Genomic DNA, 49,386 nt, shown 5'->3' on the forward strand with positions numbered 1-49,386 from the left:
CCGACCCTGATCCCCAGGCCACGCTCACGCAGGAGTATCCCGAGTTCAGTGGTAAGGGCAACGGCTCGTGGACTAGCCTCGATGTGCCTAGCCGCATAAGGAGAGTTGGCGAATTAGCTGGCCGGCGATCTGGGTCACGCCTGCTTGCAGCTTATGGTCTGATCTACTCTCTTTCATCCGAGATCATTCACGGATCTCCCTTCGGTGCAAGCTACTTCTATTCGGCGCATTTGAAGGGCGAACGAACTACTGAGGCATTTCAAGCCGCAACTGTGAATCATCTGGAAGAGATATTCATCAGCGTGCTGCACGCTGGTTGCGGTTACCTTGCTGCATTCTTTGGGCATCAGAACATGAGAGCGCCATCGAACGCAGAGGAAATGATATTTGCGCGGCTCCTAGAGTTGAGTACGAAGCCGTCTTCTTCATTTCCGCCATCCATGCCGCAAGCGGCTGACACTGAGGGTGAGCAATAAAATGCAGCCCAACCCATCACTCCACAGGACCTGCGCAAAAAGCCGCGCAGGCCGGTGAATTCAGAAGTTGAATGTCCGGTTTTCCGGTCAGGCTTCTTCCGCTTAGGGTCGAATGCTGACGCTAGAGCGTCGTGCGGACGGATTTTTGTTTCGCCGCCAAGCGATTTTTCTCCGTAGCCACCGGCCCACGATCAAGCATTCATGCGCCCTCCAGCCCGGCTGCAGGCCGCGCCGAATGGCGCTTCCAGCCCGGTGCGCCGCGGTAAGGCCTATGCGAGCAGGCCCACCAGTTCTTCGAGGCTGGCGAGGGTGTGGTCGGGGGCGGCGCCGAGGCGTTCGGGCGGGACGTGGCGGCGGTTGATCCAGAAGGTTTGCAGGCCGCAGGCTTGGGCGCCGCTGATGTCCCAGCCGTTGGCGGAGACGAAGCCCAGGCGCTCGGGCGGCAGGCCCAGGCGTTTGGCGGCGTGACGGTAGACGCGCGGGCTGGGCTTGTAGATGCGCAGGGCGTCGACGCTGAGGATGGTGCTGAAGGCGGTGTTCAGCCCGGCGTGGGCGACGACGGCGGCGAGCATGGCGGGCGTGCCGTTGGAGAGGATGGCGCAGGGGCGGCCGGGGCCGCCAGGGCGGGCGCTCAGGGCGGCGAGCGCGGCGGGCACTTCGGCGAACACGGGCAGGCGGCGGTAGGCGTCGACCAGGCGGGCCGTTTGCGTGCTCGAGAGCGGCAAGGCGAGCGTGGCGCAGGCGTGGGCGAGGGCGTCGGCGGTGATGCGCTCGAAGTCGGCGTAGCGGCCCATCAGGCTGCGCAGCCAGGTGTATTCGAGCTGGGTGCCGCGCCAGAGGGCGCTGACGGCGGCGCCCTGGCCGGGCCAGTCGGCTTCGCACCGGGCGGTCAGCGCCTGCACATCGAAGAGGGTGCCGTAGGCGTCGAAGACGAGGGCGTCGACGCTGGGGCGAGAGGCTGGCGTCGTTTGCGTGGTATCCATGCTGCTTTCCTTGCCGTGGGCCGTGCGGCCCGCCAAATCAGATCGAGGTGGTCAGCCGCACCAGCCAGTCCGGGGCGTGCTGCAGCACCCAGGCTTCGAAGGTTTTGTCGACGCCGCTCAGGATCAAGACGCCGATGAGCAGCATGAAGGCGCCGAGCACCTGCTTGCCGCGTTGGCCGGCGAGGTTGAGTTTCTGGCGCGCTTTGGCGAGCGCTTGGCGCGAGAGCCGGCCGAGGACGACGAGCGGGAAGCCCGCGCCGAGGCCGAAAACGGCCATCAGCAGGGTGACCTGGCCGAGGCTTTGCCCCTGGCTGGCGAGGGTGATCGCGGCGCCGAGGGTGGGGCCCACGCAGGGGCTCCAGACGATGCCGAGCAGGCCGCCGAGCATGAACTGCCCGCCGAGGCCGTCAAAGCGGAATCTGGCCATGAAATTCTGTCCCGCGTCCGAGACGCCCGAGGTCGCCCGTGCAAAGCCCGCTTGCAGTGTGCTGGAAAGCAAGAGGACGCCGAAGGCGATCAGCAGCAGGGCGCCGACCGTGCGCAGCGAAGCTGCGTCGAGCCCGACGGCGTGCCCGAGGCTGGCCACCAGCACGCCGACCGCTGTGAACGAGAGGGCGAGGCCGCCGGCCAGGGCGTACGGCCCGTAGCGATGCGAGCCGACGGCGGTGCCCAGAAGGATGGGCACCAGCGGGAGCACGCAGGGCGAGAGGGTCGAGAGGTTGCCGGCGACGAAGGCCAGCCCGTAGGACGCGGGACCGAATTCCATGATGGTTGCCGCCTTACATCATCGACTTTTTGAGCAGCGCGGCGATGCTGTCCTTCTTGGTTTCGCCCGTCGAGCGGCCGACTTCCTTGCCGTTCTTGTAGACGATCAGCGTGCTTTGCATCGTGGCCTTGAACATCTTCACGGCGTCTTTTTGCGTGTCGAAGTTCACGCGCACGAGTTTGAAGTCTTTGAACTCGGGCATCGACAGCAGTTCGTCGATGATCGGCGCCTGCGCCTTGCAGGTCGGGCACCAGTCGGCGTGGATGCTGACGAGGGTGGGCTTGCCTTCTTTTTGCAGCATCTCGAAGGACTTCATGTCGTAAGCCATGGGCTCCATCATGGAGGCGGCGAAGGCCTGGCCGGCGACGAAGGCGACGAGCAGGAAGAAGGAGGTGATGAGTTTGCGCATGGTTGGATCTCCAATCAAAGGTTGAGGGTGTTGCTCCCTTTAGTCGGACGATCCGGGGATTCCTTACAACTTTTTTGCGCGCGTCTGAAAAAACCGGCGAGCCCGGCGGCGCGGGCAGGCGCAGCCACTCGCGCCGGTTTAGGGCGGAGGCGTGGCCGCTGCGGGCAGGGCGAGGCGGAAGGGAAGGGCTACGGCTCTTTGGGCGGATTGCCGCGCCGGGCCGTGGCGCGGCGCAGGAAAGCCATCTGCGCGTTGAAGCTGCGGCAGCCTCGGCAGAGCAGGAGGTGCAGGCGCAGGCGCAGGCTTTCGACGCGGCCGAGCGGCCGGTCTTGCGCTTGTGACATCAACTCCGTGGCTTCCTTGCAATTGAGCATTTCAGGTCTTTCCTTGGAACCATTGGCTTTCGAGGCAGAGGCGCAGGGCCATCCGCGCGCGGTGCAGGATCACCCAGCAATTGGACGCGGAGAGCGCCAGTTCCTTACAGATTTCGTCGGTCTCGAAGCCGAGAAACTCGCGCATCATGAAAACGCGCGCGGTGTTGCTCGGCAGGCGTTCGAGGCAGGCGTCGAAGACGCGCCAGAACTGCGCGTCTTCCAGCGACTGTTCGGGGTCACCCCAGCTGGCCGGGCGCTCGCTCGGCTTCCAGTGCCGGCGTTCGTCGAAGAGGGCGTCGAAGGCGTCGTCGGGAATTTCGTCGTCGTAGACGTTGAGCGTGGGTTCGCGGACGCGCTGGCGGATGTGGTCGACGATCTTGTTCTTGAGGATGGCGAAGGTCCAGGTCTTGGCCTGCGCCTTGCCCGCGAACGTGCCCGCCGCGGCGAGGGCGGCGGCGAGGGTTTCCTGCACCGCATCTTCTGCCGCCGCGTCGTCGCGCAGTTGCAGGCGGGCGAAGCGGAGCAGGTCATGGCGGAATCCGGCGAGTTCTTCTGGGGTCAAGCGGGCCTCGCGGCGGGGTCAAGGGAGCGTCGGGTGCTGCGCTGCGCGAACGCCTGTGGATTGTGCCACGCGCGGGCGCTTGGCCGCCAGTCGCGTGTTTCACGTGAAACACGCGGGCGGGATGGCTCAGGCCGACGTCGACGTTTCACGTGAAACCATCGCGCGCGGTGGAGAAGCCCGGGGATAAGGGGTGGATAAAGACCTGGATGAAGACCCGGAAAGCGCGTTCGCGGTGCTTGGTTCGCCGGCCGTCTTCTGCGATCATCGCGTCCTCGAATGAACCGGATGGGGGCCGCACCATGAGCAAAATGAACGTCGAACGCCTGCTGGCGGGGCAGGGCTTTGGCAGCCGGCGCGAGTGCCGCGGGATGCTGCTCGCCGGGCGCGTGGCCTTTGCCGGCGTCGTCTGCGACGACCCGGGGGCCGAGGTCGAGGCCGTCGATGGCTTGCCCTTCAGCGTGGATGGCGTGGCGTGGGAATACCGTGCGCGCGCCTATCTGGTGCTGCACAAGCCGGCGGATTACGAGTGTTCGCTGCGCCCGGCGCATTACCCCGGTGTGCATCGCCTGCTGCCGCCGCAACTGACGGCGCGCGGTGTACAGCCGGTCGGCCGACTCGACGCCGACACCACCGGGCTGCTGCTCTTTTCCGACGACGGTCAGTTCATCCACACCTACACCTCGCCGAAGAAGAAGGTGCCCAAGGTCTATGAGGCGACGGTCAAGCACCCGCTCGATGCGGCGCAATGCGCGGCCCTGCTTGCTGGCGTGCAGCTTAACGACGAGCCGGCGCCGATTGCCGCCAAGGCGTGCGCCATCCTCGGCGAACACCGGCTCGAACTGACCGTCACCGAAGGTAAATACCACCTCGTCAAACGCATGGTCGCGGCGGCGGGCAACCGCGTCGAGGCGCTGCACCGTCGCGCCGTCGGGAATTTCGAGCTGCCGGCCGACTTGGCGCCGGGCGAGTGGCGCTGGCTCTCGGACGCCGATCTGGCGGCGCTGGCCGGCGGGCGCGACGCCGACTGAGCCTTCCTGCGCGGCGCTTGTCTGGCGCCTCTGTCAAAGTGGGGCTGGGTTGTGGTGCGCGCGCAGGCTGTTCCCCCCACATGTTCGCAGCGTTGGCGGGGGAGGGGGCTCGCGTCGCAGCGCCCATGCGACGTGTCGTGAGGCCAGCGGGGTGCGGGCTACGGCCGGCCTGGAGACCGCATCGGGCGGTCGTTCCAAGGCCGTGCCCCTGTGCGCCGCACGCCGAAACTGGGCGCGGGCGGCGCGCTCTGTTATTCTCGAAGGCCTCCGTTCGAGCGAGGAATGTCCGCCATGCAAAGCATCCTGATCATCGTTCATGCGCCGCCCTACGGGAGCGAGCGCATGCTGAGCGCGCTGCGTCTGGCGACGGCGCTGACCGGCCAGGAGTCGGAGCGCGTCGATCTGCGCCTGTTCATGATGTCCGACGCGGTGAGCGTCGGCCTGCCCGGGCAGGCCGGGGCCGAGGCTGGTGGCGGCTTGCAGCAGATGCTCGAAGCGCTGGTCGAGCGCGGGGTGGAGATTCGTCTCTGCCGCACCTGCGCGCTGGCCCGCGGCATCGCCGAGGCGCCGCTGATCGCCGGGGTCGAGATTGGCACCTTGCCCGAGCTGGCGCAATGGACCATCGATGCCGACAAGGTCATCACCTTCTGATCGCACCGCGATGACCCTGACCGAACTCCGCTACATCGTGACCCTGGCGCGCGAACGTCATTTCGGGCGCGCCGCCGAAAAATGCAACGTCAGCCAGCCGACGCTCTCGGTGGCGCTCAAAAAATTCGAGCAGCGCTACGGCGCCTTGCTCTTCGAGCGCACCTCGACCGAAGTCCGCCTGACGCCGATCGGCGAGCAGGTGGCCAAACAGGCCGAGCGCGTGCTCGAAGAGGCGGTCAAGGTGAAGGAGCTGGCCGAGCAGGGGCGCGACCCGCTGGTTGGCGCGCTTCGCCTGGGTGCGATCTACACCGTCGCGCCGTACCTGTTGCCGCGCCTCATCCCCGCGCTGCATGCGCGTGCGCCGCGGATGCCGCTCTACCTGCAGGAAAACTACACGCACCGGCTCGCCGAATTGCTCCGCAGCGGCGAGCTCGACGTGATCGTCGTCGCCGAGCCCTTTGTCGAACCGGGCATCGTGACCCGCGCCGTCTACGACGAGCCCTTTACCCTGGCCGTGCCGCAGGAGCACCGCTTGGCGGGCAAGACGCCGCTCGGCGTCGAGGCGCTGGAAAACGAAAAACTGCTGCTGCTCGGCACCGGCAACTGCTTCCGAGATCAGGTGGTGCAGGCCTGCGCGGCGAGAAAAACGAAGGATGCGGGCGAGGACGGCGGCGCTCAGCCGACGCCGGAAGGCAGCTCGCTGGAAACGATCCGCCACATGGTCGCGAGTGGCGCCGGGGTTTCGGTCGTCCCCGCCTCGGCGGCACACGCCTGGCAGCGCCAGGGCGACGCCCTGCTGTGCCTGCGCCCCTTCGGTAAACCGGCGCCGCAGCGGCGCATCGTGCTCGCCTGGCGGGTGAGTTTTCCCCGCCCGCAAGCCATCGACGCCGTGCGTGCAGCGATACTCGACGCGCTGCCGGAAGGTGTTTTGCCGCTGAAGTGAGGGTTGCCGAGAGAGTGTTTCACGTGAAACACCCATGAAAAAACGGCCGCAATTGCGGCCGTTTTCTTTGCGCAGGACTCTTTCCGGCTACATCAGGCTTTCTTGGCAGCGGGCTTCTTGGCCGCAGGCTTGGCACCGGCTTTGGCCTTGGGCTCGCGCTTCTCGAACTCGAAGCCGACCTTGCCTTCGGCGTTGCGCACCAGGAAGGCGGAGAACTTGCGGTTGGTGCGCGAGGAGACGAAGTCCTTGAGCAGGTCGGTGCGGCCGTCGACCAGCAGCTTGCTCATCTGTTCGTGGCTGACGCTCTGTTGCAGGATGACCTTGCCCGAACGGAAATCGCAGCTGCGCTCCGGGCCGACCGATTTTTCGCAGACGTAGGACATGCCATGCTCGAAGACGCGGGCCTGACACTTCGGGCACGCGCCCAGCGATTCCTGGCCGGAAAAGTCGACCGGCTCGTCGGCGCCTTCGCTGTTGCTGCCCTGGCCGAAGTCGAACTCGGGCTGGTTGTTGTCGTTGAGCTTGATCAGTGCGGTGAACGGGCGCCCCATCTTGTTGCGGAAGCCGGTCAGCGGGCCGATCTTGCGCTCGGTGAGCAGGGTCTCGATTTCCTCGGGTTCGAACTGCCGCCCGGCAACGATCTTCCAAAGTGAGAAGTCGCAGGACTGGCACTGGAATTTCTTGTACGTCTCCTTGATCAACCCGCCGCATTTGGGGCAGGGCGAGACGAGTTCGCCGAAATCGCCGGGGATGGTGTCGCTGTCGTAGCTCTTGGCGCGTTCGACGATGTTCTGCGTCATCGCCGAGATTTCGGTCATGAAGGCGGCCCGCGACATCTCGCCACGCTCCATGCGCGCCAGCTTCCACTCCCATTCCCCGGTCAGTTCGGGCGAGGTGAGCGAGGCGATGCCCAGGCCGTTGAGCAGCGTCATCAGCGAGAAAGCCTTGGCCGTTGGCATCAGGTCACGGCCTTCGCGGTGCAGGTACTGTTCGCCGAGGAGGTTTTCGATGATCTGCGCGCGGGTGGCCGGCGTGCCGAGACCGCGGCCGGCCATCGCGGCCTTGAGTTCTTCGTCGTCGACCATCTTGCCCGCGCCTTCCATGGCCGAGAGCAGCGTCGCTTCGCTGTAGCGGGGGGGCGGACGGGTCGCCGAGGCGGCGAGCTGGACGTCGTCGGTGCGCACGCGTTCCCCGGATTTGACCGGGACGAGGTTGCCCTCGTCACCGTCCTGACCTTCGCGGCCGTATACCGCCAGCCAGCCCGGGTTCACCAGCACCTTGCCTTCGGTCTTGAACGGCTCGCCTTCGACGCGGGTGATGCGCGTGGTGACGAGGTGTTCAGCCGCCGGGTAGAAGACCGCGAGGAAGCGCTTGACGACCATGTCGTAGAGCTTCTGCTCGGGCTCGGAAAGGTGCTTGGGCGCCTGCAGCGTGGGGATGATGGCGAAGTGGTCGGAGATCTTGGCGTTGTTGAAGATCCGCTTGTTGGGGACGACCCACTGGCGAGCCAGGATCTGGTGCGCAAAAGGCGAGTAGCGCGAAAGGATGGTCTCGTCGTGGCCCTTGCCGGCACCTTCGCCAGTGAGCATGCGCAGGGTGTCCTTGACCGTGCCAAGGTAGTCTTCGGGCAGGGCGCGGGCGTCGGTCCGCGGGTAGGTCAGGACCTTGTGTTTTTCGTACAGCGCCTGGGCGAGGCCCAGTGTGGCCTTGGCCGAGAAGCCGAAGCGGCTGTTGGCCTCGCGCTGGAGGCTGGTGAGGTCGTAAAGCAGCGGCGAGAGCTGGGTCGAGGGCTTGGATTCCTCGCTCACCTGGCCGAGCTGCCCGGCGCACTTGGCGGCCAGCGCTTGGGCGCGGGCTTCGTCCCAGAGACGGTCGGCGCGCAGGTGTTCTTCTTCCTCCGACTTGCCCTTGCTGAAGTTCTCGTCGAACCACTTGCCGGTGTATTCGCCACCGGCGCAGGCGAAGGTGGCGGCGACTTCCCAGTAGGCGCGCGGGTTGAACTTGCGGATCTTGTCCTCGCGTTCAACGATCAGCGCCAGGGTCGGGGTCTGCACGCGGCCGACGGTGGTCAGGTGGAAACCGCCGGTCTTGGAGTTGAAGGCGGTCATCGCGCGCGTGCCGTTGATGCCGACCAGCCAGTCGGCTTCGGAACGGCAGACGGCGGCATCGGCGAGGCCGCGCATTTCGGTGCCCGGGCGCAGGGCGTTGAAGCCGTCGCGGATGGCCTGCGGCGTCATCGACTGCAGCCACAGACGCTCGACCGGCTTGCCGCTCTTGGCGTGCTGCACAATGTAATTGAAGATCAGCTCGCCTTCGCGGCCCGCGTCGCAGGCGTTCACCAGGCTGCCGACGTCCTTGCGCTTGATCAGCCGGGTCAGGAGCTTCAAGCGCGACTCGCTCTTGGCGATCGGCGCCAGGTCGAAGTGCGGCGGGATGACCGGCAGGTGGGCGAAGGACCATTTGCCGCGCTTGACTTCGTATTCTTCGGGACAGGCCAGTTCGAGCAGGTGGCCGACGGCCGAGCAGATCACCTGGTCTTCGCTCTCGAAGTAGTCGTCATGCTTGGTGAAGCCGCCGAGCGCGCGCGCGATGTCCGCGGCGACGGAGGGTTTCTCGGCGATGATCAGCTGTTTGCTCATGGCAGGTGCGTGGAGCTCGATGGGTCAATGATTGGTGGGCCTTGGGTCGGGGCGGAAGCCGCCCGGGGCAAGGGTGCGCTGCATAATAAGAGGGTTTCGTCGCGCTTGGCAAGCTGCGCCGGGTCGGCGCTGTCGCCCGTCAGTGCAGGTATTGCGGGGGCTCGGCGGAAATCAGCTCGTCGATGATCAGCGGATCGAGGCGCGTTTCGCGGCACCACAGCACCATCAGCACGACGATCTTGAAATCCTCGAAGTCGACGGGATCGTCGGGCAGACGCCGGGCGCGTTCGACGATCAGCTCGCGCAGCCCGGCATCGACGACGCCGGCCGTTTCCAGAAAGGCCAGGAAGGCGAGGGCGTCTTCACCGAGCTTGGCATGTTCTTGTGTGGTGTAGAGGCGCAGCGAGGTGGCGGCCGGGGGCGTGACCTCGCGCGGGGCGTGTTGCAATTCGGTCAACCAGAGCAGGGCGCGCGAAATGTCGTTTTCGGGAAAACCGAGGGCGTTGAGTTTGCGGGCAAGGGCTTCGGGCTGCGGCTGATCGGCGAAATCGGCGTAGTTTTCGAAGAGGTAAACAAGAATGTCGATCATCGGTGCTGCCGGGAAAATCATCAGGCGTCGCCTTCAGTCATGGAGCGTCGGCGAAGCACCGGCTGATCGCTGATCCGATTGAATTCGACCCCTTGTCAGGAGGACGGCAGGCGTTGGTAGCGTCCACCGGGCAGGGCGGCGATGCGGCCGCCGAGCTCAAGGCGCAGAAGCATCACGGAAAGCGCCTCGGGCGTCAAGCCACTGAGTGTAACCAGTGTGTCGAGCGGACACGGGTCGTAACCGAGCAGCGCCAGCACCCGCGCCTCGTCGGGGCCTTCGTTCGGGACGGCGACGTCGGCTGCCGGCGCGGCGGGCGGCAGGCGAATTTCGAGGCGCAGTTCTTCGAGCACGTCCTGCGCCGTTTCCACAAGCTTGGCGCCCTGCTTGAGCAGCTTGTGGCAACCACGTGATTGCGGCGAGTGGATCGAACCAGGAATGGCGCAGACTTCGCGCCCCTGTTCGGCGGCCAGCCGGGCGGTGATCAGCGAGCCGCTGTCGACGCTGGCCTCGACCACCAGGACGCCACGTGCGAGACCCGAGATCAGGCGATTGCGGCGCGGAAAGTTGGCGGCCGCGACCGGCGTGCCGAGCGGGAATTCGGAAATGATGCAGCCGCGTTCGGCGATGGTGATGGCCAGCTCGCGGTTGCGCGCCGGGTAGATGCGGTCGTTGCCGGTGCCGATCACGGCGATGGTGTCGCCGTTGCAGTCGAGGGTGCCTTCGTGGGCGGCGGCGTCGATGCCGAGCGCCAGGCCGCTGACGATGCACAGCCCGGTTTCGGCGAGGGCGGTCGAGAACTGGCGGGCGTTGTGCAGGCCCTGCGGCGTCGGGTGGCGGCTGCCGACGATGGCCAGCGCCGGCCGGTTGAGCAGTTCGACGCGGCCGCGCACGTAGAGCAAGCTCGGCGGGTCGGGGATTTCGAGCAGCGCTTGCGGGTAGTCGGCGTCGGCCAGGGTCAGGATGCACTGGCCGGGCGTGGCGGCCCAGTCGAGGGCGCGGGCGATCGCTTCGGCGTTGTCGGTGTCGCGCAGCAAGGTGACTTGGCGGTCGCCGATCACCTGACGCAGGGCGGTTGGGCTCGCAGCGAAAACGGTTTCAGGCAGGCCGAAAGCGGCGAGCAGCTTGCGCTGTGTTTCGCCGCCGATGCCGGGAATCAGCGTCAGGCGCAGCCAGTCGGCCAGCCCCTCGCCGGCGTCCATGGGGAAGGCTCAGGGGGTGCGGACGTAGTCGTTGGGCTCGACGGTGGCGTCGGCCTGCACGACCAGGGCGTAGGAAATGCGCTCGAAGGTGCGGAAGACGAAGACCAGGCCGACGCGCTCGGCGGGAATGGTCACGCTGACCTTGGCGTCCTTGTCGTCGCGACCGGTTACCGAGCGGTTGCGTTCGAGCGCGAGCACGTGGCCAATTTCGAGGCCGTCACTGCTGCCGCGGTTGAGCGAGACGATGGAGCCGCGCCCGGCCGAGCCGACGCCGCCGTAGATCGAGATGATCCGGCCGTCGATCTGCTGGTCGGGGCGGTGCGGGACGTAGTGCTGCAGGGTCGGGCGCTCGGTCGGGACCAGGCGGTCACCGCGGCCGATTTCCTGTTTGGCGGTGACGATCTCGAAGGTCGCCGGTTCGCCGTCGCGAACCTGGCGCGCCGAACCGAGATAGAAGGCTTCGTAGCCGAGGACGGTCTTGCGGTCGGCCGGGTCGAGCAGCGGCTTGCCGTTGCGGTAGACCTGCCATTGCTCGACCGCCGGGTCGGCGTTCTGCACGTAACCCGTGTCGCCCGCGCCGAGGAAGACGCGGTCTTGCGCCGTGGCGACGAAGCGCGGGGCGCGGTCGAGTTGCTGGGCTTCGATGACCAGCGGCGCCGAGATGAAGGGCTCGATGACGTTGGGCGGAATTGGCGGGATCGCGGTCTTGATCGGTTCTTCGTAGATGCGCGGGGAAAGTTTGCTTTCGCCGACGCGCAGGTAGGGGCGGCCGTTGGCGTCGCGTTCGAGGACGATGCGGTCGCCCGGGTAAATGCGGTGCGGGTTCTTGATCTCGCTCTGGTTCATGCGCCAGATTTCCGGCCAGCGCCAGGGCTCGCGCAGGAATTTGGCGGAGATGTCCCACAAGGTGTCGCCGGGAACGACGATGTGTTGCTGCGGCGGGTTGTTGACCAAGGGCGATGCGGGTTCGGCCGCGTGGGTGAGCGTTGCAGCGCTGGCCAGCAAGAGCGCGGATAAAATGCGGATCATCGTGTTATCCTCATGCGGCAATCGCCCCTGCGGGCGGATGCGATCCGGCGCCTGACGTTTTTCGGGCGACGGGATGTCGGCCGACTTCGCTTGCGCCCGTGGCGTCCAGGCGCCTGCACATTCCCTGGTTCGCGCCGTTTATCAATGTGTTGCGTTCAATTCTGCACGTAATTCCTTCTCCGTTCAAGCATTTTTATGGCATTACTTCCCATCCTCCGTTTCCCCGATCCGCGTCTGCACAAGGTCGCCGCGCCGATCGCCACGATTGACGATGGCATTCGCCGGCTGGCGCAGGACATGGCCGAAACGATGTACGAGGCACCGGGCATCGGCTTGGCCGCGACCCAGGTCGACGTGCACCAGCAGCTGATCGTGATCGACACTTCCGAGACGCGCGATGCGCTGCTGGTGTTGATCAATCCTAAGATACTGGCGCGCGAGGGCGCCCAGGTCGGTGAAGAGGGCTGCCTCTCGGTGCCGGGCATCTACGACAAGGTCGAACGCGCCGAGCGCGTCACCGTGCGCTACCTCGACCTCGACGGTCAGACACAGACGCTGAGCGCCGACGGCCTGCTCGCCGTGTGCATCCAGCACGAGATGGACCACCTGCAGGGCAAGGTTTTCGTCGAGCACCTCTCGATGCTCAAGCAGATGCGGATCAAGTCCAAGCTCGCCAAGCAGGCGCGGATCACGGCATGAAGCTGATCTTTGCCGGAACGCCGGAATTCGCGGCGCAGGCGCTGCGCGCCCTGCTGGCTGCCGGACATCAGGTGGCGTTAGTGCTCACTCAGCCCGATCGTCCCGCAGGACGCGGGATGGCGCTGCAGGCCTCGCCGGTGAAGCAGGTCGCGCTGGCGGCCGGGATCGAGGTCTTCCAGCCGCCGACGCTGCGCGATCCCGAGGCGCAGGCGCGGGTGGCGGCAGTCGGTGCCGAGGCCATGGTCGTCGCCGCGTACGGGCTGATTTTGCCGCAGGCGGTGCTCGACCTGCCGCGGCTGGGCTGCATCAACATTCACGCCTCGCTCCTGCCGCGCTGGCGCGGCGCGGCGCCGATCCAGCGCGCGCTCCTGGCCGGCGACGCTGAGACCGGGGTCGGCATCATGCAGATGGAAGCCGGGCTCGACACCGGACCGGTGTTGCACGAGGGGCGGGTGTTTATCGCCGCCGACGAGACCGCGAGTACGCTGCATGACAAACTGGCCGCGCTCGGTGCGCGCCTGATCGTCGAAGCGCTCGACGGCCGGGCGCTGACGCCGCGGCCGCAGCCCGAAGCCGGGGTGACCTACGCCTCCAAGCTCGACAAGGCCGAGGCACCGCTCGATTGGCGCCGGACGGCCGCCGAACTCGATCGCCAGGTGCGTGCCTTCAACCCCTTCCCGGGCGCGACGGCGAGCCTGGGCGGACAGACGCTCAAAATTTGGGCGGCGCGTCCGGAAGGCGGCCAGGGGGCGCCGGGAGAGATCGTCGCCGTCGGCCGCGACGGCATCGTCGTCGGCTGCGGCATGGGCTGCCTGCGCCTGCTCGAAGTCCAGAAGGCCGGCGGCAAACGCCTGCCGGTCGGCGATTTCCTGGCCGGCAGCGCACTCAAGCCGGGGCAGGGCTTCGACCCCGTTCCCGCGTCGGCGTGACGACGGCTTGAATTTTTCCGCGCCGGCCGCATCTATCGGGTGTCGCCGGTTTGGTTCGGCAAACGTACACAAGGAGTCGCCCGATGTTTGGCAACTGGTTGAAAACCTCGCTGCTGATGGCCGCGATCATGGCCCTGTTCGGCGTCATCGGCTCGATGATCGGCGGCAGCAACGGGATGCTGCTGGCGCTGCTCTTCGGCGGCGTGATGAACGTCTTTGCCTACTGGTTTTCGGACAAGATGGTGCTGCGCATGTACAACGCGCAGGAAGTGGATGAAGCCTCGGCGCCGCAGTTCTACGGCATGGTGCGCGAACTGGCGCAAAAAGCCGGGATGCCGATGCCCAAGGTGTACATCATCGACGAAGCGCAGCCCAACGCCTTTGCCACCGGGCGCAATCCCGAACACGCGGCCGTCGCGGCGACCACCGGCATCCTGCATCTCCTGTCGGCGCGCGAAATCCGTGGCGTGATGGCGCACGAGCTGGCACACGTGAAACACCGCGACATCCTGATCTCGACGATCTCGGCGACGATGGCCGGGGCGATCTCGGCGCTCGCCAACTTCGCGATGTTCTTCGGTGGGCGCGACGAAGACGGGCGGCCGGCCAATCCGATCGCCAGCATCGCCGTCGCCCTGCTGGCGCCGATCGCCGCCTCCTTGATCCAGATGGCGATTTCGCGGGCGCGCGAGTTCGAGGCCGACCGCGGCGGCGCCGAGATCAGCGGCGACCCGAACGCGCTTGCCGACGCGCTCGCCCGGATCGACGCCTATGCGCGCGGCATCCCGATGCCGACCGCCGAGGCGCATCCGGAAACGGCGCAGATGATGATCATGAATCCGCTTTCGGGGGGCGGCATCGCCGGCCTGTTCAGCACCCATCCGGCAACCGAGGAACGTGTCGCACGCCTGCGCGCGATGGTCGGCGGCGGCTGGCGTTAAAGCGCGGCCAGAGGCCGGAACAAAAGCGCGGGGCGCGTCGGGAAATCCGGCGCGCCCCGCGTGTTTTTTGCAGCGCGGTCAGCGGCCGAAGGCGCGGTTGAGGCGTTCGGCGAGCCGGTAGCCGGCGGCCACGAGGCGCCGTTCGGCGATCGCTTTGCTGCGTTCGTGGAATTCGTGGCTGATCATCACCGGCGATTCGGTTTCGCGCGGGTAACCGTGCTCGCGCGCCTCGTGCCAGCTTTCCGCGAGCCAGTGCTCAGGCGGCGCCATAGGCGCGGGCGCCGGGTGGGCGGCGAGCAGGCTGCGTGCTTCCACCGCCAGACGTTCGCCGCGCTGGCTCGGGACGATCGGCAGGGCGTCCCAGAATTCGTGCAGGGTCTGCGTGGTTTTGCGCGGGCTGAACGGATTGTTCACGCTGACGGCGTGGCCGACGCGATCCCAGGCGCCGTTCGGGGCGCGGCGCAGGCTCAGATGCAAGGGCTGGTGCGCGTCGCCGGTCAAATGGATGACCCAGGGCAGGGCGTAGCTGCGCAGCGTCGGTTCGGCGCCCGGATCGTCGAGCACCGCCAGCTGGCGCACGAGCTGCGTGCCGAGCTGGCCGGGCTTGAACTCGGGCGGCGGGACGCTGCCGTCGATCGGGCGCGGCGCGGTGTGCCAGTCGCTGTGCCGCTCCATGTCCGGAAAACCGGGCAACGGCGGGGTCGGCGCATCCTTGTCCGGGATGTAGAAACGCGCGTCCTTGCGGATGTCGTCCGGCCAGGTCGAGGCTTCGACGAACACCGCCCGCGGCTGTTCGGACTTGGCGCGGTCGCGCCAGCGTTCGAGGTCCGGATGGTTGGCGAGCAGGCGCGCGACGCCGTGTCGGGCGTCCTCGTTCATCTGCTGCCAGGCGATCTCCGCCACCAGGCGGTGTCCGGTGGCGTTCCACGCTGAAGCAACGAGGGGCAGGGCCAGCAGGCCCAGGCCCAGAGTGCAGACCCAGCCGAGGCAAGGGCCGCGACGGCGCTCAGCGGTCGAGGTGGAGGTCGTCATGGGCACGCGGATCGTCCAGGGGTTCGAGGTGGGTGAGCACGTGCGCCTGGGGCAGGGCTGTGCGGATGTCATTTTCGAGCGTTTCGGCGAGGTCGTGCGCGCGGCGCAACGACCAGTCGCCGGGCAGCAGCAGGTGGACTTCGACGAAACGGCGGGCGCCCGACTCGCGCGTGCGCAGGGCGTGGTAGTCGGCGCCGGCGGCGCGGTAGCGCTCGAGGATGGCGACGACGGCGGCATGTTCGGACGCCGGCAACGCGGTGTCCATCAGCCCATGCACGGAGCGGTACAGCAGCGTCCAGCCGGTATGGACGATGTTGCCGGCGAAGATCAGGGCCAGTAACGGGTCGAGCCACAGCCAGCCGGTGAGGCTGATTCCCAGGATGCCGATGATGACCGCGACCGAGGTCCATACGTCGGTCATCAGGTGTTGCGCGTCGGCTTCGAGCGGGATCGAGCGGTGGCGGCGGCCGGCGGCGAGGAGGATGCGGGCGACGACGAAGTTGATCAGCGAGGCCGCCGCCGAGACGGCGAGGCCGATGTCGATGCTGGCCAGTGGCTGTGGATGCAGCAGACGGTCGATGGCCGCGGCGGCGATACCGAAGGCGGCGACGACGATCAGCAGGCCTTCGAAGCCGCCGGAGAAATATTCAGCCTTGTTATGGCCGTAGGCATGTTTGTCGTCCGCCGGCTGCTCGGCCAGCGAGATCATGGCCAGCGCCATCATCGCCCCGGCCAGATTGACCACCGACTCGAGCGCGTCCGAGAGCAGCCCGACCGAACCCGTCAGCCACCAGGCCAAGGATTTGAGCACGATGGTGGCGAGCGCGGCGGCGATCGACAGCCAAGCGTAGGATTTGAGCGAGGACGCGGACATGGCGCATTATGGGCGCGCCAGGCGCGGCTTGTCACTCGCGTGCTAAACTCGCGCCCATTCCACATCCGGGTGACCGATCTTGACGTCTTCCCCTCCGAAATCAGCGCCGGCGGGGCCGCGTCGGCTGGTGCGCGTCCGCCGTCCGGCGGACCCGGCGCCGACGACATTGGCATCGCCTCTGGCGAGCGACTCGCTGGCCTGGAGCCTGCTTTTGGCGGCGCGCGCCATCGCCGCGGTGCGTGACGGGCGCAGCCTGAGCGAAGCCCTGCGGGCGCTGGCCGGCGAGCCCGCCGCCGCGCGCGCCGCGGCGCAGGACGTGGCCTACGGCGTTTTCCGCCGCCATGGCCAAGGCGACTTCATTCTCTCGAAACTGCTCAGCAAAGCGCTCGGGCATGCCGAAACCGAAGCCCTGCTGCTGGCCGCGCTGTATCGCATCGAGACCCGCCCCGAGGCCGTGCACACGGTCGTCGACCAGGCCGTCGCGGCTTCGGCGACGCTGGTGGGCGGGGCGCTCAAGGGGCTGGTGAACGGCGTCCTGCGCAATTACCTGCGCCAGCGCGAAACGCTGCTCGCCGAGCTCGAACGCAACGACGTGGCGGTGCACGCGCATCCGGCCTGGTGGCTGGCTCGCCTGCGCCGCGCCTATCCCGAGCAATGGCCGGCGATCGTCGCCGCCGGCAACGCGCCGCCGCCGATGACCCTGCGCGTCAACGCGCGCCGCGGCAGTCGCGAGGCCTACCGTGAACGCCTTGCTGGATGCGGCCTGCAGGCCCGCCCGGTAGGGCGTCAGGGCTTGATCCTGGCGACCCCGGTGGCGGTTGATCTGTTGCCCGGCTTTGCCGACGGCGACGTTTCGGTGCAGGACGCCGGCGCCCAACGCGCGGCCGAGCTGCTGGCTCCGGCGCCCGGCGCCCGCGTACTCGACGCCTGCGCCGCGCCCGGCGGCAAGACGGCGCACCTGCTCGAGGTGGGCGACCTCGACCTCCTGGCGCTCGACATCGACGCCGAGCGCTGCCGGCGCATCGACGACACCCTGCGCCGCCTGGGGCTTGCTGCCCAAGTGCGGGCGGCCGACGCGGCCGCCGTGGACGCCTGGTGGGACGGGCGTCCGTTCGATGCCATCCTCGCCGACGTACCGTGTTCGGCCTCGGGCGTCGTGCGTCGCCACCCGGACATGAAGGCCCTGCGCCGCGAGAGCGACCTGCGTCCGCTGGTGCATACCCAGGCAGCACTGCTCGACGCCCTCTGGCCTTTGCTCAAGCCAGGAGGTAAGCTGCTGTACGCGACGTGCTCGGTATTTACCGAGGAGAATGCGGCGCAGATCGACGCTTTCCTGCACCGTCAGCCGGAAGCGTCCTGCCTGCACCGAGAACAATTGTTGCCCGGGGACGACCACGACGGGTTCTATTATGCCTTGCTGCGCAAAGCTGCCGAGTGATGCCTTGCGCCCGTTCGCCTGCGCCCCGCGCGCGGGCGGCGGGCTTTTCCTCTACCGCCTCCGGGCGGCGCTGCGCAAGCTTCGCAACGGCCTGTTGCTCGGTTTCCTGCTGGCCCTGTTCGGGGCACCGCTGGGCGCAGCCGAAATCGCCATCCGCAACGCTCAGCTGGGAGCGACCGAAGACGGCTACAGCCTGAACGCCGAATTCGGGATGGTCCTCAACGGCCGCCTCGAGGATGCGGTGAACAAAGGCGTGGTGCTGCACTTCGTGATCGATTTCGAACTCCTGCGCAACCGCTGGTACTGGTTCGATGAACAGGTCGTCCGCCGTCACAAGCCCGTCCAGCTGGCCTACCTGGCCCTGACGCGCCAGTACCGGGTCAGCGTCGGCAACCAGCACCAGACGTATGCCTCGCTCGGTGAAGCGATGCGCGGCATGGCGCGGCTGGCGCCCTGGCCGGTGCTCGACAAGGCGATGGTGAAGCCCGACGTCGCCTATCAAGCGGCGCTGCAGATGCGGCTCGACCTCTCGCAGATGCCCAAGACTTTTCAGGTCAGCGCCCTCTCGAACAAGGAGTGGACGCTCAGTTCGGGCTGGCAGCGTTGGACCTTCGTGCCGCGCGATGCCCCGACGCTGCCGGTCAGCGAACCGATCGTCGTTCCCGCCGTGTCGCTGCCGCCGGAATCGCCCTTGCCCGTCCCGATGCCGCTTCCGACCGCGCCGCAGCCCGCGTTGCCGTCGCTGTCGCCGTCCGCGCCGTCGCCCGCCATGCCGTCTTCCGGTGAGGTGCGATGAAACACCTCATCATCGTTGCCGCATCGCTGGGCGGTATCCTGCTTTACCTGCTGGCTTCGGCAAGCGCCAATACCGCGCTTTTCGCCCGCCATTACCCCTGGCTGCTCGGGCTCAACGCCATCGTCGCCCTCGCCCTGCTGGTGCTCATCGGCTGGCAGGTGCGCGCCTTGTGGCAGGAGCACCAGGCCAAGCTCTTCGGTTCCCGCCTCAAACTGCGGCTGATGCTCATGTTCGGGGTGATGGCCGTGATTCCCGGCGTCCTGATCTACGCCGTCTCGGTGCAGTTCGTCACCAAGAGCATCGAGACCTGGTTCGACGTGCGCGTCGAAAAGGCGCTCGAATCGGGCCTCAACCTCGGGCGCGTGGCGCTCGATTCGCTGCTTGAGGACCTCGCCGACAAGGGGCGCGGAATGGCGCTCGAACTCGGCGAACAGCCCGAATCGCAGTGGCGGATGTCGCTCGCCCGCCTGCGTGAACAGACGGGCGTGCCTTCGGCCGCCGTATTCACCATCAACGGCCAGTTGATCGCCGCTGCCAGCGGCGACCTCTCCAGCTTCCTGCCCGAACCACCGCCCGCCGACAAGCTGCGCCAGGCCCGGGTCGGGCGCGGGCACCGCGAGATCGATGGCGCCAACGGGCGCGACCTCAACCTGCGCGTCCTGATGCCGGTCCTGCCGCCGGGGCTGGGCAGCGAAACGCGCATCCTGCAGCTGACCCAGCCGGTGCCTTCGGGGCTGGCATCCAATGCCGAGCGGGTACAGGCGGTGTATCGCGACTACCAGGAACTGTCGCTGGGGCGCGAGGGGCTGACTCGGATCTACGCGATGACCCTGACGCTGACCGTGCTGCTCGCGCTATTTACCGCCATTGCCGCCGCCTTCGTCCTGGCCCGCCGGCTGTCGGCGCCGCTGTCGATCCTCGCCGAAGGGACGCAGGCCGTTGCTGCGGGCGATTTCACCCCGCGCCAGGCGATCTACAGTCGCGACGAGCTGGGCGTACTGACTCAATCGTTCAACCGCATGACGCGCCAGCTCGACGACGCCCGCCGCGACACCGAGCGGCACCGCCTCGAGGTCGAAGCCGCGCGCGCCTACCTCGAATCCATCCTCTCCCACCTCTCGGCCGGGGTGCTGGTGTTCGACGCCGATTTCGGCCTGCGCACGGTGAACCAGGGCGCCCGGACCATCCTCGACGACGATTTTGTCGGCATGTTCTCGCTCGAAGTCGACGCCTGGCCGCGCGAACGGACGCTCGGACGGGCGATCGTCGATGCCTTCGCCAAGCACGGCGAGCGCGAATGGCAGACGCAGATTCAGCTCGAACACGAAGGCGGCCTGCCGCAGATTCTGATCGTGCGCGGCAGCCAGCTGCCGATGGCCACCGGCGGCGGCTACGTGGTCGTCTTCGACGACGTGACGCAACTCGTCTCAGCGCAGCGCAGCGCGGCCTGGGGCGAAGTGGCGCGGCGTCTGGCGCACGAAATCAAGAACCCGCTCACTCCGATCCAGCTCTCGGCCGAACGCCTGCAGCTCAAGTTTTCCGAGAAGCTGGGTGGCGCCGACGCGGAGATGCTGGCCCGCGCGACGCAGACCATCATCAACCAGGTGCAGGCGATGAAGCGCATGGTCAACGAGTTTTCCGACTACGCCCGCCTGCCGCCGCCCGAACTTGCGCGCCTTGACCTCAATGCGTTGATCCGCGAGGTGCTCGGCCTGTACGAAACTTCGCAGGCCAAGATCCGCGTCGAGCTTGCCGACGGCCTGCCGCCGGTGCTCGGCGACGCGAGCCAGTTGCGCCAGATCATTCACAACCTGTTGCGCAACGCCGAAGAGGCCCAGGAACAGCGCGACGCGGCCCAGATCGAGGTGCTGACGCGCCTCGTCGACGGCAAGGCCGAATTGGTTGTCGCCGACGGTGGCCCGGGCTTCCCGGCCGAAATCATGGCCCGCGTCTTCGAACCCTACGTGACGAGCAAGGCGCGCGGCACCGGGCTGGGCCTGGCCATCGTCAAGAAAATCGTGGATGAGCATCATGGCCGCATCCGCATCAATAACCGACAGCCGCAAGGCGCCGAAGTCAGCATCCGTCTGCCTTTGGCGCAGGAGGCAAGTCCCCCGTCGGCATCCCTTGCAGACACTTCAACCGAGAACTGACTATGGCTCAAATACTGGTCGTTGACGATGAAATGGGCATCCGCGAACTCCTCTCGGAGATTCTTTCCGACGAGGGGCACAGCGTGACGGTTGCCGAAAACGCGGCTGCGGCGCGCAAATGCCGTAGCGAGAAACGGCCCGACCTGGTGCTGCTCGACATCTGGATGCCTGATACCGACGGCATTTCGCTGCTCAAGGAGTGGTCATCGTCCGGGTTGCTGACCATGCCTGTGGTGATGATGTCCGGGCACGGCACGATCGACTCGGCGGTCGAGGCGACGCGCGTCGGCGCGGTCGATTTCCTGGAAAAGCCGATCGCCCTGCAAAAGCTGCTGAGCACCGTGAAAAAAGCGCTCAAGCACGAGGTGGCGCCGCAGAAGCCGCCGCTGACCCTCGACGCCTTCGCCCGCTCTCCTCTGCTCAAGGACCTCAAGAAGCGTCTTGAGCAAGCCGCGGGCAAGACCTCGATCCTGCTGCTCAAGAGCGCCTCGGGCAGCATCGCCGAAATCTGCGCGCGCACCCTGCAGACGCCCAAGACGCCGTGGCTCGATCTGTCGGCCTCGAGCGCGCCGCTGACCCAGGAGATGCTGGAGAACGCGAGCGGCGGCATCCTCTTCGTCGCCGACCTGATGCTGCTCGGCAAACTGCAGCAGAAGAACCTCGCCTTCGCCCTCGATCGGCTCGACAGGTACAAGCTGCAGCTCGTCGCCGCGCATTCGCGTGCGCTGGTCACGCTCGAAGAAGCCGGCTGGGACCCGGGGCTGGTGGCGCGTCTGGGCGAAGTCTGGGTCTCGTTGCCGCAGCTTTCCGGCCATGCCGACGAGGTGCCCGAGGTCGCGGCGCTGATCCTCGCCCACCTCGTCGAACGCAAGGACGTTCCGCCGCGCGTCTTCTCGAGCGGCGCCCTCAACGGACTGCGCCTCCATCACTGGCAGGGCGAGTGGGGCGAACTGCTGGCGACGGTGCGCAACCTGGCGCTGTCGGCGCTCGACGAGGAGATCGCCGTCGAGGACGTCGAGAGCATCCTGTTGCGCGATGCCGGCGACGCGCCCAAGGCGCCGCCCGCGCTGCCGCTGTTCAACAAGCCTTTGCGTGAGGCGCGCGAGGAGTTCGAACGCCTGTATTTCGAGCATCACCTCAAGCTCGAACGCGGCAACATGACGCGAGTCGCCGACAAGACCGGCCTCGAACGCACCCACCTTTACCGCAAGCTCAAGCAGCTCGGGCTCAATCTGGTGCGTCGCGGCGAGGACCACGAATAAAGCAGAAAGCTACGCCACAGGGAGGAATCGCGCGTGCGCATCGTCATTCTCGGGGCCGGCCAGGTCGGGACCAGTGTCGCCCAGAGCCTGGTTTCGGAAAGCAACGACATCACCGTCGTCGATACCGATGAAAAACGGCTCGCCTTTCTGCACGAGCGGCTCGACCTGCGCACCGTCTGCGGCAACGGCGTGCTGCCCTCGGTGTTGCGCGAGGCCGGGTTGGGCGATGCCGACATGCTGCTGGCGGTGACCCAGAGCGACCCGACCAACCTCGTCGCCTGCAAGCTCGCGCACAGCGTGTTCAACGTCCCGACCCGCATCGCCCGCCTGCGCTCGCCCGAATACCTCGAGGACGCGGCGCCGCTTGCCGACGCCGAATTCGCGGTCGATTACGCGCTGTGTCCGGAGAAGGTGATCACCGACTACCTCGTCAAGCTGGTCGATTTCCCCGAAGCGTTGCAGGTGCTGAGCTTCGCCGGCGAACGCGTGGTGCTCGTCGGCATGCGCGCCGAAAGCGGAGGGCGTCTGGTCGGGCTGCCGATCAAGGCGTTGCCCTCGCACCTCGGCGAAGGCTGCGATGCGCGCATCGCGGCGATCTTCCGGCGCGGCCGCTCGATTCCCCCGGTCGGCGAAACCGTCATCGAGGAAGGCGACGAAGTCTTCGTCCTGGCTGCGGCGGAGCACATCCGACAGGTGATCCTCGAACTCGGACAACAGAAACCGCCGGTGCGCCGGGTGATGGTCGCCGGCGGCGGCAACATCGGCCTGCGCGTTGCGCGCCGGCTCGCCGAGCGCGTCCAGGTCAAACTCATCGAGAGCAACTCCGCTCGCGCGCATGCCATCGCCGGCCAGGTCGGCGACGCGCTGGTGCTGCTCGGCGACGCCACCGACGACGAACTGCTCAACCTCGAAGGCATCGAGGAGACCGACCTCTTCCTCGCGCTGACCAACGACGACGAAGACAACATCATGGCCGCGTCGCTGGCCAAGAACATGGGCTGCTCGCGCGTGCTGGCGCTGATCAACCGGCGCGCCTACGCCGAAGTGGTGCAGGGCGGGCCGATCGACATTGCCATCTCGCCGGCGCAGGTTTCGATCGGCGACCTGCTCACTCACGTCCGGCGCGGCTTCGTGGTCAAGGTGCACAGCCTGCGCCGCGGCGTGGCCGAGGCGCTGGAGATCGTGGTGCATGGCGACGAACGGACTTCGGGCGTCGTCGGGCGCCGGGTCGGCGACCTGAAGCCCATCCCCGGGGCGACGCTGGCGGTCATCGTCCGCATGCCCGAACCGCCGCCTCCGCCCGATCCGGCCCTCAGCGATTACGCCGACGTCCCGGTCGTCTGCCCGCCGGCGCGGGTGCTGATCGCGCACAAGTCCGAGGTGCTGCGCAGCGGCGACCACGTGATCGTCTTCTGCGCCAACAAGAAGGTGGTGCGCCGGGTCGAGAAACTCTTCCAGGTCGGTTTCGGCTTCCTGTGAAACAACGGCTCTTTCCGGTCGTTCGGGTGATGGGGATGCTGCTCGGCAGCTTCTCGGTCACCTACACCCTGCCGATCGCCACCAGCCTGATCTGCGACGACGGCGCCTTGCGCCACTTCATCATCGCCCTCGGTTGCTGCCTGCTGGCCGGGGTCGGCCTGTGGTGGCCGACGCGGCGCTATCGGCGCGAGCTGCAGCCGCGCGACGGCTTTCTTTTGGTTACCCTGGCCTGGGTGCTGATGGCGGCGATCGCCACGGTGCCGCTCATGCTTGCCATTCCAGGGCTGTCGTTTACCGACGCCTTCTTCGAGACCATGTCGGGCCTCACGACCACCGGCGCGACCGTGCTCACCGGCCTCGAACACCTGCCGGCTTCGGTCAACCTCTGGCGGCACGCGCTCAACTGGTTCGGCGGCATGGGGATCATCGTCTTCGCCGTTGCCATCCTGCCGCTGCTGGGCGTCGGCGGCATGCAGCTCTACAAGGCCGAGACGCCGGGGCCGATGAAAGACTCCAAGCTCACGCCGCGCATCGCCGGCACGGCCAAGGCCCTGTGGCTCGTCTATTGCGGCATCACCCTGGCCTGTATCCTGGCTCTGCGCGCTGCCGGGATGGGCTGGCTCGACGCCGTCTGCCATGCGTTTGCCGCGCTCTCGCTGGGCGGCTTCTCGACCTACGACGCGAGTGTCGGTCAGTTCGACTCGCCGCTGATCGAGGGGGTGTTGATCGTCTTCATGCTCCTCGCGGCGATGAACTTCGCCACCCACTTCCTGGCCGCGCGCGGGCGTTCGCTCGTCGCCTACTGGCGCGACGTCGAGGCGCGCACGTTGCTGGCGCTGATCGCCGCCAGCACCCTCGTCTGCGCGACCTACCTGTGGCTTGTCGGCACCTACGAGGCCTGGCCGCAGGCCTTGCGCCACGTGGCCTTCAACCTGGTGTCGATCGCCACCGACTGCGGCTTCGTCAGCCTCGACTACGAGCAGTGGCCGATCTTCGTCCCCATGTGGATGCTGTTCCTTTCCTGTTTTGCCGCCAGTTCCGGGTCGACGGGCGGCGGGATCAAGCTTTTCCGGGCGTTGGTCCTGGTCCGCCATGCGCAGGGCGAATTGCAGCGCCTCGTGCATCCGGCGGCGGTCAATCCGGTGCGCGTCGGCGGGGCGGTGATTTCGCCCAACATCGCCGGCGCCGTCCTCGGCTTCATCTTCCTTTATGCGTTTACCGTCTGCGAGCTGACGTTCTTCCTGATGGCCAGCGGCATGGATTTCATCTCCGCCTTCACCGCCATCATCGCCTGCATCAACAACGCCGGGCCGGGGCTGGGCCTTGCCGGGCCGGCGCAGAACTACCAGGGCTTGAGCGATTTTCAGACCTGGATCTGCTCGCTCGCGATGCTTGCCGGGCGCCTCGAGATCTTTACCCTGTTCGTGCTCTTCACCCCGTATTTCTGGCGTCGCTGAAGGGCTTGCGGGGCGGGCGTGGCGCGGCCGGCGGGAACGCGCCATAATCCAGGCTTTATCGCGCTTCTGGCGCCTACGCGGAGCCCATGGTGACCCGACCCCGCAACGACAACTTCCTGCGCGCGCTGCGGCGCGAACCGACCGACCACACCCCGCTCTGGCTGATGCGCCAGGCCGGCCGCTACCTGCCCGAGTACTGCGAGACGCGCAAGCGCGCCGGCAGCTTCCTGCAACTGTGCAAGAACCCGGCACTGGCCTGCGAGGTGACCCTGCAGCCGTTGGCGCGCTACAACCTGGATGCGGCGATCCTGTTCTCCGACATTCTCACCGTGCCCGACGCCATGGGCCTCGGCCTGTACTTCGCCGAGGGCGAGGGGCCGCGCTTCGAACGTCCTTTGCGCGAGGAGTGGGCGATCCGGGCGCTGTCGGCGCCCGATCCGCACGACCACTTGCGCTACGTGGTCGACGCCGTGGCCGAAATCCGCCGCGCGCTGGACGGCAGCGTGCCGTTGATCGGTTTTTCCGGCAGCCCGTTCACGCTCGCCTGCTACATGATCGAGGGCGGTTCGAGCAGCGATTTTCACCAAGTCAAGCGCATGCTCTACGCGCGCCCGGACCTGCTGCACCACATCCTCGGCGTGACCGCCGACGCGGTGACCGCCTACCTCAACGCCCAGATCGAAGCCGGCGCGCAGGCGGTGATGCTTTTCGATTCGTGGGGCGGTTGCCTGACGGCGGCGGCGTACCGCGAGTTTTCGCTCGCCTACCTTGAGCGCATCCTCGCCGGGCTGATCCGCGAGCGCGACGGCGAGCGGGTGCCGAGCATCGTGTTCACCAAGGGCGGCGGCCTGTGGCTGGAAGCCATCGCGGCGAGCGGTTGCGACGGCGTCGGCCTCGACTGGAGCATCGACCTGGGCGAAGCCCGGCGCCGGGTTGGCGACCGCGTCGCCCTGCAGGGCAACCTTGACCCGGCGGTATTGCTGGCAACGCCCGAAGCGGTGGCGCGCGAGGCGACGCGGGTGCTCGACGCCTACGGGCCGGGCGACACCGGACACGTGTTCAACCTCGGGCACGGGATCTCCCAATTCACCCCGCCGGACAACGTCGCGGCGCTGGTCGAGACGGTGCATGCCTACCGCCGGAAGGCCGCTTGAGGATCGGTGTCTCGCTCGATCGGCATTGACTTATGCACAGAAGTGTGCGCTTTGTCACAGTCCGTTACAGGGGCTCATGAAAATCAGCGACTTAGATTTATGTCGTTGAATATAAATAAGATTTATATTGCACTTTTTTCATGTTCCGGGGCCGCAAGGCTTGTCAGCAGGGCCTTTCAGCGGTCTGGGCGGACAAAGTTCACAGTCTTATCCACAGGAAATGTGTACAAGTGGAAATCGTTGAATAGAGAATGGCTTAGCGCCTGTTTGCAGAAATGATCCGAAGTCCACAACTTCATTCGGGCGCCTTCCGTGGCGTCTGAAACCGGGACCGCAGCGCAACTGGTCCGGGTCGCTCTCGACGTTCCGCTCTACCGCGTCTTCGATTACCGCGTTCCGGCCGGCGAGACGTTGACCGCCGACGACATCGGTCGGCGGGTGCGCGTGCCGTTCGGTAGCCGGCCGCGCATCGGCATCGTCATCGACCTGCCCGAGACGAGCGATCATCCCCTTGAGCAATTGCGCGAGATCGAGGGCGTCTGCCGCGAACTGCCGGGCCTGCCGGCGGATTGGTTCGCGCTGTGCCAGTTCTGCGCCGACTACTATCAGGCACCGCTTGGCGAGGTGATGATGTCGACGCTGCCGGCCAGTCTGCGTCGCGTCGACCCGCCCAAGGCGCGCGGCGGACGGGCGCCGAAATGGCCGCCGCCTTCGCCGGCGCCCGAACTCACGGCCGAGCAGCGCGCGGTTCTGGCTGAGATCGACGCCTTCGATTCTGGCTCCGGTTTCCAGGCCTATCTGCTGCACGGGGTCACCGGCAGCGGCAAGACCGAGGTTTACCTGCGCCTCGTCGAACGCGCGCTGGCCGCCGGCAAACAGGCCTTGCTCCTGGTGCCCGAGATCAACCTCACGCCGCAGCTCGAAGCCCGCGTCGCGGCACGTTTTCCCGAGGCCGGGCTGGTCAGCCTGCACAGCGAACTGGCCGATGCGGCGCGGACGCGGAACTGGCGTGCCGCGCTCGACGGCAGCGCGCGCATCGTGCTGGGCACGCGTCTCGCGGTCTTCGCGCCGTTGCCCGAGCTGGGGCTGATCGTCGTCGACGAAGAGCACGACGCCTCGTTCAAGCAGCAGGACGGCATGCGCTATTCGGCGCGCGACGTGGCGGTCTTCCGTGCCCACACGCTGGGCATCCCCATCGTCCTCGGTTCGGCGACGCCGTCGCTCGAAAGCTGGGCCAACGCCACTGACCCGCGTACGCCAGCGCGCTATCGCCTGCTCACGCTGCGCGAACGCGCCGTCGAGAACGCTCGCTTGCCGCAGGTGCAGCGCGTCGATACGCGCCTGGAGAAGCTCGAGGATGGGTTGTCCGGCGTGCTGCTGCGCGCCATCGGCGCGCGTCTGGCACGCGGCGAGCAGAGCCTTGTCTTCCTCAACCGCCGCGGCTACGCGCCGGTCCTCGGCTGTGCCGCCTGCGGCTGGATCTCCAACTGCCCGCGCTGCGCGGCCCACTTGGTGTTGCACCTCGCCGACCGCCGCCTGCGCTGCCATCACTGCGGCTTCGAAAGCCGCGTGCCCAAGGCTTGCCCGACCTGTGGCAACCAGGACATCCTGCCCTTCGGGCGCGGCACCCAGCGCCTCGAAGAAGCGCTTGCCGAGCGTTTTCCACAGGCGCGCATCCTGCGCGTGGACCGCGACTCGGCCAAGAGCCGCAAGCAATGGGAAGCGCTGTGCGCACAAATCCACGCCGGCGAGGCCGACATCCTGGTCGGCACCCAGATGCTGGCCAAGGGGCACGACTTTCCGAAGCTGACGCTGGTTGGGGCGATCGGTTCCGATTCGGCGCTTTTCGCCGCCGACTGGCGCGCGCCCGAGCGCCTGTTTGCACAACTGATGCAGGTCGCCGGGCGGGCCGGACGGGCGGACTTGCCGGGCGAGGTGATCATCCAGACGCAATTCCCCGAGCACCCGCTCTTCGCCGCGCTGGTGGCGCACGATTACCCAGCCTTCGCCGGCGCCCAGCTCAAGGAGCGCGAGCAGGCCGGCTTCCCGCCCTACGCCTTCCAGGCGATGCTGCGCGCCGAGGCGCCGCAGATGGCCGATGCCCTGGCCTTCCTCGGCGCGGCCAAGGCTTGGCCGGAAGCGGGTGCTCACCCCGATGTCTTTCTGTACGATGCCGTACCGATGCGCCTGGCCCGCCGCGCCAACCTCGAGCGCGCCCAACTGCTGGTCGAGTCGCCGTCGCGCCGAGCCCTGCAACGCTTTCTCGCCGGCTGGCGCGAAGCGCTCGACGCGCAAAAAGCGCCGTCGCGCCTGCGCTGGCATCTCGAAGTCGACCCTCTGGAATTCTGAAATGAAACAGCCTCCACGCTCGCTTTGCTCGCTGCCCCCCAAGGGGGCGTGTCAGTACCTTCGGACGGCCGGGCGGTACTGACATGCGCTTGCCCGCGTTTGACCCCGAGCTGATCATCTTCGATTGCGACGGCGTGCTCGTCGACACCGAGCGGGTTAACAACCAGGTGATGGCTGACCTTGTCGGCGAACTCGGCGCCCCCATGAGCTTTGCCGAGGCGGTTGAGCTGTACATCGGCAAATCGACCGAGGATTGCCTGCGCATTACCGAAGCACGCCTCGGGCGCCCGGCTCCGGACGACCTGCACGCACGCTGGGTGGCTCGCACGCGCGAGCTGCATGCGCGTGAGCTGCGCGCGGTCGAAGGCATCGAAGGCGTGCTGTCCATGCTGGCGCGCCCGTTCTGCGTGGCCTCCAACGGCCGGCACGCCGAGATTCGCCAGAATCTGGGGCTGACCGGGCTGCTGCCCTGGTTCGAAGGGCGGATGTTCAGCTCGGAAGACGTCGCCCGGCCCAAGCCCGCGCCCGACCTCTTCCTGCACGCGGCCGCCCGTTGCGGCGCCGATCCGGCGCGCTGCCTGGTGATCGAGGACACGCCGACCGGCGTGCGGGCCGCCCGCGCTGCCGGCATGACGGTCCTCGGCTTTGCCGGCTTGACCCCGGTCGAACACCTCGGTGCGGCCGGCGCGCACGGCATCATCGCCCGCATGGATGAACTGGGCGCTTGGCTGGACGAAGTCTGCGCATGAATCTCAGGCTGCGCCCCTCTCGACTCGACGAACGCCGGACGGTGTATTTGGGGCTCTGCTGCTCGGACACGACAGCGCTTCACCTCGGTGCGCCCGATTACCCGGAAAGCCCGGTGCCGAGCTGGGAGGAGTTTCAGCGCGACTTCGAGACCTTCTACTTCGAGCCTGATCAAAGCGCCAGGGGTGGGGTGTTCTTCATCGAACGCGACGACGGTGAAACGATCGGCTGCGCTTGCTATGCCTGCTTTCACCTTCAGCCCGGCCTGGCCGAACTCGACATCTGGTTGGTGCGCCGAGCCTGGTGCGGCCAAGGTTACGGCAGCGCCGCCTTGCGTCTCCTGATCGACGCGCTGGCGCAAGGCTTGGGGATTCGCGAATTCATCATCCGCCCGGCGGCGCGCAATGCGCGGGCGCTTGCCGCCTATCGCAAGGTCGGCTTCGTCGATGAGCCCGCGACTGAGCAGGCGGCCACGCTGGCGCGTGTCCTGCGGCCGGAATTTCATACGGCCTACGCGGCCGGGGATTATGGTTCGGCCAACACTGCCGTGCTGACCCTGCGGCTAGCCTGAACGCCGGTCGGCGCGGATAATGCGCAACAGGTTTTTCCGACCTTCCGCGCAAGGAGTCCCGTCATGCCCGTTGAAACCCTGACCCCGCCCGGTTCGATCGCCCCGATCGGGCCCTACAGCCATGTCGCCAAGGCGGGCCCCTTCGTAACCCTCTCGGGCACCCCGGGCGTCGACCCGGCGACCGGGCAACTCGCCGGCGCCGATGCCTATAGTCAGGCGCGCCAGATCGTGCATAACTTCGTCGGCATGCTGGCCGCGGTCGGCGCCAGCCTCGACGACGTCATGCACGTGCATGTGTATCTGAAAGACTGTGCCGACTTCGCCGAGATGAACCGGGCCTATGCCGAAGTCTTCGGCGCGCATCGCCCGGCGCGCACGGTGATCGGTGTCGCCGACCTGCCCAAGCCGGGCGCGCGCATGACGATGGACCTGATGGCCTATTGCCCTCAAGCCGGGCGCGAGGGCGAACGCGAGGGCTTGCCGCCGGACTGGCTGTAGATCGGCTTCGGCCAAGCGCATCGGCATGCGCGCCCGGGAATTTATCTGGCATTATGGCGCCTCCTTTCATTCGTCATGATCGTTGTGGAAAATCTGCCCTTCGCCTTGGTCGATGTTTTTGCCGAGCAACCGCTCGCCGGTAACGGGCTGGCGGTGTTCCGCCTCGAACGCGAGTTGCCGGCGGCCCTGATGCTGCGCATCGCGCAGGAGCTGCGGCAGTACGAAACGATCTTCCTGCGCCCGGGAGCGGGCGCACGGCGTTTCGCGGCGCGGATTTTCACCACCGAAGAGGAACTGGCCTTCGCTGGCCACCCGGTGATCGGCGCGGCCGCTTGGCTGCATGCGAGCGTTTTTGCCGAGTGCGCAGCGGTCGACCTGTGCCTTGAGCTTGCGGCGCGCGAGGTGCCTGTCACGTGCCGCCAGGCGGACGGGCGCTGGACGGCGACGATGAACCAGGGGACGGTCCACTTCCAGCCACCGCTTGCGGCCGAGGTCCGATGCGAAATCGCCGCCGCCTTGACGCTGGAGCTTGCCGACCTGCACCCTGAATTGCCGCTGCAAGTGGTCTCGACCGGGCTGCCCTACCTGATCGTTCCCCTGCGCCGAGGCCTTGAGCGGGCGCGGATTGGAACGACCGACTTCTGTGCCGTCTTGGCCCGGCTCGGCGCGGCTTTCGTTTACGTCCTCGACGTCGAGGCGCGCGAAGGGCGCAGTTGGGACAACGCCGGTCGGGTCGAGGACATCGCCACGGGCAGCGCCGTGGGGCCGGCGGCAGCCTATCTGGTGGCGCAGGGATACGCCTTGCCCGGGGTGACGCTGCCTTTTGCACAGGGGCGTTTCGTCGGGCGTCCGAGCCACTTGCGGGCGTGCGTCGAGGCTGGCATCGACGACGCATGGCGCGTCGCCGTCAGCGGCGAAGTCTGCCTCGTTGGCGACGGACAATTGCGCGTGCCGCGCGCCTGGTGCGAGGGAGCGGCGGGGTGTTGAGCGAGGCGCCGGCGGTACTGCCGCCGCGGATCAGCGATCTGGCCGAAATTCTGGCGACGCTCGAGCCGATCCTGCATCCGGGCGTCTATGTCTTCGCGACGGCCGACACGCTGAACGCCGAGGACTGGCCGCAAATCGTCGCCAGCATGCGGGAGGCCGAAGGGCTGAGCGTGGTGACCGACGAAATCTACGCCCTGCGCCGCGGCTGGCCGGTGGCGATGCGCGCCGCCTGGCTGACGCTCAAGGTGCATTCCGACCTCAACGCCATCGGCCTGACCGCCGCGATCTCGCGGGTGCTGGCCGCGCAACGGATCCCGTGCAACGTGATCGCCGGGGTCTGCCACGACCACGTTTTCGTCCCGCACGCCCGCGGTGCCGCTGCGCTGCAGGCCCTGCGTTCTTTACAGAGCGACGCACGTTCGGGGTGAGGGAAAAATGGTTGTGCCGGCGCGACGCTGGCCGCCCGTACCCACGCGAAATTGATTGTAGGCCCGGATGGGCCTCAGTACTCTAGGCGCGCCGGAGGCCAGAGTACCGGCGCACTTCGGGCGGCGGCATCGCCCGAGGGAGCGAAATCGACTCAATACAATCAATGGAGAGGCGAACATGAAAGCGTGTTGCAACCACCTAAGCGATGTCGTGCCGGGCACGACGCGCCGCAACTTCCTCAAGCTCGCCGCGCTGGGCGGCAGCGCCAGCCTGCTGGCGTCTTTCGTCCCGAGCACGGCACAGGCGGCGGGGGAAACCGACGCGCTGCTGCTGAGCTGCATGGATTACCGGCTGGTCGACGAAACCGAGCGCTACATGACCGGCCGTGGCCTGCGTGACAAGTACGATCACGTGATCCTCGCCGGCGCCGCGCTGGGGGCGATCACCGACAAGTTCCCGGCCTGGAACCAGACTTTCTGGCAGCACCTCGACGTGGCGATCAAGCTGCACAACGTGCATACCGTGATGGTCATGGACCACCGCGACTGCGGCGCTTACAAGGTCGTCCTCGGCGAGGACTTCGGCAAGGACCCGGCGCGCGAGACGGCGGCGCACACGGTGCAGTTGCAGAGCCTGCGCCGGATGATCGTCGACAAGTATCCGAAGATGAAGGTCGAGCTGCTGCTGATGGGCCTCGACGGCAAGGTCGAGGTCGTGGCCTAAGCCCAGCCTGGGTCGTTTGAACCAGAAGGCCGGCACGGGATTGTCCCGCGCCGGCTTTTTCATTCCCGGTCGCCGTTCAGGCGGCGGGCGCTACGGCGAGGTGCACGACCGCCTCGATGTTGTAGCCGTCGGGGTCGAGGACGAAGGCGGCGTAATAGCCGGGGTGGTAGTGGTCGCGCGGGCCGGGCGGGCCGTTGTCAGTGCCACCGGCGGCCAGCGCCGCGGCGTGAAAAGCGGCGACGGCGGCGGGGTCGCGGGCGCGGAAGGCGAGATGGTTGCGCGGTACGTAGGGCGTGCCTTGGGCGAGCCAGAAGTCGCCGCCGGGATCGTCGCCGGGTTGCAGCACTACGCCGCCGAAGCCGACCGCCTGCGGCCGTTCGAGGCGCACGCAGTAGCCGAGGGGCGCGAGTGCGGCGGTGTAGAAACGGCGACTGCGTTCGAGGTCGCTGACCAGAAGGCCGGTGTGGTCGATCATTGGCGTCTCGGGCTTAGAAGGATTGCACGGTGAGCACCCCGCGCCGTTCGAGCGCGTCGAGCGCGGCGGCGACGTCGTCGACCTTGAGCACGACGATGGCCCGGTCCGCCTTGTGCTCGAGCGAGGCGTAGAGGTATTCGATGCTCACCTTGGCGTCGCGCAGCAGGGCGATGATGCGCGCCAGTCCGCCCGGGTGATCGGGCACCTCGACGCCGATGACTTCGCTTTCGCGCGCCGCGAAGCCGGCGTGCTTGAGCCGGCGCAGGGCCAGCTCGGGCTGATCAGCGACGAGGCGCAGGATGCCGAAGTCGGTGGTGTCGGCGATCGACAGCGCACGCAGGTTGATGCCGGCTTCGGCGAGGAAGCCGGTGACGTCGGCCAACCGGCCGGGGGTGTTCTCGACGAACACCGAGATCTGCTTGATGATCATCCCAGGCTCCTCTTGTCGATGATGCGTTTGGCCTTGCCCTCGCTGCGCGCGATGCTGCGCGGTTCGACGAGTTTGATGCGCGCCGAGAGGCCGAGTTCGCTCTTGAGTTCGGCGTGGATGCGGCTGCGCAGCTGCTCCATGCCGCGGGTGATGTCGGAGAAGATGGCGTCCTCGACTTCGACCTGGATCTCGATTTCGTCGAGGTGGGTCGCGCCGCGGTCGATGACGATCTGGTAGTGCGGCTGGGTGCCTTCGATGCGCAGCAGGACGTTCTCGATCTGCGACGGGAAGCAATTGACGCCGCGCACGATGAGCATGTCGTCGGTGCGTCCGAGCAGGCGGTGGATGCGCGTCGTGGTGCGGCCGCAGGCGCAGGGTTCGCGCATCAGGTAGGTGATGTCGCGGGTGCGGTAGCGCAGGAGCGGCGAGCCCTCGCGCCCCAGGCTGGTGATCACCAGTTCGCCCTTGGCGCCCTCTGGCAGCACTTCTCCGCTGTCCGGGTCGACGATCTCGGGGTAGAAGTAGTCTTCGTTGAAATGCAGGCCGTCGCGGTAGGCGCACTCGGCGGCGACGCCGGGGCCGATCAGTTCGGTCAGGCCGTAGATGTCGTGCGCGCGCAGCCCGAGCTTGGCTTCGATTTCGTCGCGCATGGTTTCGCTCCAGGGCTCGGCGCCGAAACAGCCGGCTTTGAGCGGCAGGTCGCGCAGGTCGAAGCCCTCCTCGCGCGCCGCTTCGGCCAGGAACAGGGCGTAGGAAGGCGTGCAGGTGAGCAGGGTGGTGCCGAAGTCGCGCATCACCATCAGCTGGCGGCGGGTGTTGCCCGAGGAGACGGGCAGGAGGTTGGCGCCGATCCGGCGCGCGCCGTAATGCACGCCGAGGCCGCCGGTGAAGAGGCCGTAACCGTAAGCGTTCTGGACCGTGTCGGCGGCGGTGCAGCCGGCCATGGCCAGGGTGCGTGCCATGACTTCCGACCACAGTTTGAGGTCCGCGGCGGTGTAGGCGCCGACCACCGGGGTGCCGGTGGTGCCGGAGGAGGTGTGGATTTCGACCACGTCTTCGCGCGGGCAGGCGAGCAGGCCATAGGGGTAGGTCTGGCGCAGTTCGTCCTTGCGGGTGAAGGGCAGGCGGGCGAGGTCGGCGAGGCTGCGCACGTCTTCAGGCCGCAGCTTGGCGGCGGCGAGCTTGTCGCGGTAGAACGGAACGTGCGCGTACAGGCGGGCGACGGTGTCTTGCAGGCGGGCCAGTTGCAGGGCGCGGCGGTCGGCGACCGGCGCGCACTCGGCCTGCGGATTCCAGATGGGCATGCACACGCTCCTTGGCAGCGGAGGACGGGTCCGAAACCCGAACCGGCCACGGCAGGCACAAGGAATGACGCGGCCCCCAGAGGGGCCGCGCGGTCCATCCAGTCTGGTTCCCCGAGCGTGTCGCGGTCAGGCCGCGTTTCGTGCTGATCCGGCGTCGCCTTCAGCCGTCGAATCGCCTTGGGTTGCCCGGCCGCGCTCGCGCACGGTTTGCGGCTTGCCGTGGGTTACTCGACTGAATGCAACGCCGTGTTATTCATTCTGGATGCTGCGGTGCGACGCCCTATTGTCGCTCAGTAGCTGGCTTTGGGAAAGCCGGGGAGGGGCGGAAGTTGCGGCAGTTCGATGGCGTCGAGCATGTTCTTGACGATCAGCCCGAGCTCGGTGTCGCCTTCGATCGACAGCTCGCGGTTGAAGAACAGCGTGTCCGGGTCTTCCTGGCGCGCGGCGATTTGCAAGAACGCCGAGAGGTTGGCGCGGAAGGCGAGGTCGGGTGGCGTCGGTTCGGTGAACAGCGGACGGAAGAGGCCGGCGCGGTAGGTGAAGCTGGCCTTGCCGCCGGTGTCGAGGACTTCGATCAGGAAGCTGCGGCCCTCGAGCGCCGCCAGGCTGTCCGCGGGCAGCAGCTTCAAACCGCGCACGGCGTTGAGCGCGGCGCACAGGGCGATGGCGTGCGGCCACTGCGGCAGGCGCTGGCCGACCGTGGCGACGATGCCGGGGAGCTGGAAACGCGGGATGTTCGGAAGCGTGAAGGCAGGAAGTCGATCGTACATGTCAGGCTCCTTGCGGGGCGGTGGCGTGGTGGGCGATGCCGGCGTCGCCGAACCAGTAGCCGTCGACCAGGCCACAGGCGGCCCAACCGGCGGTGTCCGGAGTGACGGCTTCGCCGCGGCGGGCGGCGTCGAAGGCGGCGATGATGGCGTCCATTTGTTCCGGTTGCGGGCTGATGCGGAGGGCATCGATGCCCATGGCGCGCAGTGCCGGCACCTGGGCCAACAGATTATAGGTCTGCGCCGACATCGTCTGGATGCCGTTGATGGCGAGGAAGGGCTGGCCTTCGCGGGTGGTCAGGGTCATCGCCTCGGGATGGTCCATGCACTTGAACTGGCAGTCGTCCTTGTTCAGGCCGTAGTGGCGGGCGGTGAAGCAGCGCGCCGAGAAGGCGAGCGGCAGCTTGCCATGCACGAAGACTTCGGTTTCGACGCCTTCGGGGCGGGCGGCGTGCAGGGTTTCGATCAGCTTGCGGTCGGCCTCGAGCGGTGGCACCCAGCGGCGCAGGCCGTAGCGCTGGTAGGTGGCGAGCGTCGCGGCGTTGTAGATGTTGAGGTGCGGCCCGGCGACAAAGGGGCGGCCGGCCGCGAGATTGACCGCGCCGAGGTCGTTGGCCTCGAGCCAGCACCCGTCGATGTCGACCAGTTCGTCGAGGGCGCGGCGCAGCGCCTTGAGGTCGCTCTCCGATTCGAGCAGGGCCTGCGCCGAGACCACGACTTCCTTGCCGGCGGCCGTCAGTTCGCGCGCCAGCGCGATCCAGTCGGTGGTGCGCAGCTGCTGGCGGCGCGAGCAAACGACCTCGCCGACGTAGATCGTGTCGAGCGCGGGGATGCGCGCCATGCGCGCGTAGAAGTCGAGGACATCTTGCTTCGGCCAGAAGTAGAGCAGGGGGCCAAGGGCGAGTTTCATGCGGTGTCTTCCGTGGCGAGGTCGAATTCACGCAGCCAGGCGAGCGCTTCGTCGAGCGATCGGCATTGACGGGTCGGACCGGTCTGGGCGACGAGGTCGTTCACCGGGTCGGCCATGCGCTGCATGAGCTTCGAGGGGTAGAGTTGGGCGTGCGCCACGGCTCCAGCCGTGGCGTACCAGGAGGAAAAAAGGGTGTAGGCCTCGGTGGCTTCGGGCGTGGCGCCCTTCCAGCGGCGCATGTCGGCCAGGCGTCCCCAGCGGGCGGGGGCGCGCTCGGCGACCGTGCGCTGTACGTCGGCGATGAACTCCTGCACCGCTTCGAGGTTCCAGATGGCGTGGAATTCGAGGCACAGGATGTCGCCGCGCCAGTACAAGCGGTACTTGCCGTGAGCCGGAAAGGGGGTGCTCGGCACGTCGTTCAGCGCCAGGGGCGGTTGTAGGCTCCGAGGGTGGCCTGCACGCCTTCCGAAACCTTGGCCATCTCGCTCATCCACGCCGGCTGGACGCGGAAGCGTTCACCCTCGCGGGCGTAGGCGTCGAGGGCGGCGCGCAGCGTACGGGTGACCTGGGCAACGTAGGTCGGGCTGCGCTGGCGGCCTTCGACCTTGATCGCCGAGACGCCGATGCGCGCGATGTCGGGCAGGATTTCGAGCACGTTGAGGCTGGTCGGCTCCTCGAGCGCGTAATACGTCTCGCCGCGCACCTCGAAACGGCCTTTGCACAGCGTCGGGTAGCCGGCCGGCTCGTTGTCGCGGTACTGGTCGATGAGGATGCCGTTGAGGCGGGTGTTCATCAGTCCGGGCTTCTTCTCCCACTGCACATACTTGGCCGGCGAGCAGGCGCCGACGGTGTTCGGCGATTCGCCGGTGGCGTAGGACGACAGCCAGCACCGTCCCTCGTTCATGACGCACAGGCTGCCGAAGCCGAACACCTCGATCTCGACCGTGGTGTTCTGGATCACGTGCTCGACCTGCGGCAGCGTCAGCACGCGCGGCAGCACCGCACGACGCACGCCGAACTCGCGCTGGGCGAAGTTGACCGCTTCGTAGCTGGTCGCCGAACCTTGCACCGAGAGGTGCAGGCGCAGGTTGGGATGACGGCGGGAGGCGTAGTCGAGCAGGCCGACATCGGCCAGGATCACGGCGTCGACGCCGAGGTCGGCGGCGCCGTCGACGGCCTTGTGCCAGTCGGCCTCACGGTCGGGCTGGGGGAAGGTGTTGATCGCCATCAGCACGTGGCGTCCCCGGTCGTGCGCGTAGCGGATGCCATCGACCATGGCCTTTTGGTCGAAATTGAGGCCGGCGAAGTTGCGTGCGTTGGTGTCGTTCTTGTAGCCGAAATACACCGTGTCGGCACCATGATCGACCGCCGCCTTGAGCGCCGGCAGGCTGCCCGCCGGGCAGACCAGTTCGGGAAGTTTCTGCTGCAGCATGGGATTTCTCACGTAGCGAAGCGGCAAGTATACCGGCAGCTTGCCGCCAACGCATGATTTCGATCAGAAATGCAAAGGCCGCGACCGATGGGACGAGCGCCCTCCGAATGCCCTTGCCGCCGGCGCTCGCACTGTTCGGAGGGACGCCTCGGCTGGCGAGAATACGGGTGCGAACGGCGCCGCGCATGGCGTGCGGCACGATCTCCATAAACGAAGGGGAGGCCCGGATGGGCCTCCCCTGCCGGCGCCGCCGAATCGGTGGGCGGTCGCCGGGACTTCCGAGTGACAGCTTACTTCTGGGCCGGCGCAGCAGGCGTGGCCGGGGTCGCCGGGACGGCCGGCGTCGCAGGCGCCGCAGCCTTGGCGGCCTTGGGCTCAGCCTTCTTCTCCGCCTTTACGGCCTTCTTTTCGACCTTCTTCTCGGCGTGCTTGGCCTCGGCTTTCACCGCCGGCGTTGCAGCCTTCTTTTCTTCAACCTTGACCGGCGCAGCGGCAGTGGCCGGGGCGGCCGGAGCAGCCGGAGTGGCAGCAGCAGGCGTCGCGGCGGGCTTCACCGCCTCGACCGGCTTGGCCGGCGCCGTCGGGGCCGCGGTCTGTCCTTGCGCGTAAGCGGCCGTACCGAACGCAGCAACAACGGCCAGGGCGATGATCTTCTTCAGCATGTTCGTTCTCCAGTTGAGTAAGTGAGATTCACAACTCGGTCGGTGCGGTGTCTTGCGGTTTGTTCCGGCCTTGCTGCCAAAAACGACTCACCCTGGAAAAACGATGTCAGCATCTGTGTCACGCGGTGTAACGCCGCGTGACCGTGACCTCTGCTTGTGTGCGGCCGCTCAGCTTTTGCCGGCGAGCATGGCCTTCATCGCCGCCAGGCGCGCGGCGCCGCTGGCTTTGTCGGCCGGCGCGTCATTCTTGCCGCCGATGAAGCGCAGGTCGTCCTTGCCCATTTCTTCGATGAAGCGGGAGGGCTCGCAGCCGATGTAGTCACGCCCTTGCTTGCGCCGCTCGGCGTAGCTCAGGTGCAGCGAACGCTGGGCGCGGGTGATGCCGACGTACATCAGGCGCCGCTCTTCCTCGACGGTGTCGTTCTCGATGCATTCGCGGTGCGGCAGAACACCTTCTTCGACGCCGATCAGGAAGACGTGCGGGTATTCGAGACCCTTCGAGGCGTGCAAGGTCGAGAGCTGCACGGCATCCGGACGCGTGCCGTCGTCGCGCTTGTCGAGCATGTTGATGAGGGCGATGGTCTGGGTCAGGTCGACGAGGTTCTTTTCGTCGGCCTCGCCCTTGTCGGTCAGCCAGCGTTTGAGCTCAAGCACATTCTCCCAGCGCGAGAGCGCGGCGCGCGCATCGTCGCCTTCGCTGAGCCAGGACTCGTAGCCGATGGCGGTGAGCAGGTCCTCCATCACTTGCCCGGCGGGTTCGCGCAGGGCGCGGTATTCGAGGCGATTGATGAATTCGCAGAATTCGAGCAGTGGCTGCAGCTGGCGAGGCTGCACGCGCTGCGCGAAGCCTTCCTCGAAGACGGCGGCGAAGAGCGAGATGTGACGCTCGCCGGCGTAGGTTCCGAGCGCTTCCAGTGTCGCCCCGCCGACCCCGCGCCGCGGCGTGGTGATGGCGCGGATGAAGGCCGGGTCGTCGTCGCTGTTGGCCAGGAGTCGCAGGTAGGCGCAGATGTCCTTGATCTCGCTTTTGTCGAAGAAGGACTGTCCGCCCGACAGCGAGTAGGGCACGCGCTGGTCGCGGAGGAACTGCTCGATGACGCGGGCCTGGAAGTTGCCGCGGTAGAGGATGGCGTAATCGGAAAACTGGGTCTTGTGTTCGAACTTGTGCGCAAGGAGCTTCATGACCACGTGTTCGGCCTCGCGCTCGCCGTCGGGGCAGGCGGTGACGGTGATCGGGTCGCCGTGTCCGAGGTCGGACCACAGCGTCTTCTCGAACAGCTTTTCGTTGTGCGCGATGACCGCGTTGGCGGCCTTGAGGATGCGCACCGTCGAGCGGTAGTTCTGCTCGAGCTTGATCACCTTGAGCTTCGGGTAGTCGCGCGGCAGGCCGCGCAGGTTCTCGATGTCGGCGCCGCGCCAGCCGTAGATCGCCTGGTCGTCGTCGCCGACCGCGGTGAAGGCGGCGCGCGGGCCGGTGAGCAGCTTGAGCAGGGTGTACTGGCAGGCGTTGGTGTCCTGATATTCGTCGACCAGCAGGTAGCGCAGCTTGTTCTGCCACTTGTCGAGCACCGCCGGATGCTGGCTGAAGAGCTCGACGGGGAGGACGATGAGGTCGTCGAAATCGACCGCCTGGTAGGCCTTGAGCGTCGCCGCGTAACTCAGGTAGACGCGTGCCGCGAGCGCTTCCGTTTCGTTGCTCGCCAGATGGCGCGCCGCGTCGGGCGTGACGAGGCCGTTCTTCCAGTTGGAGATGATGCTCTGCAGGCGGCGGATCGTCGCCTTGTCCACGCTGCCCGAGAGGTCGGCGACGATGGCCTGGCAGTCGGTGGCGTCGAAGATCGAGAAGCGCGGTTTGTAGCCGAGCACCGTCGCCTCTTCGCGCAGGAGACGCACCCCGAGCGAGTGGAAGGTCGAGATGGTGATGCCCTTGGGCTTTTCTCCGAGCATGTGCGTGATGCGTTCCTGCATCTCGCGCGCCGCCTTGTTGGTGAAGGTGATCGCGGCGATGTTGGCCGGGTTAAAGCCGCACTCCTGGATCAGGTAGGCGATTTTCTGGGTGATCACCCGGGTTTTGCCCGAGCCTGCCCCCGCGAGCACCAGCAAGGGGCCGTCGAGGTAATGGATGGCTTCGCGTTGGGGGGCGTTGAGGTGCATGGGCAAACCAGAGGAAGCAGCAGGCGGAGCGGCGCTGGGCCGCACGGGAGGGCGTCGGCGCGCGCGGCGGCCGACGTCGGGAAGGAGGGATTTTACAGCTTGCGCAGGACGAGGCTGCCGATCGAGTAGCCCGCGCCGAACGAGCAGAGGACGCCGTGGTCGCCGCGCTGAAGGTCGGCGCGGTGTTGGTGGAAGGCGACGATCGACCCGGCCGAGGCGGTGTTGGCGAATTCGTCGAGGATGATCGGCGCGTCGTCGGCCGTCGCCTCGCGTCCGAGCAGGCGCTTGCCGATCAGCTGGTTCATCGCGATGTTGGCCTGATGCAGCCAGAAACGGCGCACGCCGGCCGGCTGCAGGCCAAGATCGGCGAGGTGTGCGGCGATGTGCTCGGCGGCCATCGGGCAGACTTCCTTGAACACCTTGCGGCCTTCCTGCATGAAATACTGGTCGCGGTCGTCCGGGTCGCGGTCTTCGCAGTGCGAGTAGAAGCCCTGGTTGCTGCGAATGTTGTTGGAATAGCGAGTGGCGAGCTTGGCGCCGAGGATTTCCCAGCATTCGTCGGCGCGGGTTTCGTCGGCGCGCTCGACGACCAGCGCGGTGGCCACGTCGCCGAAGATGAAATGGCAGTCGCGGTCCTTCCAGGCGAGGCCCACCGAACAGACCTCGGGATTGACGATCAGCACCGCGCGCGCCGCGCCGGTGAGGATGTTCTGGCGGGCGAGGTCGAGGGCGAAGGTCGCCGACGAGCAGGCGACGTCCATGTCGAAGGCCGCGCCCTGCGCGATGCCGAGCGCGTGTTGCACCTCAATGGCGATCGCCGGGAAGGCGCGCTGCATCGCCGAGGCGGCACAGATCACGAGGTCGATGTCGGCCGCCGTCCGGCCGGCGTTGGCCAGCGCCTCGTGCGCCGCGGCAACGGCCATCTCGGCTTGCAGCGACAGCGCTTCGTCGGGGCGTCGGGTCAGGCGCGGGCGCATGCGCTGCGGATCGAGCACGCCGCTTTTCTCGACCACCCGGCGCTGGCGAATGCCCGAGGCTTTTTCGATGAATTCGACGCTCGAAGGCTCGAGCGCCGCGACTTCTCCGCCGGCAATCCGTTCGGCATTGTCGGCGTTGAAGCGGCGGGCGTATTCGTTGTATGCGGCAACGAGTTCTTCGTTGCTGATCAGGTCGGGCGCGGCATAGAGGCCGCTGCCGCTGATGACGGCTCGATGCATGGGCGGAATCCGGGCGTTGAGTGTTAAGTCAGTTGAACGATGAGCAGGCCGGCGAGCAAGGCGGCGATCAGCGCCAGCAGGCGGTTCTGGCGCCGTTGCGACGCGGCGAGGTCGGACAGCAGGGGCGCCAGCGCAGGCTGTGGCGGGCGTGCCAGCGTCTGATGTACGAGGCGCGGCAATTGCGGCAGGGTGCGCGCCCAGTGCGGCACCTCCTGCTGCAACCCTTTGGCGAAGGCGCGCCAGCCGACCTGTTCGCTCATCCAGCGCTCAAGGAAGGGCTTGGCGGTCTTCCACAGGTCGAGCTGCGGGTCGAGCTGACGACCGAGGCCTTCGATGTTGAGCAGCGTCTTCTGCAGCATCACCAGCTGCGGCTGGATCTCGACGTTGAAGCGGCGCGAGGTCTGGAACAGGCGCAGCAGCACGCGCCCGAAGGAAATCTCGCTCAAGGGGCGGTCGAAGATCGGCTCGCAAACCGCGCGGATCGCCGCTTCGAACTCGTCGATGCGGGTGTCGGCGGGGGCCCATCCGGCGTCGACGTGCGCTTGCGCGACGCCCTTGTAGTCGCGGCGGAAGAAGGCGAGGAAGTTCTGTGCCAGGTAGTTCTTGTCCACGTCGGTCAGCGTGCCGACGATGCCGAAGTCGAGGGCGATGTACTTGCCGCGATGCGTCTCGTCGATGGCGACGAAGACGTTGCCGGGGTGCATGTCGGCGTGGAAGAAACCGTCGCGGAAGACCTGGGTGAAGAAGATCTCGACCCCGGCGCGCGAAAGTTCGGAAAGATCGACCCCGGCGGCGACGAGTGCCTCGGTCTGGCTGACCGGAACGCCGTGCATGCGCTCCATGACCATCACCGTGGTCGTGCAGTGGTCCCAGTACACCTCGGGCACGCGCAAGAGCTTCGAATCGGCGAAATTGCGCCGCAGTTGCGCGCAGTTGGCGGCTTCGCGCATCAGGTCAAGTTCGTCGTAGAGGTATTTCGAAAACTCGGCGACAACCTCGCGCGGGCGCAGTCGCTTGCCGTCCGACCACAGGTTTTCGAGCAACCCGGCGAGGGTGTCGAGCAGCGCCAGGTCGTGCGCGATGACGCCTTCCATGTCCGGGCGCAGCACCTTGACCGCGACCTCGTGCCCGCCGTCGGCTTGATGCAGGCGGGCAAAATGCACCTGCGCCACCGAGGCACTGGCGACGGGCGTTTCTTCGAACTCGGCGAACACCTCCTGCACCGGCTTGCCGTAGGCGGCCTCGACCTGCGTCTTGACCTGGTCGAACGGGAAGGAGGGCACGCGATCCTGCAGCTTGGCGAGCTCGTCGGCGATGTCGAGCGGCAGCAGGTCGCGGCGTGTCGACAGCACTTGCCCGAACTTCACGAAAATCGGCCCCAGCGATTCCAGCGCCAGGCGCAAGCGTTCACCGCGCGGCGCGGTGCAACGCTTGCCGCCGCCCAGCAGGCGGGCCAGCGCGGCGAGTTTACCGCTCGGTTCGTGCTCGAGGATCAGGACGTCGATGCCGTGTCGGCGGCAGACGTTGAGTATCTTGGCGAGGCGGAGGAGGCGCATGAGCGGCCGTGGCGGGTCGGGAAAAGAAGGAGTTTATCGCTAAGGCTGCGCCGAACGAAAGCGGCCGCGGCCACTCAGGGGGCTCCGGCGGGAAAGGAACATCGGCTGGCCTGGCTTGCCCAAGTGCCGGTGCTCGTCTAACCTCGCGCTCCGCTTTCGATCGACCGTTCCTTTTTGCCGCCATGTCGCAGACTTCCGACCGTCATCATCTGCTCGAAGATATCCAGGCGCTTTTTAGCGGCACCCTGATCTTCGCCTTCGCCATCATGCTTTTCCGTCAGGCCGAAATGCTCACCGGCGGAACGGCCGGGCTGGCTTTTCTCGCCTATTACGTCAGCGACCTGCCCTTCGGTCTGCTCTACTTCCTGATCAACCTGCCTTTTTATGCCTTCGGGCTGCGTGCCCTCGGCCGGGCTTTCACCGTGAAGACCTTCTGCGCGGTTAGCCTGCTCTCGATTTTTTCCGAAACCCTGCCGCATTTCGTTCGTTTCGAACGCCTCGATCCCCTGCTGGCCGCAGTACTTGGCGGTCTGCTTGCCGGCGTCGGCCTGCTCATGCTCATCCGCCATCAGGCCAGTCTGGGCGGCATCGGCATCCTCGCCATCTACTTGCAGAAGACGCGCGGCTGGCGCGCCGGGACATTGCAGATGGTCGCCGATGGCGGCATCGTCCTCGCCGCGCTGTTCATCGCCGACCCGGCGCGCGTCGCGCTGTCGGTCGTCGGTGCGCTGCTGCTCAACATGGTGCTCACCATCAACCACCGTCCGGGGCGCTATTTCGGCCAGTAGTCCGGCTCACGGCCCGCAACCCCGCAGGCGACGGCGGGCGTCGTATAATCGGCCCCTTGCCCCGTATTCTGATTGCTGATCGAACCTCATGAGTCAAGACATCAAAGTCCACCTCTCCGAACTGATGCGCGCCGCGCTGCTCAGCGTCATGCCCGACCAGGCCGACGCCGCCATCGCGCTTGAGCGCCCGAAGCAGGCGGCGCACGGCGATTTCTCGTGCAACCTGGCGATGCAGCTGGCACGCGCGCAAAAGCGCAACCCGCGCGAACTCGCTCAGTTGCTGCTTTCCGAGATTCCCGCCTCGCCTTTCGTCGCGCGTTGCGAGATCGCTGGCGCGGGGTTCATCAACTTCCACCTGCAGCCGGCGGCCAAGCTCGAAGTCGTGCGCCGCGTTCTCGAAGAGGGCGAGGCTTACGGTCGTTCGACGCTGGGTGGCAAGAAGAAGGTGCAGGTCGAATTCGTCTCGGCCAACCCGACCGGCCCGCTGCACGTCGGCCACGGCCGTGGTGCGGCCTACGGCGCCAGCCTTTCCAGCCTGCTGGCCTATGCCGGCTGGGACGTGACGCGTGAGTACTATGTGAACGACGCCGGCCGGCAGATGGACATCCTGGCGCTCTCGGGCTGGCTGCGCTACCTCGAACTCTGCGGCCAGAGCGTTCCCTTCCCGCCCAACGGTTACCAAGGCGACTACGTGCGCGAGATGGGCGCCCAGATGCGTGTCGCGCACGGCGACAAGCTGGCTCGCCCGGCCTCGCAGGTGCTCGCTGGCACCCCCGGTCTGCCCGAGGCCGACCGCGCCGACGACGAGGCCAAGGCACAACGCGAGGAGCATCTCGACGCGCTGATCGCCAACGCCAAGGCGCTGCTCGGTGAGGAATGGCATTACGTGCACAACCATGTGTTGACCGAACAGCTCGAAGACTGCCGCGACGACCTCGAGGAATTCGGGGTTCATTACGACGTCTGGTTCTCGGAAAAATCACTCTTCGACACCGGCCTCGTCGAGCGCTGCGTCAAGCGCCTCGAGGACGCCGGCCACGTCTACGTGCAGAACGGCGCCAAGTGGTTCAAGTCAACCGCCTTCGGCGACGAGAAGGACCGCGTCGTGCAGCGCGACAACGGTCTGTACACTTACTTCGCCTCGGACATCGCCTACCACCTGAACAAAGTCGAACGCGGCTTCGAGCGCATCATCAACATCTGGGGCGCCGACCACCACGGCTACATTCCGCGCGTCAAAGGCGCGCTGGCTGCGCTGGGGCTCGACTCCGACGTGCTCGACGTGGCCCTGGTGCAATTCGCGGTGCTCTACCGCAACGGGCAGAAGGCGTCGATGTCCACCCGTTCGGGCGAATTTGTCACCCTGCGCACGCTGCGCGACGACGTTGGCAACGACGCCTGCCGCTTCTTCTACGTGCTGCGCAAGTCCGACCAGCACCTCGACTTCGACCTCGACCTCGCCAAGAGCCAGACCAACGAGAACCCGGTCTACTACATCCAGTACGCGCACGCCCGCGTCTGCTCGGTGCTCGCCCAGTGGGCCGGCGACGAAGCCGAGTTTGCGCAGGCCGATCTCGGACGCCTCGATAACCCGCACGAGCTGGCCGTCGCTGCCAAGTTGAGCGAGTTCCCGGAGGTCATCGAAGCGGCCGCGCGCGACCTCGCGCCGCACATGGTCGCCTTCTACCTGAAGGATCTGGCCGCGGCCTTCCACAGCTACTACAACGCCGAACGCATGCTGGTCGACGACCCCGCGCTCCGGCTGGCACGCGTCACGCTCGCCGCGGCGGTGCGCCAGACGATTCGCAACGGCATGGGCATGCTGGGCGTCAGCTGCCCGCAAACCATGTAAGCTTCCGTTTTATCCTCGCATGAGCCTAGCCATGAAAGCGCGTAAAACCGCCGCCAGCCGCCGCACGAGCGGTGGCGGCATGTTGATCGGCCTGTTTGTCGGGCTGGTGATCGGGGTCCTGGTCGCTGCCGGCGTCGTCTGGTACATCCATCGGACGCCGATGCCCTTCAACAACAAGGTGCAGGCGCCGCCGCCACCGCCGCCCGCGCAAACGGCCGGCGGCCAGCCGCCGGCGCCGATGGCGTTGCCCGGCAAGCCCGGCGACCCGATTCCGCAGTCGCCGCAGGGCGACAAGCCGCGCTTCGACTTCTACAAGATCCTGCCGGGTAACGCCGAGGCGACGCCGGAAGCGAAGAAGGAGGCCGACCCCAAGGCCGCCGAGAACAAAGCCAAGGGCGAGAAGGACAGCCCGCAGAAGGACGGTCAGCTCAAGGAGCCGGTCTATCTGCAGACCGGTTCGTTCCAGAACGCTGCCGACGCCGACAGCCACAAGGCCCGTCTGGCGCTGCTCGGGGCCGAGGCCAGCGTGCAGCAGGTGATGCTGCAGGAGAAGGTGTGGTACCGGGTGCGGCTGGGCCCGTTCAAGAAGATGGACGACGTTAACAACATGCGCGCCGATCTCGCCAAGCAAGGCATCGACGCCAAAATTGTGAAGAAGGACTGATCCCATGTCGCTGAAAAATCTGCTGCGCGCCGGCCTGGCCGCCCTGAGTCTCACCCTGCTTCCCGCCGTTCAGGCCCACGCCCAGACTCAGGGGCGCGATTTTTCAGTGGTCGAGCCGGCGGTGCCGACCGACAGCGCGGGCAAGATCGAAGTCCTCGAGTTCTTCTCCTACGGCTGCTCGCACTGCGCCGACCTCTACCCCGTCGTCAAAGCCTGGGGCGCCAAGAAACCGGGTGACGTCGAGCTGCGCCGCGTGCATGTCACCTTCGGCAACCCCTATTACACCAACCTCTCCAAGCTCTATTACGCGCTTGAAGCGATCGGCGAGCTCAAGCGGCTCGACGAGGCGGTGTTCACCGCCCTGCACCAGAAAGGGCTCAAGCTGGTCGACGACAAGAGCATCCTCGACTGGGTCGGGCAGCAGGGCGTCGACCAGACCCGCTTCGCCCAGGCCTACAACTCCTTTGGCGTCGTGAGCAAGGTCAAACGCGGCGATCAGTTGGCGCATGCGGCCAAGATTCGCGGGACTCCGTCCATTCTGGTCGACGGCCGCTATCTGATGCTCAACGACAACATCCGCTCGCACGCCGACCTGCTCGCCAACACCGACAAGGTGATCGAGAAGGTGCGCGCCGAGCGTAATCTGAAGCCCAAGAAGTAAATCCCGGCGTGACGAGCGTCGTCTTCATCACCGGCGCCTCGTCGGGCATCGGTCTGGCGCTCGCCGAACACTACGCGCGCACCGGCGCGACGCTGGGCCTCGCGGCCCGGCGCGCCGACCGGCTGGCCGAGCTGGCAGCGACGCTGCGCACGCTCGGCGCGGGCGCCGTTCATTCCTATCCGCTCGACGTTGCCGATGCTCCGGCGCTTGCTGCCGCAGCACAGGATTTCATCGCCCGCTGCGGCGCGCCCGACATCGTTGTCGCCAGCGCTGGCGTCTCTTCGGGAACGCTGACCGAATGCCCGGAGGATTTGGCCGCGATCCGGCGCATCTTCGACATTAACGTTTACGGCATGGCCGCGACCTTCTCACCCTTCATTGCCGCGATGAAGGCCGAAGCGCGGTCAGGACGCGCCCTGCGCCTGGTCGGCATCGCCTCGGTGGCCGGCATCCGCGGTCTGCCCGGGGCCGAAGCCTACAGCGCGTCGAAGGCCGCCACCATCGCCTACCTCGAGAGCCTGCGCCTCGAGTTGCGCGCCTCGGGCATCAAGGTGGTGACCATTGCGCCGGGCTACATCGCTACGCCGATGACCGCGATCAACCCCTATCGCATGCCTTTCCTGCTCCCGGCCGACGAGGCCGCGCGCCGCTTCGCCCGCGCCATCGCGCGCGGCGTGAGCTATACGGTCATTCCCTGGCAGATGGGCGTGGTCGCCAAGCTCTTGCGCCTCCTCCCCAATGCGCTTTACGACCGGCTCTTTGCCGGTGCTCCGCGTAAACCCAAAACGCTCTAGTCGTTGTACTTCATTCGGCTTCGGGCGCGCCCGTGCCGTTTCCTGCGTTCACCTGTTCGCACCAGTTCAGCGCGGAGAGGCGCACGCTGGCGATGGTCAGGGCGTCGAGCCGGCACCGTGCAGCGCAGTAATCGAGCCGCAAGGGATCGTCGGTTTCGCTGGCACAGGCCAGCGCCAGCGCATCACTCAAGGCGCCCGGCTGGCCTTGCAAGGCCGCCGCTACTTGTGGCGGCAGATCGACGGCCTGTACCAGTTCGGTCAACGGGCGGCCGAGCAGTGCGTCGAGCAGCGAGAACAACCCGACCATGAACAGCGCGTCGGGCAGGGGCGGAATGCGTCCCCGCCCGGCAAGCAGTTCGAGGAAACGCGCTCGCGTCAGTGCCTGCGCGGTGAGAATCCGTTCGCGGTAGCCGGGCTGGCCGAAATCGAAGAGCAGCAGCGACAGCCAGCGGTAAAAGCGGTCGCGACCGAGCACGACGAGGCCACGGGCGACGCTGTCGACGGCTTGCTGCAAACCAGCCCCGGCCGAGTTGATGTGGCGCAGCAACTTGAAGGTCAGGACCGGATCGGGTTTGAGCGCGGTGACGATGACGTCGTAATCGGCACCGCCACGCAGCTGGTTGAGGACGTCGATCACTCGCAAGCGGTTCACCTCGCTTTCCGGCGCTCGCCAGCCGTCGCGCTGGCCGGTAAAGCGACCGCTGAAGCCGTCGAAGCCGGCGCGGCGACAGAAGCGGAAATCATCGTCGTTCTGCAAGCCTTGCGCCAAAAGGCGCAAAGGCGCGCGGCGCAGGCTGCGGTAGGCGCGCAACTCGCCGGCCAGGTGCCGCAGCTGCATGCCGTTGTGTTGCGAAGTGTCGACCTCGAACCAGGCGATCGGATCGCCGCAGGCCAGAAGTTCGTTCACTCCCGCTGCGTGCAGGCCGGCTTGAAAGCCTTGCGCCGCGATTGACGCGGCCTGCGCGGCCACGTCGGCAGGCGTATCTCCTGGCGTCGGTGTGAGCAGGAGCGCGACGTTGTGGCGGGGCAGGTCGGCAAGGGCGGGGTGGGTGAGCGAAACGCGGCTCAAGCCGATGCAGACCAGTTGGTGTTGCACCAATGCGGCCAGTTCGCCGCTCGGAAGGCCGCGCAACAGCACGTCTTCGTAGGCGGCCAGCGATGCCGTGCCGCTGGCGCGGGCGCGCGTCAGGAGGCTGTGATTGAGGGCGAAACGATGGCCGACGATGCGTTCGTCTCGCCCGAGAATGGGCTCGCAGACCATGACCGAGTGACGTACCGTCTCGCGCGTTGCGCAGGGCGAAGGAGGCGCGGGCAACGACGGCGCCGGAATCGCGGTCGCCGCTGCGGGAGCGGGTGTCCTCGGCTCGAACAGGCGGCGCAGGGTGGCGAACAGCGGCATGGTGTCCTTGACGTGGCGGCGACGGAGCCGGCTTGATCATTCAAGCAGAAAGCGGACCGCGCGCCTCTCCGTACTTCCCCGGAAGTCGGTGTTGGCGCGGCGGTCACGCGGCGTTACACCGCGTGACACAGATGCTGACATCGTTTTTCCAGGGT

49 protein-coding genes (1 of these 49 running past the window's edge) are annotated in these 49,386 nt (G+C 67.0%); 26 read left to right on the plus strand and 23 right to left on the minus strand.

The window, feature by feature from the left end:
• On the plus strand, positions 1-476 hold the 3' portion of the coding sequence (locus QMB55_RS00475) for a DUF5677 domain-containing protein (RefSeq protein WP_497586690.1). The gene continues 409 nt to the left of window position 1, outside the view; 476 of the gene's 885 nt are visible here — the last part of the coding sequence; its start codon lies beyond the left edge, outside the window; its stop codon occupies positions 474-476.
• 269 nt (positions 477-745) lie between these two features.
• Here QMB55_RS00475 and QMB55_RS00480 read toward each other — a convergent pair whose 3' ends face one another.
• The 5 genes from QMB55_RS00480 to QMB55_RS00500 form a co-directional block, all read right to left on the minus strand.
• Positions 746-1,459: a haloacid dehalogenase type II gene (locus QMB55_RS00480; protein ID WP_497586691.1), complete on the minus strand. Its 714-nt coding sequence runs from the start codon at positions 1,457-1,459 to the stop codon at positions 746-748.
• Between the two features lie 37 nt (positions 1,460-1,496).
• On the minus strand, positions 1,497-2,225 hold the full coding sequence (locus QMB55_RS00485; protein ID WP_497586692.1) for a cytochrome c biogenesis CcdA family protein: 729 nt from the start codon (positions 2,223-2,225) through the stop codon (positions 1,497-1,499).
• Positions 2,226-2,238: 13 nt separating this feature from the next.
• Positions 2,239-2,634 carry a thioredoxin family protein gene (locus QMB55_RS00490; protein WP_497586693.1) on the minus strand — a complete coding sequence of 132 codons (396 nt, stop codon included), beginning with the start codon at positions 2,632-2,634 and terminating at the stop codon, positions 2,239-2,241.
• A gap of 188 nt (positions 2,635-2,822) precedes the next feature.
• Complete coding sequence (locus QMB55_RS00495; RefSeq protein ID WP_497586694.1) at positions 2,823-3,008, minus strand: anti-sigma factor family protein; 186 nt, start codon at positions 3,006-3,008, stop codon at positions 2,823-2,825.
• 1 nt (position 3,009) lies between these two features.
• Entirely contained in the window at positions 3,010-3,570 is a 561-nt protein-coding gene (locus QMB55_RS00500) for a sigma-70 family RNA polymerase sigma factor (protein ID WP_497586695.1), read from the minus strand.
• Positions 3,571-3,869: 299 nt separating this feature from the next.
• Between QMB55_RS00500 and QMB55_RS00505 the strand changes: the two genes are divergently transcribed.
• The 3 genes from QMB55_RS00505 (at position 3,870) to QMB55_RS00515 (ending at position 6,192) form a co-directional block, all read left to right on the plus strand.
• On the plus strand, positions 3,870-4,598 hold the full coding sequence (locus QMB55_RS00505; RefSeq protein WP_497586696.1) for a pseudouridine synthase: 729 nt from the start codon (positions 3,870-3,872) through the stop codon (positions 4,596-4,598).
• Between the two features lie 282 nt (positions 4,599-4,880).
• Entirely contained in the window at positions 4,881-5,249 is a 369-nt protein-coding gene (locus QMB55_RS00510; RefSeq protein WP_497586697.1) for a DsrE/DsrF/TusD sulfur relay family protein, read from the plus strand.
• Positions 5,250-5,259: 10 nt separating this feature from the next.
• Positions 5,260-6,192: a hydrogen peroxide-inducible genes activator gene (locus QMB55_RS00515; RefSeq protein WP_497586698.1), complete on the plus strand. Its 933-nt coding sequence runs from the start codon at positions 5,260-5,262 to the stop codon at positions 6,190-6,192.
• A 92-nt stretch (positions 6,193-6,284) separates the two neighbouring features.
• Here the strand turns inward: QMB55_RS00515 and QMB55_RS00520 are convergent, their stop codons facing one another.
• From QMB55_RS00520 to QMB55_RS00535, 4 genes are all read right to left on the minus strand, one after another.
• A complete protein-coding gene (locus tag QMB55_RS00520) occupies positions 6,285-8,831 on the minus strand; it encodes a DNA topoisomerase III (RefSeq protein ID WP_497586699.1) in 2,547 nt (848 codons plus the stop codon).
• Between the two features lie 139 nt (positions 8,832-8,970).
• Positions 8,971-9,441, minus strand: a complete 471-nt coding sequence (locus tag QMB55_RS00525) for a Smg family protein (protein ID WP_497586700.1) — start codon at positions 9,439-9,441, stop codon at positions 8,971-8,973.
• A gap of 74 nt (positions 9,442-9,515) precedes the next feature.
• A complete protein-coding gene (gene dprA, locus QMB55_RS00530; protein ID WP_497586701.1) occupies positions 9,516-10,619 on the minus strand; it encodes a DNA-processing protein DprA in 1,104 nt (367 codons plus the stop codon).
• A gap of 9 nt (positions 10,620-10,628) precedes the next feature.
• On the minus strand, positions 10,629-11,648 hold the full coding sequence (locus tag QMB55_RS00535) for a LysM peptidoglycan-binding domain-containing protein (protein WP_497586702.1): 1,020 nt from the start codon (positions 11,646-11,648) through the stop codon (positions 10,629-10,631).
• Positions 11,649-11,843: 195 nt separating this feature from the next.
• Here QMB55_RS00535 and def point away from each other — a divergent pair, with 195 nt between their 5' ends.
• From def to htpX, 3 genes are all read left to right on the plus strand, one after another.
• Positions 11,844-12,347: a peptide deformylase gene (def, locus tag QMB55_RS00540; protein WP_497586703.1), complete on the plus strand. Its 504-nt coding sequence runs from the start codon at positions 11,844-11,846 to the stop codon at positions 12,345-12,347.
• Positions 12,344-13,276 carry a methionyl-tRNA formyltransferase gene (gene fmt, locus QMB55_RS00545; protein ID WP_497586704.1) on the plus strand — a complete coding sequence of 311 codons (933 nt, stop codon included), beginning with the start codon at positions 12,344-12,346 and terminating at the stop codon, positions 13,274-13,276. Before def ends, fmt begins: the two co-directional genes overlap by 4 nt.
• Positions 13,277-13,359: 83 nt before the next feature.
• Entirely contained in the window at positions 13,360-14,217 is an 858-nt protein-coding gene (gene htpX / locus QMB55_RS00550; RefSeq protein ID WP_497586705.1) for a zinc metalloprotease HtpX, read from the plus strand.
• A 78-nt stretch (positions 14,218-14,295) separates the two neighbouring features.
• Here htpX and QMB55_RS00555 read toward each other — a convergent pair whose 3' ends face one another.
• Complete coding sequence (locus QMB55_RS00555) at positions 14,296-15,249, minus strand: S1/P1 nuclease (RefSeq protein WP_497586706.1); 954 nt, start codon at positions 15,247-15,249, stop codon at positions 14,296-14,298.
• A complete protein-coding gene (locus QMB55_RS00560; protein ID WP_497586707.1) occupies positions 15,224-16,123 on the minus strand; it encodes a cation diffusion facilitator family transporter in 900 nt (299 codons plus the stop codon). Before QMB55_RS00560 ends, QMB55_RS00555 begins: the two co-directional genes overlap by 26 nt.
• 79 nt (positions 16,124-16,202) lie before the next feature.
• Here QMB55_RS00560 and rsmB point away from each other — a divergent pair, with 79 nt between their 5' ends.
• From rsmB to QMB55_RS00630, 14 genes are all read left to right on the plus strand, one after another.
• A complete protein-coding gene (gene rsmB / locus QMB55_RS00565; protein WP_497586708.1) occupies positions 16,203-17,561 on the plus strand; it encodes a 16S rRNA (cytosine(967)-C(5))-methyltransferase RsmB in 1,359 nt (452 codons plus the stop codon).
• Between the two features lie 4 nt (positions 17,562-17,565).
• Entirely contained in the window at positions 17,566-18,357 is a 792-nt protein-coding gene (locus tag QMB55_RS00570) for a DUF4390 domain-containing protein (RefSeq protein WP_497586709.1), read from the plus strand.
• Entirely contained in the window at positions 18,354-20,510 is a 2,157-nt protein-coding gene (locus tag QMB55_RS00575; protein WP_497586710.1) for a sensor histidine kinase, read from the plus strand. Before QMB55_RS00570 ends, QMB55_RS00575 begins: the two co-directional genes overlap by 4 nt.
• A 2-nt stretch (positions 20,511-20,512) precedes the next feature.
• On the plus strand, positions 20,513-21,772 hold the full coding sequence (locus tag QMB55_RS00580) for a sigma-54-dependent transcriptional regulator (protein ID WP_497586711.1): 1,260 nt from the start codon (positions 20,513-20,515) through the stop codon (positions 21,770-21,772).
• Positions 21,773-21,805: 33 nt separating this feature from the next.
• Positions 21,806-23,251, plus strand: coding sequence for a Trk system potassium transporter TrkA (trkA, locus tag QMB55_RS00585; RefSeq protein WP_497586712.1), 1,446 nt, complete (start codon positions 21,806-21,808; stop codon positions 23,249-23,251).
• The gene (locus QMB55_RS00590; protein ID WP_497586713.1) at positions 23,248-24,708 is read left to right on the plus strand and encodes a TrkH family potassium uptake protein; all 1,461 of its coding nucleotides are present in this window, start codon (positions 23,248-23,250) and stop codon (positions 24,706-24,708) included. The genes trkA and QMB55_RS00590 overlap by 4 nt, the downstream gene beginning before the upstream one ends.
• Positions 24,709-24,797: 89 nt before the next feature.
• Positions 24,798-25,862, plus strand: a complete 1,065-nt coding sequence (gene hemE / locus QMB55_RS00595) for a uroporphyrinogen decarboxylase (protein ID WP_497586739.1) — start codon at positions 24,798-24,800, stop codon at positions 25,860-25,862.
• 312 nt (positions 25,863-26,174) lie between these two features.
• Positions 26,175-28,211, plus strand: coding sequence for a primosomal protein N' (locus QMB55_RS00600; protein ID WP_497586714.1), 2,037 nt, complete (start codon positions 26,175-26,177; stop codon positions 28,209-28,211).
• A gap of 83 nt (positions 28,212-28,294) precedes the next feature.
• On the plus strand, positions 28,295-28,960 hold the full coding sequence (locus tag QMB55_RS00605) for an HAD family hydrolase (RefSeq protein WP_497586715.1): 666 nt from the start codon (positions 28,295-28,297) through the stop codon (positions 28,958-28,960).
• A complete protein-coding gene (locus QMB55_RS00610; RefSeq protein WP_497586716.1) occupies positions 28,957-29,529 on the plus strand; it encodes a GNAT family N-acetyltransferase in 573 nt (190 codons plus the stop codon). The genes QMB55_RS00605 and QMB55_RS00610 overlap by 4 nt, the downstream gene beginning before the upstream one ends.
• A 63-nt stretch (positions 29,530-29,592) precedes the next feature.
• On the plus strand, positions 29,593-30,027 hold the full coding sequence (locus QMB55_RS00615) for a RidA family protein (protein ID WP_497586717.1): 435 nt from the start codon (positions 29,593-29,595) through the stop codon (positions 30,025-30,027).
• A gap of 75 nt (positions 30,028-30,102) precedes the next feature.
• A complete protein-coding gene (locus tag QMB55_RS00620; protein WP_497586718.1) occupies positions 30,103-31,014 on the plus strand; it encodes a PhzF family phenazine biosynthesis protein in 912 nt (303 codons plus the stop codon).
• Complete coding sequence (locus tag QMB55_RS00625) at positions 31,008-31,442, plus strand: ACT domain-containing protein (RefSeq protein ID WP_497586719.1); 435 nt, start codon at positions 31,008-31,010, stop codon at positions 31,440-31,442. The genes QMB55_RS00620 and QMB55_RS00625 overlap by 7 nt, the downstream gene beginning before the upstream one ends.
• Before the next feature lie 178 nt (positions 31,443-31,620).
• Entirely contained in the window at positions 31,621-32,166 is a 546-nt protein-coding gene (locus tag QMB55_RS00630) for a carbonic anhydrase (RefSeq protein WP_497586720.1), read from the plus strand.
• A gap of 76 nt (positions 32,167-32,242) precedes the next feature.
• Here the strand turns inward: QMB55_RS00630 and QMB55_RS00635 are convergent, their stop codons facing one another.
• The 11 genes from QMB55_RS00635 to ubiB form a co-directional block, all read right to left on the minus strand.
• Positions 32,243-32,641 carry a VOC family protein gene (locus tag QMB55_RS00635; RefSeq protein ID WP_497586721.1) on the minus strand — a complete coding sequence of 133 codons (399 nt, stop codon included), beginning with the start codon at positions 32,639-32,641 and terminating at the stop codon, positions 32,243-32,245.
• 13 nt (positions 32,642-32,654) lie between these two features.
• On the minus strand, positions 32,655-33,071 hold the full coding sequence (locus QMB55_RS00640) for an ACT domain-containing protein (protein WP_497586722.1): 417 nt from the start codon (positions 33,069-33,071) through the stop codon (positions 32,655-32,657).
• A complete protein-coding gene (locus QMB55_RS00645; protein WP_497586723.1) occupies positions 33,068-34,375 on the minus strand; it encodes a phenylacetate--CoA ligase family protein in 1,308 nt (435 codons plus the stop codon). The genes QMB55_RS00640 and QMB55_RS00645 overlap by 4 nt, the downstream gene beginning before the upstream one ends.
• A 290-nt stretch (positions 34,376-34,665) precedes the next feature.
• The gene (gene ubiT, locus QMB55_RS00650) at positions 34,666-35,145 is read right to left on the minus strand and encodes a ubiquinone anaerobic biosynthesis accessory factor UbiT (protein ID WP_497586724.1); all 480 of its coding nucleotides are present in this window, start codon (positions 35,143-35,145) and stop codon (positions 34,666-34,668) included.
• A 1-nt stretch (position 35,146) separates the two neighbouring features.
• Positions 35,147-36,052, minus strand: coding sequence for a U32 family peptidase (locus QMB55_RS00655; protein WP_497586725.1), 906 nt, complete (start codon positions 36,050-36,052; stop codon positions 35,147-35,149).
• Positions 36,049-36,465: a hypothetical protein gene (locus QMB55_RS00660; protein ID WP_497586726.1), complete on the minus strand. Its 417-nt coding sequence runs from the start codon at positions 36,463-36,465 to the stop codon at positions 36,049-36,051. Before QMB55_RS00660 ends, QMB55_RS00655 begins: the two co-directional genes overlap by 4 nt.
• Positions 36,466-36,470: 5 nt before the next feature.
• On the minus strand, positions 36,471-37,484 hold the full coding sequence (ubiU, locus tag QMB55_RS00665) for a ubiquinone anaerobic biosynthesis protein UbiU (protein WP_497586727.1): 1,014 nt from the start codon (positions 37,482-37,484) through the stop codon (positions 36,471-36,473).
• A gap of 290 nt (positions 37,485-37,774) precedes the next feature.
• Positions 37,775-38,146, minus strand: a complete 372-nt coding sequence (locus tag QMB55_RS00670) for a hypothetical protein (RefSeq protein ID WP_497586728.1) — start codon at positions 38,144-38,146, stop codon at positions 37,775-37,777.
• A gap of 168 nt (positions 38,147-38,314) precedes the next feature.
• Positions 38,315-40,300 carry a UvrD-helicase domain-containing protein gene (locus QMB55_RS00675; protein ID WP_497586729.1) on the minus strand — a complete coding sequence of 662 codons (1,986 nt, stop codon included), beginning with the start codon at positions 40,298-40,300 and terminating at the stop codon, positions 38,315-38,317.
• A gap of 92 nt (positions 40,301-40,392) precedes the next feature.
• Positions 40,393-41,517 (minus strand): beta-ketoacyl-ACP synthase III, encoded by a 1,125-nt coding sequence (locus QMB55_RS00680; protein ID WP_497586730.1) that lies wholly within the window; start codon positions 41,515-41,517, stop codon positions 40,393-40,395.
• 23 nt (positions 41,518-41,540) lie between these two features.
• Complete coding sequence (gene ubiB, locus QMB55_RS00685) at positions 41,541-43,073, minus strand: ubiquinone biosynthesis regulatory protein kinase UbiB (protein WP_497586731.1); 1,533 nt, start codon at positions 43,071-43,073, stop codon at positions 41,541-41,543.
• 182 nt (positions 43,074-43,255) lie between these two features.
• Between ubiB and QMB55_RS00690 the strand changes: the two genes are divergently transcribed.
• The 5 genes from QMB55_RS00690 (at position 43,256) to QMB55_RS00710 (ending at position 47,832) form a co-directional block, all read left to right on the plus strand.
• Complete coding sequence (locus QMB55_RS00690; protein WP_497586732.1) at positions 43,256-43,861, plus strand: YitT family protein; 606 nt, start codon at positions 43,256-43,258, stop codon at positions 43,859-43,861.
• Between the two features lie 88 nt (positions 43,862-43,949).
• Complete coding sequence (gene argS / locus QMB55_RS00695) at positions 43,950-45,713, plus strand: arginine--tRNA ligase (protein WP_497586733.1); 1,764 nt, start codon at positions 43,950-43,952, stop codon at positions 45,711-45,713.
• A 31-nt stretch (positions 45,714-45,744) separates the two neighbouring features.
• A complete protein-coding gene (locus tag QMB55_RS00700; protein ID WP_497586734.1) occupies positions 45,745-46,377 on the plus strand; it encodes an SPOR domain-containing protein in 633 nt (210 codons plus the stop codon).
• 4 nt (positions 46,378-46,381) lie between these two features.
• Entirely contained in the window at positions 46,382-47,038 is a 657-nt protein-coding gene (locus QMB55_RS00705; protein ID WP_497586735.1) for a thiol:disulfide interchange protein DsbA/DsbL, read from the plus strand.
• A gap of 8 nt (positions 47,039-47,046) precedes the next feature.
• Positions 47,047-47,832, plus strand: a complete 786-nt coding sequence (locus QMB55_RS00710; RefSeq protein ID WP_497586736.1) for an SDR family oxidoreductase — start codon at positions 47,047-47,049, stop codon at positions 47,830-47,832.
• A 10-nt stretch (positions 47,833-47,842) separates the two neighbouring features.
• On the opposite strand, the gene QMB55_RS00715 is transcribed toward QMB55_RS00710, so the two are convergent.
• On the minus strand, positions 47,843-49,231 hold the full coding sequence (locus QMB55_RS00715; protein WP_497586737.1) for an EAL and HDOD domain-containing protein: 1,389 nt from the start codon (positions 49,229-49,231) through the stop codon (positions 47,843-47,845).
• Positions 49,232-49,386 lie beyond the last annotated feature (155 nt).

The sequence above is a fragment of the Propionivibrio sp. genome (assembly GCF_041441355.1).
GTDB lineage: Bacteria > Pseudomonadota > Gammaproteobacteria > Burkholderiales > Rhodocyclaceae > Propionivibrio.

Bases quoted from the DNA above. Each gene is read 5' to 3' on its own strand.
- QMB55_RS00480 (WP_497586691.1), bottom strand. From the start codon at position 1,459: ATGGATACCACGCAAACGACGCCAGCCTCTCGCCCCAGCGTCGACGCC.
- QMB55_RS00485 (WP_497586692.1), bottom strand. From the start codon at position 2,225: ATGGAATTCGGTCCCGCGTCCTACGGGCTGGCCTTCGTCGCCGGCAAC.
- QMB55_RS00490 (WP_497586693.1), bottom strand. From the start codon at position 2,634: ATGCGCAAACTCATCACCTCCTTCTTCCTGCTCGTCGCCTTCGTCGCC.
- QMB55_RS00495 (WP_497586694.1), bottom strand. From the start codon at position 3,008: ATGCTCAATTGCAAGGAAGCCACGGAGTTGATGTCACAAGCGCAAGAC.
- QMB55_RS00505 (WP_497586696.1), top strand. From the start codon at position 3,870: ATGAGCAAAATGAACGTCGAACGCCTGCTGGCGGGGCAGGGCTTTGGC.
- QMB55_RS00510 (WP_497586697.1), top strand. From the start codon at position 4,881: ATGTCCGCCATGCAAAGCATCCTGATCATCGTTCATGCGCCGCCCTAC.
- QMB55_RS00515 (WP_497586698.1), top strand. From the start codon at position 5,260: ATGACCCTGACCGAACTCCGCTACATCGTGACCCTGGCGCGCGAACGT.
- QMB55_RS00520 (WP_497586699.1), bottom strand. From the start codon at position 8,831: ATGAGCAAACAGCTGATCATCGCCGAGAAACCCTCCGTCGCCGCGGAC.
- QMB55_RS00525 (WP_497586700.1), bottom strand. From the start codon at position 9,441: ATGATTTTCCCGGCAGCACCGATGATCGACATTCTTGTTTACCTCTTC.
- dprA (WP_497586701.1), bottom strand. From the start codon at position 10,619: ATGGACGCCGGCGAGGGGCTGGCCGACTGGCTGCGCCTGACGCTGATT.
- QMB55_RS00535 (WP_497586702.1), bottom strand. From the start codon at position 11,648: ATGATCCGCATTTTATCCGCGCTCTTGCTGGCCAGCGCTGCAACGCTC.
- def (WP_497586703.1), top strand. From the start codon at position 11,844: ATGGCATTACTTCCCATCCTCCGTTTCCCCGATCCGCGTCTGCACAAG.
- fmt (WP_497586704.1), top strand. From the start codon at position 12,344: ATGAAGCTGATCTTTGCCGGAACGCCGGAATTCGCGGCGCAGGCGCTG.
- htpX (WP_497586705.1), top strand. From the start codon at position 13,360: ATGTTTGGCAACTGGTTGAAAACCTCGCTGCTGATGGCCGCGATCATG.
- QMB55_RS00555 (WP_497586706.1), bottom strand. From the start codon at position 15,249: ATGACGACCTCCACCTCGACCGCTGAGCGCCGTCGCGGCCCTTGCCTC.
- QMB55_RS00560 (WP_497586707.1), bottom strand. From the start codon at position 16,123: ATGTCCGCGTCCTCGCTCAAATCCTACGCTTGGCTGTCGATCGCCGCC.
- QMB55_RS00575 (WP_497586710.1), top strand. From the start codon at position 18,354: ATGAAACACCTCATCATCGTTGCCGCATCGCTGGGCGGTATCCTGCTT.
- QMB55_RS00580 (WP_497586711.1), top strand. From the start codon at position 20,513: ATGGCTCAAATACTGGTCGTTGACGATGAAATGGGCATCCGCGAACTC.
- QMB55_RS00605 (WP_497586715.1), top strand. From the start codon at position 28,295: ATGCGCTTGCCCGCGTTTGACCCCGAGCTGATCATCTTCGATTGCGAC.
- QMB55_RS00610 (WP_497586716.1), top strand. From the start codon at position 28,957: ATGAATCTCAGGCTGCGCCCCTCTCGACTCGACGAACGCCGGACGGTG.
- QMB55_RS00615 (WP_497586717.1), top strand. From the start codon at position 29,593: ATGCCCGTTGAAACCCTGACCCCGCCCGGTTCGATCGCCCCGATCGGG.
- QMB55_RS00620 (WP_497586718.1), top strand. From the start codon at position 30,103: ATGATCGTTGTGGAAAATCTGCCCTTCGCCTTGGTCGATGTTTTTGCC.
- QMB55_RS00630 (WP_497586720.1), top strand. From the start codon at position 31,621: ATGAAAGCGTGTTGCAACCACCTAAGCGATGTCGTGCCGGGCACGACG.
- QMB55_RS00635 (WP_497586721.1), bottom strand. From the start codon at position 32,641: ATGATCGACCACACCGGCCTTCTGGTCAGCGACCTCGAACGCAGTCGC.
- QMB55_RS00640 (WP_497586722.1), bottom strand. From the start codon at position 33,071: ATGATCATCAAGCAGATCTCGGTGTTCGTCGAGAACACCCCCGGCCGG.
- QMB55_RS00645 (WP_497586723.1), bottom strand. From the start codon at position 34,375: ATGCCCATCTGGAATCCGCAGGCCGAGTGCGCGCCGGTCGCCGACCGC.
- ubiT (WP_497586724.1), bottom strand. From the start codon at position 35,145: ATGTACGATCGACTTCCTGCCTTCACGCTTCCGAACATCCCGCGTTTC.
- QMB55_RS00655 (WP_497586725.1), bottom strand. From the start codon at position 36,052: ATGAAACTCGCCCTTGGCCCCCTGCTCTACTTCTGGCCGAAGCAAGAT.
- ubiU (WP_497586727.1), bottom strand. From the start codon at position 37,484: ATGCTGCAGCAGAAACTTCCCGAACTGGTCTGCCCGGCGGGCAGCCTG.
- QMB55_RS00670 (WP_497586728.1), bottom strand. From the start codon at position 38,146: ATGCTGAAGAAGATCATCGCCCTGGCCGTTGTTGCTGCGTTCGGTACG.
- QMB55_RS00675 (WP_497586729.1), bottom strand. From the start codon at position 40,300: ATGCACCTCAACGCCCCCCAACGCGAAGCCATCCATTACCTCGACGGC.
- QMB55_RS00680 (WP_497586730.1), bottom strand. From the start codon at position 41,517: ATGCATCGAGCCGTCATCAGCGGCAGCGGCCTCTATGCCGCGCCCGAC.
- ubiB (WP_497586731.1), bottom strand. From the start codon at position 43,073: ATGCGCCTCCTCCGCCTCGCCAAGATACTCAACGTCTGCCGCCGACAC.
- QMB55_RS00690 (WP_497586732.1), top strand. From the start codon at position 43,256: ATGTCGCAGACTTCCGACCGTCATCATCTGCTCGAAGATATCCAGGCG.
- argS (WP_497586733.1), top strand. From the start codon at position 43,950: ATGAGTCAAGACATCAAAGTCCACCTCTCCGAACTGATGCGCGCCGCG.
- QMB55_RS00700 (WP_497586734.1), top strand. From the start codon at position 45,745: ATGAAAGCGCGTAAAACCGCCGCCAGCCGCCGCACGAGCGGTGGCGGC.
- QMB55_RS00705 (WP_497586735.1), top strand. From the start codon at position 46,382: ATGTCGCTGAAAAATCTGCTGCGCGCCGGCCTGGCCGCCCTGAGTCTC.
- QMB55_RS00715 (WP_497586737.1), bottom strand. From the start codon at position 49,231: ATGCCGCTGTTCGCCACCCTGCGCCGCCTGTTCGAGCCGAGGACACCC.